This is a genomic window from Streptomyces sp. NPDC015144 (assembly GCF_043079735.1).
GTDB lineage: Bacteria > Actinomycetota > Actinomycetes > Streptomycetales > Streptomycetaceae > Streptomyces.
This window is the reverse complement of sequence record NZ_JBIBUU010000019.1, coordinates 55,999-110,622: the sequence shown is the minus strand read 5'-3', so window position 1 is coordinate 110,622 and position 54,624 is coordinate 55,999. Positions and strand designations below refer to the sequence as shown.

The 54,624-nt window shown below is 70.7% G+C and carries 59 protein-coding genes (1 of these 59 only partly in view); 39 read left to right on the top strand and 20 right to left on the bottom strand.

Going from position 1 to position 54,624, the window contains the following annotated elements:
• From ACF08W_RS27790 to ACF08W_RS27780, 3 genes are all read right to left on the bottom strand, one after another.
• Positions 1-598: the 5' portion of a DUF6597 domain-containing transcriptional factor gene (locus tag ACF08W_RS27790; RefSeq protein ID WP_392280887.1), read on the bottom strand. The gene continues 224 nt to the left of window position 1, outside the view; 598 of the gene's 822 nt are visible here — the first part of the coding sequence; the start codon lies at positions 596-598; its stop codon lies beyond the left edge, outside the window.
• Between the two features lie 37 nt (positions 599-635).
• The gene (locus ACF08W_RS27785) at positions 636-1,646 is read right to left on the bottom strand and encodes an Acg family FMN-binding oxidoreductase (protein ID WP_392280886.1); all 1,011 of its coding nucleotides are present in this window, start codon (positions 1,644-1,646) and stop codon (positions 636-638) included.
• A gap of 121 nt (positions 1,647-1,767) precedes the next feature.
• A complete protein-coding gene (locus tag ACF08W_RS27780; protein ID WP_392280885.1) occupies positions 1,768-2,451 on the bottom strand; it encodes a TetR/AcrR family transcriptional regulator in 684 nt (227 codons plus the stop codon).
• A gap of 133 nt (positions 2,452-2,584) precedes the next feature.
• Between ACF08W_RS27780 and ACF08W_RS27775 the strand changes: the two genes are divergently transcribed.
• The gene (locus tag ACF08W_RS27775; RefSeq protein ID WP_352278532.1) at positions 2,585-3,139 is read left to right on the top strand and encodes an NAD(P)H-dependent oxidoreductase; all 555 of its coding nucleotides are present in this window, start codon (positions 2,585-2,587) and stop codon (positions 3,137-3,139) included.
• Between the two features lie 129 nt (positions 3,140-3,268).
• Here ACF08W_RS27775 and ACF08W_RS27770 read toward each other — a convergent pair whose 3' ends face one another.
• A complete protein-coding gene (locus tag ACF08W_RS27770; protein WP_352278533.1) occupies positions 3,269-3,859 on the bottom strand; it encodes a hypothetical protein in 591 nt (196 codons plus the stop codon).
• Between the two features lie 146 nt (positions 3,860-4,005).
• Between ACF08W_RS27770 and hemL the strand changes: the two genes are divergently transcribed.
• The 8 genes from hemL (at position 4,006) to ACF08W_RS27730 (ending at position 12,574) form a co-directional block, all read left to right on the top strand.
• Positions 4,006-5,322: a glutamate-1-semialdehyde 2,1-aminomutase gene (hemL, locus tag ACF08W_RS27765; RefSeq protein WP_392280884.1), complete on the top strand. Its 1,317-nt coding sequence runs from the start codon at positions 4,006-4,008 to the stop codon at positions 5,320-5,322.
• Positions 5,319-6,053: a histidine phosphatase family protein gene (locus ACF08W_RS27760; RefSeq protein WP_352278536.1), complete on the top strand. Its 735-nt coding sequence runs from the start codon at positions 5,319-5,321 to the stop codon at positions 6,051-6,053. The genes hemL and ACF08W_RS27760 overlap by 4 nt, the downstream gene beginning before the upstream one ends.
• Positions 6,054-6,364: 311 nt before the next feature.
• On the top strand, positions 6,365-7,615 hold the full coding sequence (locus ACF08W_RS27755) for a hypothetical protein (RefSeq protein ID WP_392280883.1): 1,251 nt from the start codon (positions 6,365-6,367) through the stop codon (positions 7,613-7,615).
• 67 nt (positions 7,616-7,682) lie between these two features.
• Complete coding sequence (locus ACF08W_RS27750) at positions 7,683-8,294, top strand: TlpA family protein disulfide reductase (protein WP_392280882.1); 612 nt, start codon at positions 7,683-7,685, stop codon at positions 8,292-8,294.
• 4 nt (positions 8,295-8,298) lie between these two features.
• Positions 8,299-9,063 carry a cytochrome c biogenesis protein CcdA gene (locus ACF08W_RS27745; RefSeq protein WP_352278540.1) on the top strand — a complete coding sequence of 255 codons (765 nt, stop codon included), beginning with the start codon at positions 8,299-8,301 and terminating at the stop codon, positions 9,061-9,063.
• A gap of 5 nt (positions 9,064-9,068) precedes the next feature.
• The gene (locus ACF08W_RS27740) at positions 9,069-10,859 is read left to right on the top strand and encodes a cytochrome c biogenesis protein ResB (protein ID WP_392280881.1); all 1,791 of its coding nucleotides are present in this window, start codon (positions 9,069-9,071) and stop codon (positions 10,857-10,859) included.
• Positions 10,856-11,950, top strand: coding sequence for a c-type cytochrome biogenesis protein CcsB (ccsB, locus tag ACF08W_RS27735; protein WP_392280880.1), 1,095 nt, complete (start codon positions 10,856-10,858; stop codon positions 11,948-11,950). The genes ACF08W_RS27740 and ccsB overlap by 4 nt, the downstream gene beginning before the upstream one ends.
• 84 nt (positions 11,951-12,034) lie before the next feature.
• Complete coding sequence (locus ACF08W_RS27730; RefSeq protein WP_385214879.1) at positions 12,035-12,574, top strand: SRPBCC domain-containing protein; 540 nt, start codon at positions 12,035-12,037, stop codon at positions 12,572-12,574.
• Here ACF08W_RS27730 and ACF08W_RS27725 read toward each other — a convergent pair whose 3' ends face one another.
• Entirely contained in the window at positions 12,575-12,970 is a 396-nt protein-coding gene (locus ACF08W_RS27725; protein WP_352278546.1) for a PLD nuclease N-terminal domain-containing protein, read from the bottom strand.
• A 201-nt stretch (positions 12,971-13,171) separates the two neighbouring features.
• On the opposite strand from ACF08W_RS27725, the gene ACF08W_RS27720 reads away from it, so the two are divergent.
• Both ACF08W_RS27720 and mqnP read left to right on the top strand, forming a co-directional pair.
• Entirely contained in the window at positions 13,172-14,629 is a 1,458-nt protein-coding gene (locus ACF08W_RS27720; RefSeq protein ID WP_366297587.1) for a menaquinone biosynthesis decarboxylase, read from the top strand.
• Entirely contained in the window at positions 14,626-15,543 is a 918-nt protein-coding gene (gene mqnP / locus ACF08W_RS27715) for a menaquinone biosynthesis prenyltransferase MqnP (RefSeq protein ID WP_392280879.1), read from the top strand. Before ACF08W_RS27720 ends, mqnP begins: the two co-directional genes overlap by 4 nt.
• A 29-nt stretch (positions 15,544-15,572) precedes the next feature.
• Here mqnP and ACF08W_RS27710 read toward each other — a convergent pair whose 3' ends face one another.
• Positions 15,573-16,166 (bottom strand): rhomboid family intramembrane serine protease, encoded by a 594-nt coding sequence (locus ACF08W_RS27710; protein ID WP_352278557.1) that lies wholly within the window; start codon positions 16,164-16,166, stop codon positions 15,573-15,575.
• 138 nt (positions 16,167-16,304) lie between these two features.
• Between ACF08W_RS27710 and ACF08W_RS27705 the strand changes: the two genes are divergently transcribed.
• Positions 16,305-16,979, top strand: a complete 675-nt coding sequence (locus ACF08W_RS27705; protein WP_352278558.1) for a UbiX family flavin prenyltransferase — start codon at positions 16,305-16,307, stop codon at positions 16,977-16,979.
• A gap of 17 nt (positions 16,980-16,996) precedes the next feature.
• On the opposite strand, the gene ACF08W_RS27700 is transcribed toward ACF08W_RS27705, so the two are convergent.
• Entirely contained in the window at positions 16,997-17,131 is a 135-nt protein-coding gene (locus ACF08W_RS27700) for a hypothetical protein (protein ID WP_256260259.1), read from the bottom strand.
• A 130-nt stretch (positions 17,132-17,261) separates the two neighbouring features.
• Between ACF08W_RS27700 and ACF08W_RS27695 the strand changes: the two genes are divergently transcribed.
• The 6 genes from ACF08W_RS27695 (at position 17,262) to ACF08W_RS27670 (ending at position 22,671) form a co-directional block, all read left to right on the top strand.
• On the top strand, positions 17,262-17,717 hold the full coding sequence (locus tag ACF08W_RS27695; protein ID WP_352278560.1) for an Lrp/AsnC family transcriptional regulator: 456 nt from the start codon (positions 17,262-17,264) through the stop codon (positions 17,715-17,717).
• A gap of 97 nt (positions 17,718-17,814) precedes the next feature.
• Positions 17,815-18,978 (top strand): aminofutalosine synthase MqnE, encoded by a 1,164-nt coding sequence (mqnE, locus tag ACF08W_RS27690; RefSeq protein WP_352278562.1) that lies wholly within the window; start codon positions 17,815-17,817, stop codon positions 18,976-18,978.
• A gap of 106 nt (positions 18,979-19,084) precedes the next feature.
• The gene (locus ACF08W_RS27685; protein ID WP_392280878.1) at positions 19,085-19,615 is read left to right on the top strand and encodes a GNAT family N-acetyltransferase; all 531 of its coding nucleotides are present in this window, start codon (positions 19,085-19,087) and stop codon (positions 19,613-19,615) included.
• 174 nt (positions 19,616-19,789) lie between these two features.
• Positions 19,790-20,044 carry a DUF4229 domain-containing protein gene (locus ACF08W_RS27680; RefSeq protein ID WP_385214868.1) on the top strand — a complete coding sequence of 85 codons (255 nt, stop codon included), beginning with the start codon at positions 19,790-19,792 and terminating at the stop codon, positions 20,042-20,044.
• A 454-nt stretch (positions 20,045-20,498) separates the two neighbouring features.
• Entirely contained in the window at positions 20,499-21,887 is a 1,389-nt protein-coding gene (locus ACF08W_RS27675; protein WP_392280877.1) for a dicarboxylate/amino acid:cation symporter, read from the top strand.
• A gap of 136 nt (positions 21,888-22,023) precedes the next feature.
• On the top strand, positions 22,024-22,671 hold the full coding sequence (locus tag ACF08W_RS27670) for a TetR/AcrR family transcriptional regulator (protein ID WP_352278567.1): 648 nt from the start codon (positions 22,024-22,026) through the stop codon (positions 22,669-22,671).
• Here ACF08W_RS27670 and ACF08W_RS27665 read toward each other — a convergent pair.
• Both ACF08W_RS27665 and ACF08W_RS27660 read right to left on the bottom strand, forming a co-directional pair.
• The gene (locus ACF08W_RS27665; RefSeq protein WP_392280876.1) at positions 22,607-23,473 is read right to left on the bottom strand and encodes a MaoC family dehydratase; all 867 of its coding nucleotides are present in this window, start codon (positions 23,471-23,473) and stop codon (positions 22,607-22,609) included. The two genes, ACF08W_RS27670 and ACF08W_RS27665, sit on opposite strands and share 65 nt — an antisense overlap.
• 5 nt (positions 23,474-23,478) lie before the next feature.
• Positions 23,479-24,807, bottom strand: a complete 1,329-nt coding sequence (locus ACF08W_RS27660) for a 3-oxoacyl-ACP reductase (protein ID WP_392280875.1) — start codon at positions 24,805-24,807, stop codon at positions 23,479-23,481.
• Between the two features lie 71 nt (positions 24,808-24,878).
• Here ACF08W_RS27660 and ACF08W_RS27655 point away from each other — a divergent pair, with 71 nt between their 5' ends.
• Together ACF08W_RS27655 and ACF08W_RS27650 are read left to right on the top strand one after the other, a co-directional pair.
• Positions 24,879-26,147, top strand: coding sequence for an acetyl-CoA C-acetyltransferase (locus tag ACF08W_RS27655; RefSeq protein WP_392280874.1), 1,269 nt, complete (start codon positions 24,879-24,881; stop codon positions 26,145-26,147).
• Positions 26,148-26,304: 157 nt separating this feature from the next.
• On the top strand, positions 26,305-28,242 hold the full coding sequence (locus tag ACF08W_RS27650; protein ID WP_392280873.1) for an AMP-dependent synthetase/ligase: 1,938 nt from the start codon (positions 26,305-26,307) through the stop codon (positions 28,240-28,242).
• Between the two features lie 57 nt (positions 28,243-28,299).
• Here ACF08W_RS27650 and ACF08W_RS27645 read toward each other — a convergent pair whose 3' ends face one another.
• Entirely contained in the window at positions 28,300-28,824 is a 525-nt protein-coding gene (locus ACF08W_RS27645; protein ID WP_392280872.1) for a hypothetical protein, read from the bottom strand.
• A 591-nt stretch (positions 28,825-29,415) separates the two neighbouring features.
• Between ACF08W_RS27645 and ACF08W_RS27640 the strand changes: the two genes are divergently transcribed.
• The 4 genes from ACF08W_RS27640 (at position 29,416) to ACF08W_RS27625 (ending at position 32,236) form a co-directional block, all read left to right on the top strand.
• A complete protein-coding gene (locus tag ACF08W_RS27640) occupies positions 29,416-30,273 on the top strand; it encodes an oxaloacetate decarboxylase (RefSeq protein ID WP_392280871.1) in 858 nt (285 codons plus the stop codon).
• Positions 30,274-30,463: 190 nt separating this feature from the next.
• Positions 30,464-30,868 carry a hypothetical protein gene (locus ACF08W_RS27635; protein ID WP_392280870.1) on the top strand — a complete coding sequence of 135 codons (405 nt, stop codon included), beginning with the start codon at positions 30,464-30,466 and terminating at the stop codon, positions 30,866-30,868.
• 389 nt (positions 30,869-31,257) lie between these two features.
• Positions 31,258-31,731, top strand: a complete 474-nt coding sequence (locus tag ACF08W_RS27630; RefSeq protein WP_392280869.1) for a hypothetical protein — start codon at positions 31,258-31,260, stop codon at positions 31,729-31,731.
• Between the two features lie 241 nt (positions 31,732-31,972).
• Complete coding sequence (locus ACF08W_RS27625) at positions 31,973-32,236, top strand: hypothetical protein (protein ID WP_392280868.1); 264 nt, start codon at positions 31,973-31,975, stop codon at positions 32,234-32,236.
• A gap of 14 nt (positions 32,237-32,250) precedes the next feature.
• On the opposite strand, the gene ACF08W_RS27620 is transcribed toward ACF08W_RS27625, so the two are convergent.
• Both ACF08W_RS27620 and ACF08W_RS27615 read right to left on the bottom strand, forming a co-directional pair.
• On the bottom strand, positions 32,251-32,790 hold the full coding sequence (locus ACF08W_RS27620) for a hypothetical protein (protein WP_392280867.1): 540 nt from the start codon (positions 32,788-32,790) through the stop codon (positions 32,251-32,253).
• Positions 32,787-33,203, bottom strand: a complete 417-nt coding sequence (locus ACF08W_RS27615) for an ATP-binding protein (RefSeq protein ID WP_385214834.1) — start codon at positions 33,201-33,203, stop codon at positions 32,787-32,789. The genes ACF08W_RS27620 and ACF08W_RS27615 overlap by 4 nt, the downstream gene beginning before the upstream one ends.
• A gap of 193 nt (positions 33,204-33,396) precedes the next feature.
• Here ACF08W_RS27615 and ACF08W_RS27610 point away from each other — a divergent pair, with 193 nt between their 5' ends.
• The 4 genes from ACF08W_RS27610 (at position 33,397) to ACF08W_RS27595 (ending at position 36,157) form a co-directional block, all read left to right on the top strand.
• Positions 33,397-34,251, top strand: a complete 855-nt coding sequence (locus ACF08W_RS27610; RefSeq protein WP_392280866.1) for a helix-turn-helix domain-containing protein — start codon at positions 33,397-33,399, stop codon at positions 34,249-34,251.
• Entirely contained in the window at positions 34,248-34,466 is a 219-nt protein-coding gene (locus tag ACF08W_RS27605) for a DUF397 domain-containing protein (RefSeq protein ID WP_392280865.1), read from the top strand. Before ACF08W_RS27610 ends, ACF08W_RS27605 begins: the two co-directional genes overlap by 4 nt.
• Positions 34,467-34,502: 36 nt before the next feature.
• Positions 34,503-35,168 (top strand): nitroreductase, encoded by a 666-nt coding sequence (locus tag ACF08W_RS27600; protein ID WP_392280864.1) that lies wholly within the window; start codon positions 34,503-34,505, stop codon positions 35,166-35,168.
• A 131-nt stretch (positions 35,169-35,299) separates the two neighbouring features.
• Positions 35,300-36,157, top strand: a complete 858-nt coding sequence (locus tag ACF08W_RS27595; RefSeq protein WP_392280863.1) for a hypothetical protein — start codon at positions 35,300-35,302, stop codon at positions 36,155-36,157.
• Here ACF08W_RS27595 and ACF08W_RS27590 read toward each other — a convergent pair.
• The 4 genes from ACF08W_RS27590 to ACF08W_RS27575 all read right to left on the bottom strand — a co-directional run bounded on the left by ACF08W_RS27590 (position 36,145) and on the right by ACF08W_RS27575 (position 39,461).
• On the bottom strand, positions 36,145-36,924 hold the full coding sequence (locus ACF08W_RS27590; protein ID WP_392280862.1) for an aldo/keto reductase: 780 nt from the start codon (positions 36,922-36,924) through the stop codon (positions 36,145-36,147). The genes ACF08W_RS27595 and ACF08W_RS27590 overlap by 13 nt on opposite strands.
• Positions 36,925-36,938: 14 nt before the next feature.
• Positions 36,939-38,150 (bottom strand): JmjC domain-containing protein, encoded by a 1,212-nt coding sequence (locus ACF08W_RS27585; RefSeq protein ID WP_392280861.1) that lies wholly within the window; start codon positions 38,148-38,150, stop codon positions 36,939-36,941.
• 97 nt (positions 38,151-38,247) lie between these two features.
• Complete coding sequence (locus ACF08W_RS27580) at positions 38,248-38,409, bottom strand: hypothetical protein (RefSeq protein WP_392280860.1); 162 nt, start codon at positions 38,407-38,409, stop codon at positions 38,248-38,250.
• A gap of 359 nt (positions 38,410-38,768) precedes the next feature.
• Complete coding sequence (locus ACF08W_RS27575; protein ID WP_392280859.1) at positions 38,769-39,461, bottom strand: haloacid dehalogenase-like hydrolase; 693 nt, start codon at positions 39,459-39,461, stop codon at positions 38,769-38,771.
• 95 nt (positions 39,462-39,556) lie between these two features.
• Here ACF08W_RS27575 and ACF08W_RS27570 point away from each other — a divergent pair, with 95 nt between their 5' ends.
• Entirely contained in the window at positions 39,557-40,327 is a 771-nt protein-coding gene (locus ACF08W_RS27570; protein ID WP_392280858.1) for an XRE family transcriptional regulator, read from the top strand.
• Positions 40,314-40,781, top strand: coding sequence for an NUDIX hydrolase (locus ACF08W_RS27565; protein WP_392280857.1), 468 nt, complete (start codon positions 40,314-40,316; stop codon positions 40,779-40,781). The genes ACF08W_RS27570 and ACF08W_RS27565 overlap by 14 nt, the downstream gene beginning before the upstream one ends.
• Here the strand turns inward: ACF08W_RS27565 and ACF08W_RS27560 are convergent.
• Positions 40,748-41,371, bottom strand: coding sequence for an HD domain-containing protein (locus ACF08W_RS27560; RefSeq protein WP_392280856.1), 624 nt, complete (start codon positions 41,369-41,371; stop codon positions 40,748-40,750). The two genes, ACF08W_RS27565 and ACF08W_RS27560, sit on opposite strands and share 34 nt — an antisense overlap.
• Before the next feature lie 407 nt (positions 41,372-41,778).
• Here ACF08W_RS27560 and ACF08W_RS27555 point away from each other — a divergent pair, with 407 nt between their 5' ends.
• Positions 41,779-42,918 carry a PP2C family protein-serine/threonine phosphatase gene (locus tag ACF08W_RS27555; protein ID WP_392280855.1) on the top strand — a complete coding sequence of 380 codons (1,140 nt, stop codon included), beginning with the start codon at positions 41,779-41,781 and terminating at the stop codon, positions 42,916-42,918.
• Positions 42,919-42,945: 27 nt separating this feature from the next.
• Here ACF08W_RS27555 and ACF08W_RS27550 read toward each other — a convergent pair whose 3' ends face one another.
• Complete coding sequence (locus ACF08W_RS27550) at positions 42,946-43,752, bottom strand: hypothetical protein (protein ID WP_392280854.1); 807 nt, start codon at positions 43,750-43,752, stop codon at positions 42,946-42,948.
• Between the two features lie 212 nt (positions 43,753-43,964).
• On the opposite strand from ACF08W_RS27550, the gene ACF08W_RS27545 reads away from it, so the two are divergent.
• Entirely contained in the window at positions 43,965-44,333 is a 369-nt protein-coding gene (locus ACF08W_RS27545; RefSeq protein ID WP_392280853.1) for a VOC family protein, read from the top strand.
• 40 nt (positions 44,334-44,373) lie between these two features.
• Here the strand turns inward: ACF08W_RS27545 and ACF08W_RS27540 are convergent, their stop codons facing one another.
• Positions 44,374-44,820, bottom strand: a complete 447-nt coding sequence (locus tag ACF08W_RS27540) for a glutaredoxin domain-containing protein (protein ID WP_392280852.1) — start codon at positions 44,818-44,820, stop codon at positions 44,374-44,376.
• A 53-nt stretch (positions 44,821-44,873) separates the two neighbouring features.
• Between ACF08W_RS27540 and ACF08W_RS27535 the strand changes: the two genes are divergently transcribed.
• On the top strand, positions 44,874-45,473 hold the full coding sequence (locus ACF08W_RS27535) for a hypothetical protein (RefSeq protein ID WP_392280851.1): 600 nt from the start codon (positions 44,874-44,876) through the stop codon (positions 45,471-45,473).
• Here the strand turns inward: ACF08W_RS27535 and ACF08W_RS27530 are convergent.
• Positions 45,436-46,602, bottom strand: a complete 1,167-nt coding sequence (locus ACF08W_RS27530; protein ID WP_392280850.1) for a cytochrome P450 — start codon at positions 46,600-46,602, stop codon at positions 45,436-45,438. The two genes, ACF08W_RS27535 and ACF08W_RS27530, sit on opposite strands and share 38 nt — an antisense overlap.
• A gap of 241 nt (positions 46,603-46,843) precedes the next feature.
• Here ACF08W_RS27530 and ACF08W_RS27525 point away from each other — a divergent pair, with 241 nt between their 5' ends.
• The 6 genes from ACF08W_RS27525 (at position 46,844) to ACF08W_RS27500 (ending at position 54,478) form a co-directional block, all read left to right on the top strand.
• Complete coding sequence (locus ACF08W_RS27525) at positions 46,844-47,518, top strand: NAD(P)H-binding protein (RefSeq protein ID WP_392280849.1); 675 nt, start codon at positions 46,844-46,846, stop codon at positions 47,516-47,518.
• 398 nt (positions 47,519-47,916) lie between these two features.
• Positions 47,917-48,861 carry an LLM class F420-dependent oxidoreductase gene (locus ACF08W_RS27520; protein ID WP_392280848.1) on the top strand — a complete coding sequence of 315 codons (945 nt, stop codon included), beginning with the start codon at positions 47,917-47,919 and terminating at the stop codon, positions 48,859-48,861.
• A gap of 133 nt (positions 48,862-48,994) precedes the next feature.
• The gene (locus ACF08W_RS27515) at positions 48,995-49,792 is read left to right on the top strand and encodes an SDR family NAD(P)-dependent oxidoreductase (RefSeq protein ID WP_352278596.1); all 798 of its coding nucleotides are present in this window, start codon (positions 48,995-48,997) and stop codon (positions 49,790-49,792) included.
• Between the two features lie 118 nt (positions 49,793-49,910).
• On the top strand, positions 49,911-51,032 hold the full coding sequence (locus tag ACF08W_RS27510) for an LLM class flavin-dependent oxidoreductase (protein WP_352278597.1): 1,122 nt from the start codon (positions 49,911-49,913) through the stop codon (positions 51,030-51,032).
• Positions 51,033-51,245: 213 nt separating this feature from the next.
• Positions 51,246-52,985: an amidohydrolase family protein gene (locus ACF08W_RS27505; RefSeq protein ID WP_385214673.1), complete on the top strand. Its 1,740-nt coding sequence runs from the start codon at positions 51,246-51,248 to the stop codon at positions 52,983-52,985.
• Positions 52,982-54,478, top strand: a complete 1,497-nt coding sequence (locus tag ACF08W_RS27500) for an aldehyde dehydrogenase family protein (RefSeq protein ID WP_385214670.1) — start codon at positions 52,982-52,984, stop codon at positions 54,476-54,478. The genes ACF08W_RS27505 and ACF08W_RS27500 overlap by 4 nt, the downstream gene beginning before the upstream one ends.
• Positions 54,479-54,624 lie beyond the last annotated feature (146 nt).

Sequence of the window (54,624 nt, the reverse complement as noted above, 5' to 3'; positions counted from 1 at the left end):
GGGACGAGAGCCCCTCGGCGCGGGCCAGTTCGCCGACCCGGCGCACCGTCCGGTCCGTACGGACCAGGTCCACCAGCGCCATCGCGCGCACGGCCTGCGGGTCCGGCTCCGGGCCGAGCGCCAGAAGGTACCGGTCGAGCGCCGCGACCCGCGCGTCCTCCTCCGCCGGGTCCAGGACCGCCGACGCCGGGGCGGGCGGGTCGAACACCTCGGCGACGGGAAGCCGCAGCCCCGTCCACCGCGAGACCGGCCGCCCCGGCGCGAACGGCCGGAACCCGCCGGGCCGGAACTGCACCCCGCAGACCCGCCCCCGGCCCGCCAGCTTCTGGGTGAAGAGCCCCAGCCCGATCCCCGAGACCTCCGCGAACGCCGGGCCCTCCTCCCCGGCGTCGTCGGAGTACCGCTGGAAGACCAGGTTGACGGACGGGTGCGGCACGAGGTGGGAGGCGTACGGCTCGGACAGGTCCCAGTCCATCAGCCAGTAGTGCTCCAAGTAGGGGCGCAGCTCGACGGCGGGTTCGCGGCGGCGGAAACGCACCTGGGCGAAGAGTTCGGGGGCGTCGACGATGCCCCGGGTGTCGCGTCGGGGAGCTGCCATGGCGGCGATCCTAGGCTGTTCCGAGGCGATCCACGGGCTACGACTCGAACGTGAGTACCCGTTCCAGTGCGCGGCGCGGGGTGCGTGGGCCGGTGGGTCCGTAGCCCAGGCGGATGATCATCTGGGGGTTGCCCGAACCGTGCACCGGATCGCGCAGGACCCAGCGCAGATCCGGCCATTCGAGGGGCTGGTTGGCGAAGGAGGTGGACACCTCGTCGAGCGTGGCGACGAGCAGGACCCGCTCCAGCGCCTGACCGGCCCGGAGCCAGTCCGCCGGGCGGTCGTCCGACGTGCTCAGCAGGGCGAGCTGGGGGTTGCGCTCGAACAGGACGCGGGCCCGGCCGGGGACGGGCCTGCCGCCCGCGAAGTCACGGTTGGTGGCCCGCTCGGCGGCGTCGCGGGGGCCGAAGGCGTAGTCGGGGACGCCGTCGACCGGCGCGTCGGTCTTCGAGTACCGGGCCCAGCGCTCCTGCTCGGCCTCCCGCGCGGGGTCGCCCCGGTCGTAGCCCTCGGCGTCCCGGATCAGGTCGAGCACGGTCTCCAGATGCGGCTCGGCCAGGAAGACCAGCTCGGCGCCCTCGGCGCGGGCCGCGTCGACGAGGCGGGCGCGGACACCGTCGGGGACCGGCTGGTCGTCGAAGGGGTACCGGCTGGTGTGCCGCTTCGCGACGGCCGGATACAGCGCCCCGAGCGCGGCGCCGTCCGGATCGCCGGGAGCGCCGTCGTGCGCCGGGGGCGCGGAGAGGCGTACGGAGGCGAGCAGCGTCGGGTCCGCCGGCTGCGGCAGCAGGGTGACGGCCGCGTCCAGTCCGTGGTGGGCGGCGGAGACCCGCAGGTTCAGCAGGGCGGAGCCGCAGCCCACGTGCAGGGCGCGGTTGGCGGGGTCGGCCTCCGGGAGCCGGCGCTCGAAGTCGGCGTACAGGCCGAGGGTGCCGCTGCCGCGCCCGTAGCGGAAGCGCCAGGGCTGGGCATTGTGCATGGACGGCGCGGTGGTGGCGTCGGCCACCAGGTCGGTCACCGTCGCGTCGGTGGGCGTCTGGACGGTCATCGGACCCCCGGGGCTCGGGAACTGTCGATGTCCCTCCAGCATGGATCAACTCCGGCCAGGGCGATATCCGGCCCTCGACCCGAAGGCGTGGCTTGCGCGCCACTGCCCGGCCGGTCCCGGTCTACGCCCGCGCGGTGAGCCGGTCGACCAGGTGGTGCCAGCCGTCCTCCAGGTGCTCCGGCGGCAGGCCCCGGTCGACCGTGAAGTGGTGGACGAGGGCCGCCTCGACGGAGCCGAGCAGGGTGTGGGCGAGCAGCTCCGGATCGCCGGGCGCCTGCGCCTGTCGCAGCAGCATGGCGACGTGGTTGACGCGCAGCCGGTACGCCGGGACGGCGTAGGCGCGCAGCGGGTCGGTCCGGCTGGCCAGGATCAGCGGGTGGTGGTCGCGCTCGTGGCGCAGCACGGCGGGGCCGAAGGCGTGCAGCCGCTCCACCGCGGGGGCGCCGGGGCCCAGCGGGGGCGGGCCGGAGAGGAACGCGGCCTGGAACTGCTTCTCCCGGTGGTCCAGCAGGGCGATCAGGAGGCCGGCCCGGTCGCCGAAGCGCCGGAAGACGGTCCCCTTGCCCACGCCCGCCTCGGCGGCCACCGAATCCATGGTCAGCTCCGCCGCCCCGCAGCAGGACAGCAGCCGGGAGGCGGCGTCGAGCAGCAGGGTGCGGTTGCGCGCGGCGTCGGCCCGCAGCGGGGGCTCGTCCGCGATCAGGAGGTTCCTCCGGGTCCCGTCCGGCGCGTCCGGGAGGAGGGGCGGGAGGGCCCGAAGGGCGGGGTCGGGCGGCTGGGGGAGAGGCTCAACGGGGCCGTTCATGAACTCAGCGTAACGCCAGATGAAGGAAAATGGACCACGGTCCGGTTAGGTGGTACAACTTTAAACGGACCTCGGTCCGCTCTTCTGAGTTCTTCTTTTCATGCCCGTCACTACTCCGCCCCGGGAGTTCCTCATGTCCGTACGCATCCTCGCTCTCGTCGGCAGCCTCCGCGCCGGCTCGCACAACCGCCAGCTCGCCGAGGCCGCGGCCAAGCACGCCCCCGAGGGCGCCTCGATCGAGATCTACGAGGGCCTCGCCGACGTGCCCTTCTACAACGAGGACATCGACGTCGAGGGCGGCGTCCCGGCCGCGGCGGCCCGGCTGCGCGAGGCGGCCGCGGGCGCCGACGCGTTCCTGCTCTTCTCGCCCGAGTACAACGGCACCATGCCCGCCGTGCTGAAGAACGCCATCGACTGGCTGTCCCGCCCGTTCGGCGCCGGCGCCCTCTCCGGCAAGCCGGTCGCCGTGGTCGGCACCGCCTTCGGCCAGTACGGCGGCGTCTGGGCGCAGGACGACGCCCGCAAGTCGGCCGGTATCGCCGGTGCCGTGGTCCTGGAGGACGTCAAGCTGTCCATCCCCGGCTCCGTGACCCGCTTCGCCGAGATCCACCCGGCCGACGACGCCGAGGTCGCCACCGCGATCGCCGAGGTCATCGCGAAGGTCGGCGCGGCCACCACCGCCGCCTGATCGCAGGGGCGCACCCGGCCGGACGAGGCCGGGACCGTACGCGCGAAGGCGGCGCGGGCACCAGGCCCGCGCCGCCTTCGGCATGTCCGGGGACCCGCCGCCCCCGTACCGGGCCGCGACGGGGCGGGATCAGGGCCAGACCAGGCAGTACGCCTGGTGGCCCGCGTCGTGCAGCCGGTGCGAGAAGTCCTGCCACTCGTGGAGCAGCCGGTAGACGTTGAATGCGTCGCGCGGGCCGCCGCGGTCCGGGACCGTGGACCAGATGAACGCCGCCGCGCCCACCGACTCCTCGCCGACGCCGCGCAGCGGGTCGACCACCGTCATCGGAAGCTTGACCACCGCGTAGTCGGGGTGCAGCACCACCAGTTCGAGCGGGGGGACCTTGTGCAGCGGTATGCCCTGTATGCCGGTGAGGACCATCGCCGCCACCGTCTCGGGCTTGATCTTGGTGAACATGCCGCCCATGCCCAGCTCGTCGCCGCCCAGCTCCTCGGGGCGCATCGAAATGGGCACCCGCGCCGCGGTCGCCCCGTCCGGCGCGCCGAAGTACTTGTAGGTCACCCCCATCCGGCCACCACTCCCGATCCCGGACTCGCCGCTCTGCGCACCCCCGGCTCGTACGCCCTTCTCGCGCCCCGCCTCACGCCGGTGCCGACCCCGCCGGGCAGGCTCGGACCCCGGGCCGCCGGTCCCCTCGCCCGCTCCGCCACCGCGATGCATATCTCATCCACCCGACTACTACTGAGGAGCAACGGCCGCTGAGCAGCCGCGGCGCCCGCCGCGCAACCCGATCATCGTGTCAGTGACCTCCCCCGCGGGCGTCCGGTGAAACACCTGTCCGCGAGTCCGTCCGAGGCTCTGACACCATGGCTTGTGTGAGCTTTCCCTATGACGCCCCAGTTTCGCAGACGCTTTTCGACCGCGCGTCCCTCGTGACGCCCGGAGGCGTGAACTCTCCCGTACGCGCTTTCCGGGCCGTGGGCGGTACGCCCCGCTTCATGGTGTCCGGCCGCGGCCCGTACCTCACCGACGCCGACGGACGCGAGTACGTCGACCTCGTGTGCTCGTGGGGGCCGATGATCCTCGGCCACTCCCACCCCGAGGTCATCGCCGCGGTGCAGGAGGCGGTGGCCCGCGGCACCTCGTTCGGTACGCCGGGGGAGGGCGAGGTCGCGCTCGCCGAGGAGATCGTGGCCCGGATCGAGCCGGTGGAGCAGGTGCGGCTGGTGTCGTCCGGCACCGAGGCGACCATGTCGGCGATCCGGCTCGCCCGCGGGTTCACCGGCCGGGCCAAGGTGGTGAAGTTCGCCGGCTGCTACCACGGCCACGTGGACGCGCTGCTGGCCGCCGCCGGGTCCGGGGTCGCCACCTTCGGCCTCCCGGACACGCCGGGGGTCACCGGCGCCCAGGCCGGCGACACGATCGTGCTGCCGTACAACGACCTGGACGCGGTCCGCGAGGCGTTCGCCGCGCACCCCGGCGAGATCGCCTGTGTGATCACCGAGGCGTCGCCGGGCAACATGGGCGTCGTACCGCCGCTGGACGGCTTCAACGCCGGGCTCAAGGAGCTCTGCTCAGCCAACGGCGCGCTGTACATCTCCGACGAGGTCATGACCGGTTTCCGTACCTCGAAGGCCGGTTGGTACGGCGTCGACGGGGTGCGGCCCGACCTGATGACCTTCGGCAAGGTCATGGGCGGCGGCTTCCCGGCCGCGGCCTTCGGCGGGCGCGCCGACGTGATGGCGCACCTCGCCCCGGCCGGCCCCGTCTACCAGGCGGGCACCCTCTCCGGGAACCCGATCGCCACCGCCGCCGGCCTCGCCCAGCTCCGGCTGCTGGACGACGCGGCGTACGCGAAGGTCGACGCGGTCTCCGCGGAGATCCGCGCCCTGGTCGGCGAGGCGCTGACCAAGGAGGGCGTGGCGCACACCGTGCAGGCGGCGAGCAACATGTTCTCCGTCTTCTTCACCGACCGCCCGGTGCGGAACTACGACCAGGCGAAGCAGCAGGAAGCTTTCCGCTTCACCGCCTTCTTCCACTCGATGCTGTCCCAGGGCGTCTACCTGCCGCCCTCGGCCTTCGAGTCCTGGTTCGTCTCCACCGCCCACGACACGCAGGCCGTCGAGCGGATCGCCGCCGCCCTGCCCGCCGCCGCCCGCGCCGCCTCGGAGGCCACCGCATGAGCGAGACCAGCGGGAACACCGGCCCCGCCGAGGGCACGGGCCGCAAGGACAAGGACGGCGCGGACATCACCGTCGTCCACCTGATGCGCCACGGCGAGGTGCACAACCCGGAGGGCGTGCTCTACGGGCGCCGCCCCGGCTACCACCTCTCCGAGCTCGGCCGCCGGATGGCCGACCGGGTCGCCGAGCACCTGGCGGGCCGCGACATCACCCATGTCGTCGCCTCCCCGCTGGAGCGCGCCCAGGAGACGGCCACGCCGATCGCCAAGACGCACGACCTGGAGCTGGCCACCGACGAGCGTCTGATCGAGGCCGCCAACGTCTTCGAGGGCAAGACCTTCGGCGTCGGAGACGGCGCGCTGCGCAAGCCGGACAACTGGAAGCACCTGACCAACCCGTTCCGGCCGTCCTGGGGCGAGCCGTACATCGAGCAGGTCGTCCGGATGATGGGCGCGCTGGACGCGGCGCGCGACGCCGCGCGCGGCCACGAGGCGGTCTGCGTCAGCCACCAGCTGCCGATCTGGATCGTCCGGAGCTTCGTCGAGCGGCGGAGGCTCTGGCACGACCCGCGCAAGCGGCAGTGCACCCTGGCCTCGCTGACCAGCTTCACGTACCGGGGCGACAAGATCGTCTCGGTCGGCTACACGGAACCGGCGCGCGACCTGGTGCCGGCCCATCTGCTGGCCGGCGCGAAGCCGGTGAAGGGCAAGTCGAAGGCGTTCGGCGCCTGAGACCTCTCCCGGGACGGGAGCAGTCGAACCGAGGGCTCTCCCCGGAGCAGTCGGACCGAGGACCGTTCCCGGAACGGTCGGATCGCCGGACGGTGTGGTTCATCCACCCGTCCGGCGATCGTCTTTTTCCGCCGTCCGCGTGGTGCTCGTATCGTCGCCATCACCTGCTAAGACTTGAGTTCGAGCACGTCCGGAGTCTGGTCGTGTGCAGAAATATGTGCTAGCTCGCGGAACCCCCGTGCCGTTTTCCTCATCTAAGACTTCGCCAGTTTGTATGGACATGAGGCAAAACGACCGCAAATGGGGTAGTTATGCGTGACATCAGCCGAAGGGGGCTGCTCGGGGCGGGCCTCGGGGCCGCCGCAGCCGTCGGGGTGGCGGGGTGCGGAACCTTCGGTTCTTCGGGCGGCAGCCGTTCGGGGGGCACGGGGAAACAGGGCACGGACGGAGGCGGGCGGGGCACCGGACCCGCGAAGAAGGACGTCCGGAAGATCGGCGACGGTTCCACCGCCGACACCGGGAAGCAGCCGCACCAGCCCGCCGAGCCCGTCCCGCTCGAACCCGGGCAGACGCCCCCGCAGTTCGTGGTCTTCTCCTGGGACGGCGCGGGCGAGGTCGGCAACGGGCTCTTCCCGCGCTTTCTGGAACTCGCCAAGAACCACGGTGCGGCGATGACCTTCTTCCTGTCCGGCCTCTATCTGCTGCCCGAGTCGAAGAAGTCCCTGTACCGGCCGCCGAACAATCGGGTCGGCGCCTCGGACATCGGATATCTCAATGACGACCACATCAAGGACACGCTGAACAACGTCCGTCAGGCGTGGCTCGACGGGCATGAGATCGGCACCCATTTCAACGGTCATTTCTGCGGCGGTTCCGGATCGGTGGCGAACTGGACCCCCGCCCAATGGCAGAGCGAAATCGACCAGGCGGTCTCCTTCGTCACCGAATGGCGGACGAACACCGGCTGGACCGACCTCGAACCGCTGCCTTTCGACTACCGCAAGGAACTGATCGGCGGCCGCACCCCCTGCCTGCTCGGACAGGAGAACCTGCTGCCCACCGCGCGCCGGCTCGGCTGGCGCTACGACGCCAGCTCCCCGGGCGGCACCCAGGTCTGGCCCCGGAAGCGGGACGGCGTATGGGATCTGCCGCTCCAGGCGATGCCGTTCCCCGGGCACACCTTCGAGGTCCTCTCGATGGACTACAACATCCTCGCCAACCAGTCGCTGAATACGACCAAGGGAATGCCGTCGCGCTATCCCGCCTGGCGCGAACAGGCGACCGGGTCGTACCTCGCCGGATTCAATCGCGCGTACTCCACGAATCGCGCCCCCTTCTTCATCGGAAACCACTTCGAGGAGTGGAACGGCGGTATCTACATGGACGCCGTCGAAGAAGTGCTGAAGAAAATCGCCGGAAAGCCGGACGTGCGGCTGGTCTCGTTCCGTCAGTTCGTCGACTGGCTCGACGTACAGACCCCCGAAGTCCTCGACAAGCTCCGTACGCTGGGGGTCGGGGAGGAGCCCTCGGGCGGCTGGAACGGCTTCTTTAAACAAGCCTGACAACGGGCTTTACGGGCACCGAGGGGGGTGCCAGAGATCATCGAATGCGCCATGCGAAACTTTTCACATGAGCCATGGCCGCGCACCCCGACGCCGCTTCACCCTGCTCGCCGCCCCCGCGGCGGTCGCCGCCCTCGCCCTCACGCTGACGGCGTGCGGCGGTGACGGCGCCCAGGCCGGCGGCGGCGGCAACACGAACTTCGTCACCGGCACCGGCGGCATCTCGACCGTGGCCAAGGGCGAGCGCAAGGACGCCCCGAAGCTCGACGGAGAGACCCTCGACGGCAAGCAGCTCGACGTGTCCGACTACAAGGGCAAGGTCGTCGTGCTCAACATGTGGGGCTCCTGGTGCGGGCCGTGCCGTCTGGAGGCGCAGTACTTCTCCCGGGTCGCGAAGGAGACCGCCGACAAGGACGTCCAGTTCGTCGGCATCAACACGCGCGACGCCCAGAAGGGCCCCGCGATCAGCTTCGAGAAGGACTACGGCGTCACCTACCCGAGCCTCTTCGACCCGGTCGGGAAGCTCCTGCTCCGCTTCCCCAAGGGCACGCTCCGGCCGCAGGCCATCCCCTCGACCGTGGTCCTGGACCGGGACGGGAAGATCGCCGCGCGCTCGCTGGTCGCGCTCGACGCCGAGGGCCTGCACAAGATGATCGACCCGCTGATCGCGGAGAAGTGATCCCGTGCACACCCTTGCCGCGCTCGTGGGCGAGAACGAGACCGTGAAGAGCGGGGCGCTTCTCGTCGCCCTGCCGGTCGCCGTGCTCGGCGGGCTGGTCTCGTTCTTCTCGCCGTGCGTGCTGCCGCTCGTACCCGGTTACCTCAGCTACGTCACCGGCGTCAGCGGCACCGACCTGGCGCGGGCCCGGCGCGGCCGGATGGTCGCGGGCGCCTCGCTCTTCGTGCTCGGCTTCACCGCCGTCTTCGTCTCCGGCGGCGCGCTCTTCGGCTTCTTCGGCCAGACCCTCCAGGAGCACGGCGACATCCTCACCAAGATCCTCGGCGTGCTGATGATCCTGATGGGCGTGTTCTTCATGGGGCTGATGCCCTGGATGACCCAGCGCGAGTTCCGCATCCACAGACGGCCGGTCACCGGACTGGCGGGCGCCCCCGTGCTGGGCGCCCTCTTCGGGATCGGCTGGACCCCGTGCCTGGGCCCGACGCTCAGCTCGGTGAGCCTCCTCGCGATGGACCAGGGCACCGCCGGGCGCGGGGCGATACTGACCGTCGCGTACTGCCTCGGCCTCGGCATCCCCTTCGTCCTCACCGCCATCGCCTTCCGCAAGGCGCTCGGCGCGTTCGGCTGGGTCAAGAAGCACTACGCCTGGGTGATGCGGATCGGCGGAGGAATGATGATCGTGACCGGTCTGCTGCTGCTCACCGGGGTCTGGGACACGATGATGCAGCAGGTACAGAGCTGGTCCAGCGGTTTCACGGTGGGGATCTGAGTTCCATGAGCAACACCAAGTCCACTCCCTCCGCCCCCGGGCGCGAGCGGCCCGACGAGGCGGAGGACACCCCCGCCGAGCTGGGCGCCGCCGGTTCCCGGCTCTCCACCGCCCCCAGCGAGGAGAGTCCGGCGAGCCTGCCCGCGATGGGCGTCGTCGGCTGGATCCGCTGGTTCTGGCGCCAGCTCACCTCGATGCGGGTCGCGCTGATCCTGCTGTTCCTGCTGTCGCTCGGCGCCATCCCCGGCTCGCTGATCCCGCAGAACAGCGTGGACCAGCTGAAGGTGGAGAACTTCAAGAGGCTCCACACCACCGTCTCGCCGATCTACGAGAAGCTGCAGTTCTTCGACGTCTACAGCTCGGTGTGGTTCTCCGCGATCTACATCCTGCTGTTCGTCTCGCTCATCGGCTGCATCGTGCCGCGCACCGGCCAGTTCGTCGGCCAGCTCCGCGGCCGCCCGCCCGGCGCCCCCAAGCGGCTGAACCGTCTCCCCGCGTACACCACCTGGCGCACCGCCGCCGAGCCCGAGGAGGTCCGCGCGGCCGCCCTCGCGGCGATGCGGAAGCGCCGCTTCCGTGCGCACACGGTGGGCGACGCGGTCGCCGCGGAGAAGGGCTATCTGCGCGAGGCCGGGAACCTGGTCTTCCACGTCGCCCTGATCGTGATGCTGGTCGCCTTCGCGTACGGGCAGCTCTTCAAGTCCGAGGGCGCCAAGCTGATCGTCCAGGGCGACGGTTTCGCCAACACGAAACCGCAGTACGACGACTTCAAGTCCGGCTCGCTCTTCGACGAGGACTCCCTCACCCCGTTCAGCTTCACGCTCGACAAGTTCATCGGCACGTACGAGCGCAGCGGCCCCCAGCGCGGCACGCCCCGTACCTACGAGGCCCATGTGACGTACGAGGAAGGCGCGTACGGCAAGCCGAAGAAGACGGTCATCCGGGTCAACGATCCCCTGGAGATCGACGGCACCAAGGTCTACCTCAACGCGCACGGCTACGCGCCCGTCGTCTCCGTGAAGGACCCCTCCGGCAAGGAGGTCTACCGCAACGCGGTGCCGCTCCTGCCGATGGACGCCAACGTGACCTCGTCCGGGGCGATCAAGGTGATGGACGGGTACCGCGACAAGAACGGCAAGAAGATCCAGCTGGGCTTCCAGGCGTTCTTCGTGCCGACCTTCGCGGGGGCCGGCAAGGGCACGATGTTCTCGCAGTTCCCGGCCCCCGACTTCCCCGTGCTCGCCCTCAACGGCTTCTGGGGCAGCCTGGGCGTGGACTCCGGGCTGCCGCAGAACGTGTACCAGCTCGACAAGTCCAAGATGACGGCCTTCAAGGGCGCCGACGGCAAGCCGCTCAAGCAGCGGCTGCTGGCCGGCGAGACGATGAAGCTTCCCGACGGGGGCTCCATCACCTTCGAGGGCGTCGACGAGTGGGCCAGCTTCCAGATCTCGAAGCAGCCGGCCAGCGGCTGGGCGCTCACCGGGGCCGTCGCCGCGATCGCCGGGCTCGCGGGCTCGCTGTTCATCCAGCGGCGCCGGGTCTGGGTGCGGGCGGTCACCGGTGCCGACGGTGTCACGGTCGTCGAGATGGCGGGGCTCGGCCGCAGCGAGTCCGCCAGGCTCCCCGAGGAACTGGCCGACCTCGCGGTCACCCTCGTCGGGTCGGCACCGACCGTGCCCGACCCGTCCCCCGATTCCGATGCCGACCCGTCCGCCGATGCCGGTTCGGACGCCGCCGGGAAGACCGACGCGTCCGAAGAACCCCCCGTAGAACCTGCCGAAGGGGCTGAGAAGTGAATCTCGCCGCCGCTGCCACCAACGAGAACCTGGCGCACACCAGCAATGTGCTGATCTATTCGTCCATGGCCGTCTACACCCTGGCCTTCTTCGCGCACATCGCGGAGTGGGTGTTCGGCAGCCGCAGCAAGGTGGGCCGTACCGCCGCCGCGCTGACCGGGGCCGGAGCCGGGGCCGGTGCCGCCGGTTCGGTGAAGGTGCAGGTCGCTCAGAAGGGCGGCGGCACCGCCGTACTCGACCGCCCGAAGATCGTCACGCGCGCGGCGGCCGGTTCCCGCGACGTGCCGGACGGGCCCGGCGCGGCCGGCGGCACGTTCAAGGGCGACCTGTACGGGCGGATCGCGGTCGCCCTGACCGTGGTCGCCTTCCTGGTGGAGGCCGGCGGGGTGCTCACCCGCGCGCTCTCCGTCCAGCGGGCCCCCTGGGGCAACATGTACGAGTTCTCCATCACCTTCTCCACGGTGGCGGTCGGCACGTACCTGGTCCTGCTCGGGCTGAAGAAGAACGTCCGCTGGATGGGGCTGGCGCTGGTCACCACCGTCCTGCTGGACCTCGGCATCGCGACCACGGTGCTCTACACCGCCAGCGACCAGCTGGTGCCCGCGCTGCACTCGTACTGGCTGTGGATCCACGTCTCCACCGCCATCCTCTGCGGTGCCGTCTTCTACATCGGCGCGGTCGGCACCCTGCTCTACCTGTTCCGCGACAGCTACGAGAGCAAGCTCGCGCGCGGCGAGGAGCCCAGCTCCTTCGCCCAGTCGGTGCTGTCCCGGCTGCCCGCCGCCGCCTCGCTCGACAAGTTCTCGTACCGGATCAACGCGGCCGTCTTCCCGCTCTGGACGTTCACGATCATCGCGGGCGCCATCTGGGCCGGTGACGCCTGGGGCCGCTACTGGGGCTGGGACCCCAAGGAGGTCTGGTCCTTCATCACCTGGGTCGCGTACGCCTGCTACCTGCACGCCCGCGCCACCGCCGGCTGGAAGGGCCGCAAGGCCGCCTACCTGGCGCTGATCGCCTTCGGCTGCTGGCTCTTCAACTACTACGGCGTGAACATCTTCGTCACCGGCAAGCACTCCTACGCCGGGGTCTGACCCGCCGCACGGCCCGATCCGTAGATCCGTACGGCCCCGATCCGCACGGGTGCGGATCGGGCACCGCCGGGTCACGCTGGAACCATGACCGATGCCACCCCCGTCATCGAGCCCGGTACCAGCGAGACCCGCGGCGACGACCAGCACGTCCTGAGGTTCACGCTCCGGCTGCCCCACCCCGTTCCCCGGGTGTGGGCAGCCGTTGCCAGTTCCGAGGGTCTGCCGGGCTGGCTGGCCGCCGCCGACCCCTTCGAGCCCCGGGTGGGCGGCGCGATCACGCTCCACCGGCTCACCCCCGACGTCCCCGGCCGGGCCCCGGCCGTCTCCGGCACGGTCACCGCCTGGGACGTCGAGCGCGTCGCCGAGTACACCTTCGAGGGGCGGCCGGGCCGCATCCGCTTCCATCTGGAGCCGCCGCGCGGCGACCACGTCCTGCTCCGCTTCACCCACGAGTTCCCCGGCGACGACGAACTCGTCCTGGACCGGCTGGCGAGCTGGCACGACCACTTCCGCTACCTGGCCGACGCCCTGGACGGCTCCCCGGCCGACTGGTCGAAATGGACCCCGGTGCGCTGGGCCGGCCTCCGCGAGGAGTACGCGACCGGGGCCGCCGCCCGGCGGTGACTACTCGGCGGACGGGCTCGGGCTGCCGCCGTTCTCCCGGCGCTTCAGCTCCTCCTCGCGGCGGCGCAGGTCCGCCTCCCAGTCCTTGAGGAGCGACTCGTCCTTCTTGTTCTCCTCGCGCAGCGTCTGGAGGAACTCGGGGTTGTCGTCCGGTGCGACCCACTGCGAGCGGTGGTTGCGGTGCCACTCGGAGGGCGTACGGCCCCCGGCGGGCGCGGTGCGCATCTTGCCGGCGGCCAGCCAGACGATCGGGCCGACGATCCAGAACAGCAGGATGATGAAGACCCACGCGATCTTCGGCAGGTGCTTGGCCTCGTCCTCGGGGGTGTTGAGGCAGTCGATGAAGGCGTAGATCGTCAGCGCCAGCGGCAGGAGATAGATCAGGGCCCGGAGCATGGTGGAGGTCCCCCTGCGGAGATTTGGCGGGGCATGTCCCGCCCCGGTGTGGGGCCAGGGTAACCGGTACCTCTGACATGCAGCGGCGAACGGAGTGGAACCGTTCGGTGACGCGCCCGGCCCCGCCCGCAAGGGCCACCCGCCCCGGTGTCGGACGGGGTGCCCCGTGTGATCGTCGGGGGTGGTGACAGACTGGACGGCATGGCTTACGACGATCTTCGTTCCCTCCTCCGGGCCCTGGAGCGCGAGGGCGATCTCAAGCGCATCAAGGCCGAGGTCGACCCCTACCTGGAGGTCGGCGAGATCGTCGACCGGGTCAACAAGGCGGGCGGACCCGCCCTGCTCTTCGAGAACGTCAAGGGGTCCTCGATGCCCCTGGCCATGAACGTCTTCGGGACCGACCGGCGGCTGCTCAAGGCGCTCGGGCTGAAGTCCTACGCCGACATCAGCGACAAGATCGGCGGGTTGCTCAGGCCGGAGCTGCCGCACGGCTTCGTCGGCGTCCGCGAGGCCTTCGGCAAGCTCGGCTCGATGGTGCACGTGCCGCCGAAGAAGGTGAAGCAGGAGAGCGCCCCGGTCCAGGAGGTGGTCCTGACCGGCGACGACGTGGACCTGGACCAGCTGCCCGCGCTCTTCACCTGGCCCGGGGACGGCGGCTCCTTCTTCAACCTGGGCCTCACCCACACCAAGGACCCGGAGACCGGGATCCGCAACCTGGGGCTGTACCGGCTCCAGCGCCACGACCGCCGCACCATCGGCATGCACTGGCAGATCCACAAGGACAGCCGCAACCACTACCAGGTCGCCGCCCGGCGCGGTGAGCGGCTGCCGGTCGCCATCGCCTTCGGGGCGCCGCCCTCGGTGACGTACGCCTCCACCGCGCCGCTGCCCGGGGACATCGACGAGTACCTCTTCGCCGGGTTCGTCCAGGGCAAGCGGATCGAGATGGTCGACTGCAAGACCGTGCCGCTCCAGGTGCCCGCGCAGGCGGAGGTCGTCCTGGAAGGGTGGCTGGAGCCCGGGAAGACGCTGCCCGAGGGGCCGTTCGGCGACCACACCGGCTTCTACACCCCGCAGGAACCGTTCCCCGCGCTGACCATCGACTGCGTGACCATGCGGCGGCGCCCGCTGCTCCAGTCGATCGTGGTGGGCCGGCCGCCGACCGAGGACGGGCCGCTGGGGCGGGCCACCGAGCGGTTCTTCCTGCCGCTCCTCAAGATCATCGTGCCGGACATCGTGGACTACCACCTGCCGGAGGCGGGCGGCTTCCACAACTGCGCGATCGTCTCGATCGACAAGAAGTACCCGAAGCACGCCCAGAAGGTGATGAGCGCGATCTGGGGCGCGCACATGATGTCGCTGACCAAGCTGATCGTGGTGGTGGACTCCGACTGCGACGTCCACGACCTGCACGAGGTGGCCTGGCGGGCGCTGGGCAACACGGACTACGCGCGCGACCTCACGGTCACCGAGGGCCCCGTCGACCACCTCGACCACGCCTCCTACCAGCAGTTCTGGGGCGGCAAGGCGGGCATCGACGCGACGCGCAAGTGGCCCGAGGAGGGCTACACCCGGGACGGGGGCTGGCCGGAGATGGTCGAGTCCGACCCGGAGACGGCGGCGAAGGTCGACCGCCGGTGGAAGGAATACGGACTGTGAGCGCCGCCGAAGCAGCACTGGGCAGCGGGCCCGTACGGCCGAACAGCAAGGTCAAGGCGTTCCTGCGGCTGGTGATGATCGAGCACTCGGTCTTCGCGCTGCCCTTCGCGTACATCGCCGCGCTGACCGCGATGTTCCTGGACGACGGGTCGATCCACTGGGTGACGCTGCTCCTTGTCACCGTCGCGATGGTGGGGCTGCGGACCTTCGCGATGGCCGCCAACCGGATCATCGACCGGGAGATCGACGCGCGCAACCCGCGCACGGCCGGCCGGGAGCTGGTCACCGGCGCGGTCTCGGTGCGGTCGGCGTGGACGGGGGCGCTCGTCGCCGTCGTCTTCTTCCTGGGCGCGGCGGCACTGCTGAACCCGCTCTGTCTGGCGCTGGCGCCGGTCGCGGTGGTGCCGATGGTGGTCTATCCGTACGGGAAGCGGTTCACCCACTACCCGCACGCCATCCTCGGGATCGCGCAGGCGATGGGGCCGATCGGTGCCTGGCTGGCGGTGACCGGCAGTTGGTCGTGGGAGGCGGTGATCCTCGGGCTCGCGGTCGGCGTCTGGATCGGCGGCTTCGACCTGATCTTCGCCTGCCAGGACGTCCAGGCCGACCGGGCGCACGGGGTGCTCTCGGTGCCGGCCCGGTTCGGCGTCCCGGCGGCGCTGTGGGGCGCCCGGGTCTGCCACGTGATCACGACCGGGCTGCTGGTCTGGTTCGGGCTGGCCAGCGGGGCCGGGCTGTTCTACTGGATCGGCATGGCGGTCGTGGCCGTCGCCTTCGTCTACGAGCACCGGGTGGTGCGCCCGCACGATCTGTCCCGGCTGAACCGGGCGTTCTTCTCGGTCAACGGTTTCATCGGGATCGCGCTCTTCGCCTGCGCGCTGCTGGACCTGGTGGTGCGGGGCCTGGTGGTCTGACCGGGCCGGGGCCGGCCGTTCGACGGTTCTCAGGGACGGCGGCGGAAGACGAACGCCGCCGCCACCCCCGCCACCAGGCCGAACAGATGCCCTTGCCAGCTCACCGAGGTGTTGGCGGGGGAGAGCCCCAGCAGGATCGTCGAGCCCCAGATCGCGCCGACGACCAGCCCGACGACCATGTCGAGCACTCTGCGGTCCACGAATCCGCGGACGAGCAGATAGCCGAAGAGGCCGAAGACCAGCCCGGACGCGCCCGCCGTGTTGGAGTACTCCGGCGCGACCAGCCAGACGCCCAGTCCGTCGACCACCATGATCGTGGCGGCCACGGCGAGGAACCGGCGGATGCCGCCGAGCGCGGCGAGGAAGCCGAAGACCAGCAGCGGCACGCTGTTGGACGCGACATGGCCGAAGCCGAAGTGGATGAAGGACGCGGGCACGACGTCCACCAGCTCGGCGGCCCGGCGCGGCTCGATCCCGAAGCCGTCCAGCGCGTGGCCGGTCGCCGTGTCGACGATCTCGAGCAGCCAGAGGAGCGCCACCCAGCCCGCCATGAGCTTGGCCGCGGCCCGCGCCCGGTCGCCGGCGGGCCGCTCCGGTGCCGTGTACCCGGTGAGTGCGCTCATCGTGGCCCCCTGCTCGTATCCGTGTCCTTGGGGGCGGCCGCGCCGTTCCCGTTCCCCCACCGGGAACGCCGGGGCACCGTCGACGGTTCCGGTCCGGTGCGGCCGGATAGGCTCATGCGTGTGGAATCCGGGACATCAGTGAGCCAACAGCAGCGCCGGCCTTGGATTGTCGGGGTTTCGGGTGCCTCGGGCACCCCATTCGCCGCCTCGGTGCTGCGCGGTCTGCTGGCCGCGGGGGAGAGCGTCGATCTGGTGGTGAGCCGGGCCTCCCGGCTGACGCTGCTGGACGAGACGGGGATCGCGTTCCGCGACGCGCACTGGCAGGAGGACCTGCGCAGCTGGCTGGCGCGCGGTGCGGACGGCAAACCGCACACCTTCGACGTGGACGTCGAGGGCGTGCGGTACTGGGCGGCCGGTGATCTCGCGGCCGGGCCGTCCTCGGGCTCGTACCCGGCGAAGGGGATGCTGATCGTTCCGGCCTCGACGGCCTGTGTGGCCGGGGTGGCGCTCGGGCTCTCGAAGGATCTGCTCCAGCGGGCGGCGAGCGTGACGCTCAAGGAGCGGCGGACGCTGGTCGTCGCGGTGCGCGAGACGCCGCTGAACGGGCAGACGCTGAAACATCTGGTGAGCCTGGACGAGGCGGGCGCCGTGGTGCTGCCCGCCTCTCCGGCGTTCTACGCGGGGGCGACGCACATCCAGGATCTGGTGGACTTCGTCGCCGGTCGGGTACTGGACGCGGCAGGGGTGCCGCACGGCCTGTACCGCCGGTGGGAGGGAGAGCTCGGTGGCGGCTCCCGTGACTCCCGTGGCTGACCCGGAAGGGCCTGTGGTCAGCGCTTCTTCATGGCGCGCGGCTTACGGGTCCGGTCGACCCGGTGCGCGGCGGCGGGCTGGTGGGCACGCGAGCGGTTGGCCAGGTCCTGAAGCTCGCGCATCCGGGCGTAGGCCATCTCGATCGTGTACACGGTCTCACTCCTGAAGATTCGAAAGTATTTATGCGGATACTCGGGAAGATTTGCAGGCGATGAAGCCTGTGTGCCTTAAATTCTACACTTAAACTCGCGATACTGCTGAACAATGGAAGGTTTCAGTCATATGGACGCGGTGGACAGGCAGCTCATCCAGGCACTCCGGGAGAACGGCAGGGCCTCGTACGCCGAGCTGGGACGGCTCGTCGGGCTCTCCGGGCCCAGCGTCACCGACCGCATCAACCGGCTGGAATCCGCCGGTGTCATCACCGGCTACCGCGCCACCGTCGACTCCGCGTCCCTCGGGCTCGGCGTCACGGCCCTGATCGGCATCTCGCTCTCCGACGCGGCCGACCACGAGGACGTCGCGCGGCGGCTGAAGGACCTGGCGGAGATCGAGGACGCCTGGTTCATCGCGGGCGACGACTCGTACATGCTCAAGGTGCGGGTCGGCGACGTGGACGGGCTGGAGCGCACCATCCGCCGGCTCAGCGGTACGAAGGGCGTCTCGCGCACCCGTACCACGATCGTGCTCTCCACCAAGTGGGAGAACCGGGTCGGCGAACTGCCCGAGCAGCCGTAGGCGTACCGTGGTGGAACCCCCGGACGGCCGGGGGTTTCGCCCGGTATCAGCCATCGCCGGGACACGCACCGCACATCGACAACTGGGAGGCAGCCGCATGGACGTCGGGCTCAAGCGCGAGCTGGAGGAGAAGGTCCGCGCGGGTGAGCGCCTGACCCGTGAGGACGGCATCGCGCTCTACGAGTCGGACGACCTGGCCTGGCTCGGCGGCCTCGCGCACCAGGTGCGCACCCGGCTGAACGGCGATGTCGTGCACTTCAACGTCAACCGCCACCTCAACATGACCAATGTGTGCACGGCGTCGTGCGCCTACTGCTCGTTCCAGCGCAAGCCGGGCGAGAAGGACGCGTACACCATGCGCATCGAGGAGGCCGTCCGTCTGGCGAAGGCCATGGAGGGCGAGAACCTCACCGAGCTGCACATCGTCAACGGCCTCCACCCCACCCTGCCGTGGCGCTACTACCCGCGCTCGCTCAGCGCGCTGAAGGAAGCCCTGCCGCAGGTCTCCCTCAAGGCGTTCACCGCCACCGAGATCCACCACTTCGAGACGATCTCCGGGCTCTCCGCCTCCGAGATCCTCGACGAGCTGATCGAGGCCGGTCTGGAGTCGCTGACCGGCGGCGGCGCGGAGATCTTCGACTGGGAGGTCCGCCAGCACATCGTGGACCACAACACCCACTGGGAGGACTGGTCGCGCATCCACCGGCTGGCCCACGAGAAGGGGCTCAAGACCCCGGCGACCATGCTGTACGGGCACATCGAGGAGCCCCGGCACCGCGTCGACCACGTGCTGCGGCTGCGTGAGCTCCAGGACGAGACCGGCGGTTTCCAGGTCTTCATCCCGCTGCGCTACCAGCACGACTTCGTGGACATGCAGGACGGCAAGATCCGCAACAAGCTCCAGGCGCGGACGACGATGGCGACCGGCGCCGAGGCGCTGAAGACCTTCGCGGTCTCCCGGCTGCTCTTCGACAACGTCCCGCACGTCAAGGTCTTCTGGGTGATGCACGGGGTGCAGACCGCCCAGCTCGCGCTCCAGCACGGCGCGGACGACATGGACGGCTCGGTCGTCGAGTACAAGATCACCCATGACGCGGACAACTTCGGCACGCCGAACAAGCTCGGCCGCGACGACCTGCTGGACCTGATCCGCGACGCGGGCTTCCGGCCGGTCGAGCGCAACACGCGCTACGAGATCATCCGCGAGTACCCGGGCCCGGACGCCGACCGGCGCGAGTCGCCGCAGCCCATGCGCGTCTGACCCGCCGACCGCCCCGCACGCGAGAGCCCTGACCCCTGTGGCCAGGGCTTTCTCGCGTTCCGGACAGACTTTGAGCGCGATGGCGGGTAAGGGTTACTCTGCCGCTATGGCTCTTACGTTCGAACTGGACCCGAAGGTCGACCGCGCGCTCTGCGAGGGCGTCGTCGCGCTGTGGACCGATGTCTCCAACGCGGGTGGCGCGGTGGGCTTCGTACCGCCCGTGACGGCCGAGGAGATCCGGCCCGAGATGGCCAAGCACCTGGCCGCGATGAGTGAGGGGCGCACCCGTCTGCTGGTCGGCCGGGACGCGGACGGGGCGGTCGCCGCCACCGCCTTCCTCGCCCTCAACACCCACCGGCTGATGACCCACTGGCTCTGGCTCTACACGGTGATGGTCCACCCCCGTCACCAGGGCAAGGGGTACGGGCGCGACCTGATGGCCGCCGCGGCCGATGCCGCCCGCTCCCTCGACGGCATCGAGGCGATCCGGCTCACCTGCCGGGGCGGCACCGGCGTCGACCGCTTCTACGGATCCTGCGGCTACAAGGAGGTCGGGCGGGTGCCCGACGCGATCCGGGTGGCCGAGGGGGACGACCGGGACGACATCATCATGCTGCTGCCGCTGGGAACCGTCTGACCGGCGGGGACCCTCCGGGCGGTGCGACGCGGGGCCTCCTTTGGCGGAGCCCTCCGAACTGATCGATTCCGGGGCATGCTTCACTGGTCGGGCAGGATCGAAGGACGTCATACGCTGAGAGAGAGGCCAACTGTGTCCGCTGCCAAGCCGAGCGCGACAATTCGGTACACCGCGATGCGCCTCAGCATCTTCGTCGGCTGCTTCCTCGTCGCGGCCGTCGCCGTCCACTTCGGTCTGCTGCCCTCCGGGACGAACGGTTCGAACGTCGTCTGGGTGATTCTGCTCGCCCTGGTCCTGTCCGCGCCGCTCAGCTACGTGCTGCTGCGCAAGCAGCGCGACGAGATGTCCGAGCAGATCGTCGGCAAGGTCGACCGCGCCAAGCGGCGCCTGGAGTCCAACCGCACCCGCGAGGACCACGTCACCTCGTGAACGAAGGCCCCCGGAACGGAGTGAGGGACGGGTAAGTTTCCTCACACCCCGCGGCGCGCACGCGTACTTCACGGAACCCCGGCCCGGAGCACCCGCTCCGTGACGCCGGGGTTTCTGTCGTTCCCGGGCGGAACGGGACGGGCCGGGGCGGAACGGGCCCAGGCATGGCGGATGCGCGAAGAGGGAAGAGTCAAAGAAGGCCTTTGAGGTTCCCAAAGTTCAAGTGTTAACGTGTTGGGCATGAAGACAGCAGTGCGCCCTCGACACGCCATGAGCATCCCGCTCGTGGTGCGCCTGCATGTCGATCTCTGCCGCTGTATGTCCGCGGTCTGTTGCCGCGCAGTCTGAACGGCACCATGCAGCGGCGCCACCCCTGACGCGGGCGCCGCACCCACCCCCGTCCCACGAATCCCTGCCCCCGTGCGCCCCGATGCGTCACATCTGGAGTGTGTCCGTGTCCGCGAATCCCGCGTCCACCGCTGCCGAGACCCCGTCCGGCTCCGGTTTCCGGCTTCCCAAGGTCCCGTTCTGGGCCCAGATAGTCGCCGGTCTCGTCCTCGGTGTCGTCCTGGGCTGGCTGGCCCGCAGTTACGACATCGGCTGGCTGTACACCACGCTCGACAAGGTCGGCCACATCTTCGTCCAGCTGCTGAAGCTGGCCGTCGCGCCGCTCGTCTTCTTCGCGATCCTGGTGTCGATCACCAACCTGCGGAAGGTCAACAACGCCGCCCGGCTGGCCACCCGCACCCTGCTCTGGTTCATGATCACCTCACTGATCGCGGTCGCCATCGGCCTCGCGATCGGTCTGATCACCAACCCGGGCGCGGGCACCGGACTCACGCCGAAGGACGGCAAGCTGCCGGAGCACGCCGGCTCCTGGCTCGACTTCCTGACCGGGATCATCCCGGACAACGTGATCACGCCGTTCACCGAGCTGAACGTGCTCCAGATCGTCTTCATGGCCGCCGTCGCCGGTATCGCCGCCCTCCAGCTCGGCGAGAAGGCCCAGCCGATCCTCACCCTCAGCGAGTCCGTCCTGGAGCTGCTCCAGAAGGCCCTGTGGTGGGTCATCCGCCTCGCCCCGATCGGCACCGTCGGCCTCATCGGCTACGCCATCGCCGACTACGGCTGGGACCTGATCGGCAAGTACGCCACGTTCACCGCCGACGTCTACATCGGCTGCGCCCTGGTGCTGTTCGGCGTGTACCCGCTGCTCCTCGCGACGGCCGCCAAGCTCAGCCCGGTCCAGTTCTACAAGGGTGCCTGGCCGGCCATCCAGCTGGCCTTCGTCTCCCGCTCCTCGGTCGGCACCATGCCGGTCACCCAGAAGGTCACCGAGCGCCTCGGCGTCCCGAAGGAGTACGCCTCCTTCTCGGTCCCGTTCGGCGCCACCACCAAGATGGACGGCTGCGCCGCGATCTACCCGGCGCTGGCGGCGATCTTCATCGCGCAGATCTTCGATGTGCAGCTCGGTGTCGGCGACTACATCCTGATCGCCTTCGTCTCGGTGATCGGTTCGGCGGCCACCGCCGGTCTCACCGGTGCGACGGTCATGCTGACCCTCACGCTGTCGACGCTGGGCCTCCCGCTGGAGGGCGTCGGCCTGCTGATGGCGATCGACCCGATCCTCGACATGATGCGTACGGCCACCAACGTGGCGGGCCAGGCGCTGGTCCCGGTGATCGTCGCGGCCCGCGAGAAGATCCTCGACCACGACGCGTACAACTCGGCCTCCTCCTCGCCGGTCGACGACGCGACGCGTGAGACCGAGGCGCCGGCCGGCGCGGCCGGTGACGCCGAGGTGCGCGACGTCGAGCCGGAGCGGGTTCCGGCCACCGCGTAGCCGGTGCGCGTACGACAGCACGGGACGCCCCCGGTCCGCGAGCGCGGACCGGGGGCGTCCTCGTACCCTTACCGGGGGAGAGCGGTGCGACCGGGGGCGGAAGGGATTCGACGTGGGTGCGGTGAAGAACAAACGGATGCCGCGTGCCGTGCGCGAGCGGCAGATGATGGACGCCGCCGTGCGGACCTTCGGGCAGCGGGGGTACCGGGCCGCCTCGATGGACGAGATCGCCGAGCTGGCGGGGGTCTCCAAGCCGCTCGTCTACCTGTACCTCCACTCCAAGGAGGAGCTGTTCACCGCCTGCATCAGGCGTGAGGCGAAGGCGCTGGTCGACGCGGTGCGGGCCGGGGCGGAGCCGGGGCTTCCGGCGGACCGGCAGCTCTGGTCCGGGCTGCGGGCGTTCTTCACGCACACGGCCGAGAACCCGGACGGCTGGGCGGTGCTGCACCGCCAGGCGCGTACGCACGGGGAGCCGTTCGCCGACGAGGTGGCGGTGATGCGCGACGAGATCGTCGCGTTCGTGACGGAGCTGATCGGGGCCGCGGCCCGCGAGGCGCACCGCGACCCGGAGCTGCCCGACCGCGATGTGGCCGGGCTCGCGCAGGCGCTGGTGGGGGCCGCGGAGTCGCTCGCCGGCTGGGCCAACGAGACCCCGGGCGTCTCGGCGAAGGAGGCCGCGGCCACCCTGATGAACTTCTCCTGGGCGGGGCTGGAGAACCTTATGAACGGCCGCCCCTGGCAGCCTCCTGCCCCGGACCGGGAGCACGCCGCGTCCGCCCGGTGAGGTGGACGCGGCCGGTGGCGGAGCGGAGCTGGAATCCGGTGTCGTCGGCCGCGTAGGTGACGGTGGCGGGCAGCAGGACCGGAGCCCTGAAGTCGGCTCGTACGTGGTGGACCTCGTCCGGGCGCGGGATCTCGGCCAGGCAGCGGGCGACGGTCCACATGCCGTGGGCGATGGCCCGGGGGAAGCCGAAGAGCCGGGCGGTCAGCGGGTACAGGTGGATGGGGTTGCGGTCGCCGGAGGCGGCGCCGTACCGCCGTCCCAGGTCGCCGGGGAGCCGCCATTCGGCGACGGCGGGAAGCTCCTCGGCGGTGGCGGGAGCCCGGGGAGTGCCGGGGACGGGGGTGTCCCGGTCGTGCCGGGACAGGTAGCCGCTGCGGGACTCCCAGACCAGGGTGTCCGCACACCGCGCCTCGGTGACCATCGTGACCTCGGTGCCGCGCCGGTGCAGGGTCAACTCCTCTGCGTACACGGTGAGTTCGAGCGCGTCGGCGGGGTGCACGGGTTGGTGGCGGGTGATCTCGATCCAGGTGTGGACGAGACCGAGCACCGGCAGCGGGAAGGCCCGGTCCGCCATCAGCCCCATGGTGAGCGGGAAGCCCAGCACCTGCGGATAGGTGAGCGGCAGCGCGGTGTCCGGCCCGGTGAAGCCGCAGACCTCGCGGTACGCGGCGAGCGGGCCGGGCGGGGGCGGTGCGGCCGGGCGGACGGCCCGTTCGGCGGGGAGAACGGCGCCGGGGGCACCCGCCCTCTTGAAGAAGGAGGTGACAGTCGCCCGGGCGAGTGTCACGTTCATCTTCGACATGAGGGTCACGCTCCCAGCAGGCTCTGGCCGCAGACCCGCACGACCTGGCCGTTGACGGCCGCCGATCCGGGCTGGGCGAACCAGGCGGCCGTCTCGGCGACGTCGACCGGGAGTCCGCCCTGCGCCAGGGAGTTCATCCGGCGGCCCGCCTCCCGGATGAACAGCGGCACGGCCGCGGTCATCCTCGTCTCGATGAAGCCGGGCGCCACCGCGTTGACCGTGATGCCGTGCTCGGCGGCGGCGCGCGGGGCCAGGGAGCGGACCAGGCCGATGATGCCCGCCTTGCTCGCCGCGTAGTTGGTCTGGCCGTTGTTGCCCGCGATCCCGGCGATGGACGCGGTGGCGACGATCCGGCCGCCGTGGTTGAGGGTGCCCGCCTTCAGCAGGGCGTCCGTGGTCCGCAGCACCGAGTCCAGGTTCACGTCGACGACCGATGCCCAGCGTTCTGCGGGCATGTTGGCGAGGCGGCGGTCCCGGGTGATGCCCGCGTTGTGGACGAGTACGTCGAGGCCGTCCGGGACCGCGTCGGCGATCCGCTCGGCGGCGTCGTCGGCGGTGATGTCCAGCGGCAGCGCGGTGGCGCCGAGCCGCTCGGCGGTGGCGGCCAGTTCGTCGCGGACGGCCGGGACGTCCAGGACGAGCACCCGGGCACCGTCCCGGACCAGCACCCCGGCGACCGAGGCGCCGATGCCGCGCGCCGCGCCGGTGACCAGGGCGGTGCGCCCGGCGAGCGGGGCCGCCGGATCGGCGACGGGTCCGGGCTCGGCGGCGGTCAGCTCGATCACCTGGCCGCTGACGTACGCGGACCGGGGCGAGAGCAGGAAACGCAGGGTGGACCCGGCCGCCCCGACGCCTTCCGGGACGATCCGGAGCAGCTGTACGGTGGCGCCCCGGCCGACCTCCTTGCCCAGGGAGCGCACGAACCCCTCCAGTGCCTGCTGGGCGGCGGCCTGGTGGTGGTCGTCGGCGGACGGGCGCACCCCCAGCACCACGACGCGCCCGCCCGGGGCGAGGGAGCGGATCACCGGATGCAGCGCCGCGTGGACCTCGGCGAGCCCGCCCGGGGTGACGACCCCCGTCGCGTCCAGCACGATCCCGGCGGGGCGCTCCGCGGTGCCGCCGGGGCCGGAGACGTCGAGTCCGGTCGACGCGAGGAGCGCCCCGAGCCGGTCGGTCACCGCGGAGTCCCCGGCGGTGAGGTGGAGCAGCGGGCCGTCCAGCGTCGGCGTCCCGGGCGACCAGGGGCGCAGCGCGGCGGGCTGCGGCAGCCCGAGCCGCCGGGTCAGGAAACGGCCGGGTGCGGTGCCGGTGAAGCGCAGATAGCGGTCGGCCATTGTCCAGACTCCCTGCTCGGTCGTAGATTTACTCCAGAGTAAGGTTACTCAAGAGTCAGGAGCTGGTCGAGATGATCCCCCTCGCACTCCCGCAGCCCCGCAGGGTCGCGGTCGTCGGCGGCAGCCGCGTCCCGTTCGCGCGCTCCGACGGCCCGTACGCGCGAGTCTCCAACCAGCGGCTGCTGACGGCGGCGCTGGATGGTCTGGTCGAGCGGTTCGGGCTCCAGGGGCAGCGGGTCGGCGAGTTCGTCGCGGGCGCGGTGCTCAAGCACAGCCGTGACTTCAACCTCGCCCGGGAGACCGTGCTCGGCTCGGCCCTCGACCCGCGCACCCCCGCGTACGACATCCAGCAGGCGTGCGGCACCGGGCTCCAGGCGGTCGTCGCCGCCGCGAACAAGATCATGCTCGGGGCGGTCGACTCGGCGATCGCGGGCGGCACGGACACGGCCAGCGACGCACCGCTCGGCGTCAACGACGAACTGCGGCGCATCCTGCTGGCCGCCCGCCGGGCGAAGTCGACGGGCGGCCGGCTCAAGGTGCTCGCCGGGGTGCGCCCCCGCCACCTCGTCCCGGAGATCCCGCGCAACGCGGAGCCCCGCACCGGCCTCTCGATGGGGGAGCACGCGGCGATCACCGCCCGCCGCTGGGGGATCGGACGCGAGGAGCAGGACCTGCTCGCCGCCACCAGCCACCAGCGGCTCGCGGCGGCGTACGAACGCGGCTTCCTGGACGACCTGGTGGTGCCGTTCCAGGGGCTGGAGCGCGACCAGAACCTGCGCCCCGGTTCCACGGTGGAGAAACTCGCCACGCTGAAGCCGGTGTTCGGCACCGACCACCCCGACGCCACGATGACCGCAGGCAATTCGACCCCGCTCACCGACGGCGCCGCGACCGTGCTGCTGGCGAGCGAGGAGTGGGCCCGCGAGCGCGGACTGGAACCGCTCGCCTACCTCTCCCTGTACGAGACGGCCGCCGTCGACCATGTGCACGGCGAGGACGGTCTGCTGATGGCCCCGGCGTACGCCGTTCCGCGCATGCTGGAGCGGGCCGGGCTGACCATCGGGGACTTCGACCTGTTCGAGATCCACGAGGCGTTCGCCTCGCAGGTGCTGGCCACCCTGGCGGCCTGGGAGAAGCAGGGGCTGGCCCCGGTGGACCGGGACCGGCTCAACTTCGCCGGCTCCTCGCTCGCCACCGGCCACCCGTTCGCCGCGACCGGCGCCAGGATCGTCGCGACGCTGGCGAAGCTGCTGGCGGAGCGCGACGGGCCGTCGCGGGGGCTCATCTCGATCTGCGCGGCGGGCGGCCAGGGCGTCACGGCCATCCTCGAACGTCCCTGAGCGCTCCGGGTCCGTGTGAAGGCCCCGGGGCCATGACGCGGTTATTCGTAACGGGACAGCACGTAGAGCACGTAAAGCACGTAGAGCACGTTCAGCACCGCACCGGACGCCGGACGGACCCGGCGCCACCGCCCGCCACCACGCCGAGGAGCCGCACGTGTCCACGCCACCCACGCCATCCACCGCGTCCGCCCCCGTGCTGGTCGAACCGACCCTCACCCGGGGCGCGGACGGAACCGTCCGGCAGGCCGCCGTACCGCCCGCCGCCCCGCAGGTGCGCCGCGGCTCGCTCGCCGAGATCCCGTTCGACAACGCCCGCGAGGCCCCCACCGAGGCCGTCCTCAGCCGCAAACACCCCGGCGGAGGCAGCGGCGACGACAACGGGGGCGGCGGGTGGCGGGACGTGACGGCGGCGGAGTTCGCCGAGGAGGTCCTGGCCGTCGCCAAGGGGCTGATCGCGGAAGGGCTCGGCCCCGGCGACCGGATCGCGATCATGGCCCGTACGACGTACGAGTGGACCCTGCTGGACTTCGCGGCCTGGGCCGCCGGGCTCGTCACCGTCCCTGTCTACCCGACCTCCTCCGCCCTCCAGGCCCGCTGGATCCTCCAGGACTCCGGCGCCGCCGCCTGCGCCGTCGAGACGACGGAACAGGCCCGGCTGATCAGCCAGGAACGCAAGGGGCTCGGCGGCCTCGTCCACCTCTGGCAGTTCGACACCGGCGCCCTCGACCGGCTGAGGAAGGCGGGCCGCGACGTCCCCGACGACGCCGTCACCGCCCGCCGCGCCGCCCTGACCCCGCAGACCCCCGCCACCCTCATCTACACCTCCGGCACCACCGGCCGCCCCAAGGGCTGCGTGCTCAGCCACGGCAACTTCTTCGCCGAGGTGGACAACGCGATCGAACTGCTCCACCCGGTCTTCAAGTCGGTCAGCAAGTACCCCGCCTCCACCCTTCTCTTCCTGCCGCTCTCGCACGTCTTCGGGCGGATGGTCGCGATCGGCTGCCTGCGCGCCCGGGTCAGGCTCGGCCACGCCCCGTCGATCAGGACGGAGGACCTCCTCGACGACCTCGCCGGTTTCCGGCCGTCGTTCCTGCTGGCCATCCCGTACGTGCTGGAGAAGGTGTACAACACCGGCCGGGCCACCGCCGAGAGGATGGGCCGCGCCGCCTCCTTCGACCGGGCCGCCCGGATCGCCCAGCGCTACGGGGAGGCCGTCGAGGCCGCCGAACACGGCACCGGCCCCGGGCCGGGGGTCGGCCTCAGGGCCGCCCGCGCCCTGTACGAACCGCTGGTCTACCGCCGCATCCGGGCCGCGCTCGGCGGGCACGTCCGGCACGTGATCTGCGGCGGCTCCCCGCTGGGCCGCCGCCTCGCGGCGTTCTACGCGGGCGCCGGCGTCGAGATCTACGAGGGCTACGGCCTCACCGAGACCACCGCCGCCGCCACCGTCACCCCGCCGCTCAAACCCCGCCTGGGCACCGTCGGCTGGCCACTGCCCGGCACCGCCGTTCGGATCGCGGACGACGGCGAGGTGCTGCTCGGCGGCGGCCAGGTGTTCCAGGGGTACTGGGACGGGGAGCGGGGGCAGGTGACGCCCGCCGGGCAGGGCGGCTGGTTCGCCACCGGCGACCTCGGCGCGCTCGACGACGAGGGCTACCTCACGATCACCGGCCGCAAGAAGGACATCATCATCACCTCCGGCGGCAAGAACGTCACCCCGGCCCCGCTGGAGGACCGGCTGCGCGCCCACCCCCTGATCAGCCAGTGCATGGTGGTCGGCGACAACCGCTCCTTCGTCGCCGCGCTGATCACCCTGGACCCGGAGGGGCTCGCGCACTGGCGCCGGATGACGAAGAAGCAGGACGTCCCGATCCGGGAACTGGTCGACGACGACGAGCTGCGCACCGCCCTGCAACGCGCCGTCGACGAGGCCAACCAACTGGTCTCGCGGGCGGAGTCGATCCGCAAGTTCACCGTCCTGACGGTCGACTTCACCGAGGAGGCCGGGCAGTTGACCCCGTCCCTGAAGCTGAAGCGCGCCGCGATCGCCCGCGACTTCGAGGCCGAGATCGAGGCGCTGTACCGGAAGTGAACGCGGGTGGGGGGCGGAGGCGGGTGGTGCCCCGGGCGGGCCGGGGCACCACCGTTCCTACACCTTGCCGTTGTAGTGCGTGATGTCCCAGTGGCTGCCCTCGTTGGCGTAGACGTTCCCCGCGGCGGACTTGTACAGCGCGGCCCCGTCGCTGCGCTTGCCCGCCTTGGCGAGCTTGCCCTTGATGTAGGTGTTGACGCAGGCGACCTTGGTGGAGATGTCGGTCTTGTAGCCGTTGCTGTGGCTGTACGTGCCGGGGGAGTGGCCCGCCTCGGTGCCGCCGGTGATGACCACCTTGCAGCCGCTGGCCTTCTTGAACGCGATGACACCGTCGACGGACGCCTTGTTGATCCCGGTGAACGACGTGCACGTCTTCCTGCTCCGGTCGGAGCACTTGCCGCTGGACGTCCAGGTCACCCCCGCCTTCGTGAGCACGGCGGCGGCGTCCTCGTGCTTGGCGTACTTCGCCGGGGCGGCGGCCCGGACGACGGCCTGCGCGGCCCCGGCCGCCAGCAGGGCCGACGCGGCGGCGAGGGCGGCGACGACCGCGCGGGCGGAGAGCGGACCGATACGTCGTGTCATGTGAGGCACTCCTTGTCCATCCTTCGGAGATCCTTCGGAAGGTCGGCCGAGGCTTCGAGGCTTTCGGCTGCGGCGATCCTGCCCGGCCCGGACCCGTTCCGAGGGTCGCCCATCGTGTGAAAGACGGTCGCCGGGGTTGACCCGGGGCTTTCATCGGACGGCCGAAGGCGCGCGGCGCGGTGGTCGAACAGTTCGACGGTACGGCCTCGCTCCGGCGCCTTTCGGAGTGCCATTGCAGCGGATGATCGGAAGAATTTCGTTCCCGCAACTCCCTTGCCCCGCAAGTGTTCTGCGCATGCTCCGTGAACGCTCCGGCGTGCGCCCGATGGTTTCGTACGCAAGGTCAAACGCGGCGTGTCCGAAGGTAAAGGGAGAGTCACGTGGGTATAGGTATAACCGTCTTCGCAGGAGGACGGCCCCGTGCCGGTAAGGAGCGGGATCACCGCCGTTCCCCCCACGCGTCAGCGCGCCGCAGGAGCCCACGTCAATGGCATCCGGGGCGGCGGAAAACTTCTCAACTGCCTTTCATGTCCAACGAATTCGCCGGGCCATCGGTCCGGTGGATCGACGACTCATCGGTAAGGAGACGCCATGCGTTACGGAACTGCGCTGAGGGAAGAAGTCCGGGCCCCGGGAACGACCCCTCTCATCGGTATCTACGACATGTACTCGGCCTCGGTCGTGGCCCGTCATTACGACGGGTTCTTCGTGTCCGGATTCGGCTTCGCGGCCTCCCACTACGGGCTGCCGGACATCGGGTTCATCGCCTGGCCGGACATGGTGGCCTTCGTGGAGCGGCTGCGGCTGGCCTTCCCGGCGCACCACCTGCTGGTCGACATCGACGACGGCTACGTGGACCCCGAGGTCGCCTGCCACGTGGTGCAGCGGCTGGAACGGATCGGCGCCTCCGGGATCATCCTGGAGGACCAGAAGCGCCCGCGCCGCTGCGGGCATGCGGACGGCAAGCAGGTGCTGCCGCTGGAGGAGTACCTGGAGAAGCTGGACCTGGTGCTGAAGAGCCGGCGCGACCTGCTCGTCGTGGCCCGCACGGACGCCACGGAGGAGGCCGACATCCTGCGCCGGGCCGAGGCGCTGGCGGCGACGGACGCGGACGTGGTGCTGGTCGACGGGGTGCGCAGCGTCGAGTGGATCCGCCGCGTCCGTGAGGTGACCGGGGACAAGCCGCTGCTCTTCAACCAGATCGCGGGCGGCAAGTCGCCCCGGCTCTCGCTCTCCGAACTCGACGATCTGGGCTGCCAGGTGGCGATCTACAGCACCCCGTGCCTGTTCGCCGCGCACGCCGCGATCGACTCCGCGCTGTCGGAGCTGAAGGCGTCGGACGGCCGGCTCCCGGAGTTCGTGGCCTCGGAGGGGATCGGGGTGCAGCGCTCGACCGAACTGCTGGAACGCAACATCAGCCGCCACCACCCGGTCCCCGCGTCCGCCTGACCCGTACGGACCAGGGCGCGCCCACGGACTCCGTACGGTCCCCGCTCCGCGCATCGGCGGGGACCGTACGGATGGCAGAAGCGCGCCCCCGACCCCCGCCCCCCACCTCGAGAGACCGGAGCCACTCGTGCCACGAGCACCACGAGCACCACGAATCCCCCTCCCTTCCGCAGCCTCGCGTGCCGCCCTCTTGATCACCCTCGGCGCCCTCTGCCAGGCCGCCGTCACCGGCACGGCGTGGGCGGACGCCCCGGACGGCGGGATGGAGACGCACCACGGACCGTCCCTGATCACCATCGACAACTCCAACGCCGACTCCTGGCTGGAGGTGGACCGCACCCTGAACGTATTGGGCCCCTTCAGCAAGGGCACGGCGGGCAGCGACCACGACGGCGGTGGCGGCGCGATCGACCAGCACGTCTCGTCGTCCCAGGCGGTGGGCGTCCAGGCGGCCCCGGACGAACAGGCCGACGAGGACGACGAGGAGGAGGACGCCCCGCTCCCGCCGCCCGCACCGGCGGAGTCCGCGGCGACCGGCGGCGACGACCCGGAGGGCGACGCCGACCACGACACGGGCGCCCGGCCGCCCTCGTGAACCCTGCCCCCTGACCCCTGCCCTTCTGACCCCTGAGCACTGAGGTCCGGACTCAGCCCGGGTCCGTGGTGTGCGTGCGCTCGTCGCCGTGCGCCACGCCGAGGACGGAGCCGGTCAGGAGGACGGCGACGGAATCCACCGTGGGAGCGCCGGTGAACATGGCGGGACGGTGGCCCACACCCTCAAGGAGGTCCAGAAAGCGCGCTTCGTCCATGCGGCGGTCGAATGCGGCCCGCCCGACCGGTGACGCCGGTCGGGCGGGTGGCCCCGTACTGCCGTGGACGTCGGACCTTCCGGGGAATCCCGGGCAGTGCTGGTGGTCACCGCGATGCGTGAGGTCTGATGGGGGAGTTCGGCGTCACGGGCGGGCAACAGGACTGGGGTGTGGGGTGGGGACGATCCTCAAGGGCATGGACCGCGTCCGGTGGCATGAGCTGACACATGCGTACGGATCGGCGGCGGAGGTTCCGGGGCGACTGTCGCGCGTGGCGTGGGGTGACGCCCGGACCGGCGGTTCGGTGTTGAGCGATCTGGGTCTGTGGCTCGGTGAGCTGGCTGTCTTCGACGCGACGGTGGAGGCGGTTCCGTATCTCTGGGAACTGGCCGCGACCGACTGGGTCACCAGCCGACCCGGTGTGATCGAGTTGCTGCGGACGATCCTCGAACACGCCAACCCTCCCAGGATCGAGGTGCAGCGGGCGGCCCACCGGGCTGTGCTCGACGGTAGGGGCGTGGCGGATGTTCTGGTCCGTGACGAGGACGCCGTCGTGCGGGCGGCTGCCCGTGGCCTGGTGAGGGAGATCGACGGCCACGTCTGCGATTCCTGCCCTGTCGTCCGTCGGGAGAAGAGGGTGGGGCGGTGATGGTGGGAATGCCGAGCGTTCGTCCCTCTGCCCCTACGGCTTCCGTCGCACGTCTCGCCGGGGTCGCTGCCGCAGCCGTGCTGGTCGCGTTGACCGGGTGCGACAGTGGTCGGGAGGGGCCGGTGGCGGCCGCCTCGGCCGACGCCTCGCCGTCAGCAGCCCGGCACCCCTCCGGAACGGTGACCGCGAGACGGTGTCCCGGGCGCCCCGGCCGGTCGGCGACGGCCCGGTCCTGCTGTCCGTGGCATCCAGGCAGGGGAACGCGGAGCTTCCACTGGCCGGGCGGATCGGCACCGGAACGCTGGCCGTCCAGGTCAACTGCCAGGGCGAGGGCACCCTCGACGTCACGGTCATGGGCGTCGCGCTCTCGTTTCCCCTGGACTGTGTGAAGGGCGAGGTCAGCAGCGCCTACAACGAGGTCCACCTGAAGAAGGCGCGCGGCGAGGGCACCGTACGGATCACGGCCCCGGCGGGCGTCCGCTGGGCCGTCACGGTCGAGAGGTAGGCCGAGGGCCGGGTTCAGAACCGGAGGGCCGTGACCAGGCGCCGTGCCGCCGCCACATCGATGGAACCGAGCCCCAACTCCGTTTCGCCGTCCGCCGTTTCCCGTACACGGACGTGGAGCACGTCACCGCCCGTGGTGGCGGCGACAGCGTCGCGCAGCCGCTCGGCGACCCGGACCGCGTCGAGCGGGGTCGGCGGGGTGTCCGGATCGGGGCGGGCGGCGCCGAGCAACCGGGCCAGGCGTTCGGCGGTGGCCGGCGAGGCGGTGCCGAGCGCGATGCGCCCGGCCCGGACCTGGATGCCCGAGAGGTCGATGCGGTAGGCGTCGAGCACGTCGCGCAGGGCCCGCGCGGCCTTGAGCGTGCGCTTCGTACCCGTACGGACCAACTGGGCCAACCGGCGCGCCTCGGCGGGGGACAGTGACCCCAACCCGACCACGCCGGAACGCGGTTCGGGCCCGCCCCTCTGGACCGGGACGCGGATGCCCGCCTCCCGGAGCGCCGAGGCCAGCTCGGCCGCCGCGTGCCGGGGCGCCAGGGCGTCGGGCCGCCTCACGCGATGCTCCTCTGCCGCGAACTGCGCAGGTCGGCCCAGACGTTCTTGCCGTACGGCGCGGGTTCGGAGCCCCAGTCGAAGGCCAGCCCACCGATGAGCGCCAGCCCCCGCCCACTCTCGGCCACCCAGTCAGGGGTGCGCGGGGTGGGAGGCGTCGGGCTGGAGTCGCCGACTGTGATCCGTACGCCATCCGTACGGCGTTGCAGCGTCAACGTGCAGCGGGGTGAGGGGGTGTGGCGGTCGACGTTGGTCAGGAGTTCGTGCGCGCAGAGTGCGGCGGTGTGCGTCAACTCCTGGAAGTCCCACAGGTCCACCAGACAGCTGACGATGCGCCGCATATGGGCGAGCGACTGCGGGTGGACGAACAACTCGTGTCGGTAGTGCGGCGGTTCGATCTCCGTCGTCACGGTCATGGCTCCTCCTGCATGGAGTGAGAGCGCGCCAGTGGATCAACGCACGGTGATGGGCCGATTGCTCTCGGCAGTGCGATGGATCGTGCCGTGAGAACGATCCCGTAGGCAAGTATTCCTTGTCGTGTTCATTCGTTCGGGTGTGTCTTGTTGAAGGCAGTTGTCGGCCTTGGAAGGGCGTGACCATCATGTGGCCATGGCTCAGAGCGATATGCCCACCATGCGCAGCCGCCGACTCGGCGGGGAACTTCGTCGGCTCCGACTGGAAGCCGGCCTCAAGGTTCAGGACGCCTCGGATGCCCTGGAGTGCGGGCAGCCCAAGATCAGTCAGATCGAGAACGGCAAGCGCGGCATCCGGCCGCTGGACCTGACGACCCTGTTCAACCTCTATGGAGTCGAGGACGAGAGATATCGAGCGAACTTGCGGCGCTTGGCGAAGGAGATCCACAAGGTCGACTGGTGGAGTGGGCACGGTCCGCTCTTGCGTGACGGGCTCAAGGATTACCTGACGCTGGAGGCAGATTCCCAAGCGGTCCGCACGTTCGAGCCCATGCTCGTGCCCGGGCTCCTGCAGACCGAGGCGTACGCGCGTCAGGTGTTCGGAGTCGTCCCGTCCGCGGAGAAGATCGAGACACTGGTTCAGACGCGTATGAAGCGCAAGGAACTCCTCGACAACACTGAGGGATTCCTGCTGCGCGCCGTTATCGACTCTCCAGCCCTCCACCGCATCGGCGGCGGTCCCGATGTCGTGCGCGAGCAGTTGCAGCACCTGCTGACGGAGGGATCCCGCCCGAATGTCACCATCCAGGTTCTTCCGCTGGATTCCACGCTGCCCATGGAGCAGTACATGTCCTTCGCGGCCTTGAGTCTGATGCCCGAACCCCCGGTCGAAGTGGTGTGGTTGGAGCATCTGACCGGTGGTACGTTGCTTGAGCAGCGTGGGGACGTTCAGAGGTATGCGAAGGCATGGGACGAGTTGACCGCCGCCGCACTTTCCCCGAGCGCGTCTCGCCGCTACATCCGCGACCTCATCGAGGAAAGCAGAACATGAACGAGAACCTGAACCGTCCGCCCGGCGAGCTGGCGACCGTGAGTTGGCGCACGAGCAGCTACAGCGGTGTGGACAACAACTGCGTGGAGCATGCCGTTCTGGCCTCCGGTCGTCAGGCCGTGCGGGACACCAAGGACCGGGGTCGCGGAGCCCAGGTGTTCGGGGCCGTTTCGTGGCAGGCGTTCGTCGCCGCCGTGCGCGAGGGCGCGATCTGAGGCGGGCGCGGGCCGGCTGGTAGGGGGAGCGGATCCATGGACGTGTACGAGGCCGTGGACAGTCGGCGGGCCGTCCGGGCGTTCAGTGACAAGCCGGTGCCGGTGGACGTGCTCCGGCGCGTGCTGGCCGCCGCGACGCGGGCGCCGTCGAGCGGGAACCTCCAGCCGTGGCACCTGTACGTCGTGACCGGCGAGCCCTTGGCCGAGCTGAAGCGCCGCGCGACGGCCAGGGCGGAGGCGGGGGACCCGGGGGACGACCGGGAGTACCCGATGTACCCGGCCGACATGGCCTCCCCGTACGCGGACCGGTTCGCCGCCGCTGCCGCCCAGCGGTACGCCGCACTGGGGATCGAGCGCGGCGACCCCGACCGCCCCCGGAAGATCGCCACCCTGAACGCGGGGGCGTTCGGTGCGCCGGTCGTGCTGTTCTGCTACCTCGACCGGGCGATGGGGTCCGCGCAGTGGTCGGACCTGGGGATGTACCTCCAGACGGTCATGCTGCTGCTGAGGGCGGAGGGGCTGCACAGCTGCCCGCAGATCATGTGGTCGATGTACCGGACGACCGTCGGTGAGGCGGTCGGGGCCGAAGACGGGCAGATGCTGTTCTGCGGGATCTCGGTCGGGTACGAGGACGAGAGCGTGCCCCCGCTGCGTACCGACCGGGCGGACCTGGCGGAGACGGTGCGCTTCATCGGGGGGTGAGCGGGCGGGGAAGCCGCGACGCGCAGCCGCTCAGCTGCGTTCTGCTGTGGCAGTTCCGGCGGCTTCGGCTCCTTCCTGGGCCCAAAGGGCATCACTGCTTGCTAACGTCGATTGGTCGCCAAGGAGGTACAGTGCCGTCTTCCGTTTCAGCTGCCGCCGCTTTCGACTTGCGGGTCGAGTCGGTAGACATCGTCCTCGATGAGGTTGAACGGATGCTGATGACTCGGCTGGACCGAGCCACCCTGGTACGTAAACGCCGGTCTCTCGGCGCAAGGACGGACCGCGACACCTGGGTGCGTGTTGAACGGCGCCGCTTCGAGAAGATCGGGAACCAGGGCTGGAACGGCACTGAATGTGCCGCACTGCTGGAAGGCGTCGCGATGCCGCGTTGGTGGCGCGGTGCGGCGTGGCGCCAGCGGGACGAGCCGGTGATGTGGCGCGCTGACGAGACCGACCTGCTCCCCGGTGCTCCGGTGGGCAACAGTGTCCTGGTGGCGGATCCACTCCTGCCGGAGGTGTGGTGGGAAGCGTTAAACCGCTCCCTGAGCGCGCTCTCGGCGCAGAGCACCAGCCGCGTGGCGACTTCCGACACTGTGCCGATCACACAGGGTGGGGTGGCGGCGGCGGTTCGCCGCTTCCTCCCGGTCGGCATCGACACCGAGGTACGTCAGTGGCAGCCGGCGCACGCCGATCTGAACTGGGCGAACATGTCCGGGCCGCAATTCTGTCTGTTCGACTGGGAGGACTGGGGACTGGCCCCGAAGGGACTCGACGCCGCGTCGCTGTGGGGCAACTCGCTTGCCGTTCCGGCTCTCGCCGAGCGCGTGCGCCACGAGAGGCGACACGACCTGGAGAGCCGGGACGGCAAGCTGATGACTCTGTTCGTCTGCGCGAAGATCCTCGCCCCGGATGCGCACCACGAGGATCCGCGCCTCGAGCCCGCCCGCCGGATGGCGGAGCAGGTCGCAGCGGACCTTCAGGCCCCCTGACGGTCAGCCCGCTCCTGGAGGAGCTGCCGGTACGCTCGGAGCCTGTCGGTATCAGGTTCGTACCGGAGTGCGTCGGCCAGCTCCTGGAGGTGGGTGGGGTCGTTTGTGCCAACGGCGAGTCTTCCCACCTCCGGGAGCAAGAAGGCCGTACGGAACGCGGCCTGGAGTGCGGAGACGGCGTTGTCCTCCTCCGAGACGAAGAAGCGGGGGTCCAGCTGTCCCCACACGGGGTCGTCCGCGTTGCCTCCGAAGGGGCTCATCCCCCAGATGTGGTCAGGTGCAATACGCCATCGAGCTGCAAGTGCCTCGGAGGCTTCGAGGACATCGATGCCGACGAGGAGACCCGCGCGAACCATGAGGGCGGCGGGCCTGGGCATGGTGGTGTCGACGAGGTCGGGTAGGGGGCGTGGGTCCCACGAGGAGATACCCCAAGCACCACACAGACCGACCTTTACGGCTGCTGCCAGGGTGGCGCATGCCTGGCCGAGGGCATCCTTTGCCACAGCGGCAGGAATGCGAAGAGAGCGTTCCGGGTTGTGCAGGAATACGAGGTCTGGCACTCGGCCCAGTTCGCGGTTGGTCTGTTCCAGTGCCGCCCGCAGCCGAACCGGGTCGAGGGAGTGCTCGGGTCGGCCGGTGCCGGGGAAGGTGCCGACCTTCGTGGAGAGCACGAAGTGGGGCAGCAGATCGCTGGCAACGTTTGCGAGAGTGGCGTGGGCTGTGAAACCTCGGTAGTTGAAGCTGGTGTCGATCGCGGTGATACCCATGTCCAGTGAGTCGATCAGGATCCGGCGTTCGTAACGAGACCGGTGTAGCCCGAGGACAATTCGGGGGTCAGGCTCGCGCACAGTTCCTCCCTCACCAGGATCTTCGCCAGGTCCTTCACCTCGGCTGCCATGGAATGGGTAGCGTCGTCCAGCCGTACGGGATGCCCGCTCAGGAGCGCACGGAGGGCAGGCAGGGCCTTGGCCGCGAAGGTGAGCTTCTTGCCTGCTGCCTCCACGACGACCGTCTTCCCGTCCTCCGTGATCGTCGGCGGAAAGGCGGTTACGCACACTGCTGCTTCCAAAGGGCCGAAGATGTCCAGGAAGGGGACGTGACGGCCGGGCGGGGCTTCTTCTCCGCGGCGCCGGAGGAAGACTGCCGGGTCGCGAGTGTCAATGAGCCGGGTGGCCGCAGTGGTCAGTCGACGCCGCTGGTCCTGCTGTTGGTCGGTGCTGCCCCAGCGGTCGAGGTCGTGTCGGAAGATTTCTTCCTGGCGGGACCAATCTGCCAGCCAGGTAAGCCAGCTCACGGCGGTGCGCTTGGCGAAACCGAATGTCACATGGGTGCTGTGTCCGCTGCCGATGCCTGCGCGTGTGGCCGCGTGCCAGTAGCCGCGCGGAATATGCATGACGTCGCCGGTCTCCATGGTGCCGGCCCAGACAATCTCTTCGCTGGGCGAGTTGTTTCGCTCGGCGTCCCGGTACATCGGTACCGGCCTTGAGCTGCCGCGTACCTCCCACTGTTTCTCGCCGGCGAGCTGCACGATGACGACGTCATGGTCGTCCCAGTGCAGGTCGAAGCCGGAGGCGTCATTTGTGGTCAGGTAGATGTTGGCCTGGACGTGCTCGCGCGACCACCACTGCAACCCTCGGCACGCCACCTCCATGGTGGGGTCGAAGACATTCGATTGATCAAGGACCAGCGTCGCCCCATCCCGTAAATGGTTGCCGATGCGGCGCATGTCCGCCATGGGCACGGCTTGGCCACGGGGTGTGACCTGTCGGTTTAGGTAGGTGTCGGGGTGCATCTCCTCGCCGCCCTTGAAGAACCGAAACTGCGGGTTGGACACGCTCCGCCGCATGACCAGGTCGAGCAGCCGCTGCGGCGTGAGGAGCCTGGTGACGACCTCGGGGGCGCAGATGCTTCCCCGGGCGAACTTTGTCCCCAGCGGTGCCGGGCCATCCCACCCCAGCGCCTCTTCGACCGCGTGGACCAGACGGTGTTCCATGGAACCGTTTCCCCTTTTCTCTTCGTGTCCGTGGATGGGACGTGAAACGCGGAGGGGCCCTCACGCAGCGGCCCCTCCGCCAGGGCATCGGCGGTGCTCACGCCACGTGGTTCAGCCCGTCACCGGTGGGCCAGGGGCCGTCGCCGGAGCTGCCCTGTCCCGGGTCGGAGGCGTTGCTGTCGTGCCGGTCATGGACGCTCGCGAGGGCTTCCACGGCCATGAGAAGGCCCTCCTCCACGGAGACCTTGGTGTCCTCCACTTGGTGCTCCTTCCTCTAGTGATCTCCCGCCGGGATGGCGGGACGCTTTTGGTGTGCGGCGGCGCTCGGTACCGAGAGAGGCTGCCTCGTGGCCGTGGGTTTTGGGCCACGGGGCGGAGTGGGCGTCGCTCTGGCGCAGCGATGCCGCCCCCGCTGGGCTCGGAGGATGCCCTCCATGTCTGTGCGTGGAGCGGGGCACGCTGAGAGCGTCGAAACTTCCGTTGCCGACGAGGGGGCGGTCTGCCAGCACTGTTCCTGGAGCTTCCGGGCGTGCCTTGTTGGAGCCCTGAGCGTGACCGAAGGAGCCGGGACCGCGTTACCGCGTATGCGGACGCTCCCGAGAACGTCCTGGGACGTTTTCAGTGCCTCGCGAAGCCCTCCAGAAGCGTGATCACACGTTCCGTGTCGGCCAGGTCCGGCAGCACCGTGGAAGCGCCGGCAGTAGCCAGTTCGTCGGCGCTGTTGATGCCCGACGCGACGGCGATGATCTCCGAGCCAGTGACGAGGGCAGCCTGGACGTCACGAGGGGTGTCACCAATCAGCACGACTGGGGTGTCCTCCCGCACGCCTCGCAGGCGCTGTGCCCGCTCGCGTGCGACCGCCACGAGGTCGGGCCGCTGCTCGGCATCGGCGCCGTAGGCTCCGACCGGGAGATCCAACAGCGGATCGAGGTCGAAGGCGGACAGTTTCACGCGAGCGTTGGCCGCGATATTGCCCGTCAGGACTGATGAGACCCAGCCGCGGCGCCCTGCCGCAGCCGTAAGTGCCGCGTGTGCACCGGGCAATGCAATACCCCGCTGGCACAGTTCTTCTTCACGCCCCACACCAGCACGGGCGAGAGCAGCCTCGACAACGGGCCACTCAGGCTCCGCCACCTCGTGCTGCTGGAACATGCCGCGCATGATCAGACGATCCGTCCGACCCTCCGTTCTCGCTGGTCCCGCCGGGGGGCGGCCCACGAGAGTCGAGTACGCAGCGGCATAAATCTCCTTGCTGACGCCGCCGTTCTCGATGAGCGTGTGGTCGATGTCCCACAGGACGATGAGCCGCATGGCGCCAGAGTAGGGATCTCCGACCGCCCCTGCACCGCAGGAACGTCCCAGAACATCCTTGCCTGATCGCTCACGCCTCCGATTGCATGACGCCTGTGAACGAGCGACTGCACTCCGTACTTGCCGAGCGCGGCGTCTCCCCCGAGTCGCTTGCCGCAGTTTGCGAAGTAGACCCCAAGACCGTCGGCCGATGGCTTGGCGGTCGTGTCCCCCACCCCCGTCACCGATTTCGGGCTGCCCAGCACCTGCGGGTGGAAGCATCCTTCCTCTGGCCCGCTCCACAGCCGCCCAGTAAGTTCATTCCCGCGCCAGGTAGCGAGCTGATCGGCACCTATGTGGATCGTGCCAGCGTCCCCCGGGATACGTGGCTGACTCTTCTCCAGGAGGCACGGGAGCAGATCGGAGTGTTGGTGTTCTCCGGCACCTTCTTCGCCCAATCCAATCCCCAGGTCACCCGGATGCTTGCGGCGCGTGCTGCCGAAGGCGTTCGCGTGCGCCTGTGCTTCGGAGACCCAGGTGGCCAGGCGGTCACCATCCGAGGCAACGAAGAAGGCATCGGCGACACCCTTGCTGCCAAGATCCGTGCATCTCTTACTTACTACCGTTCGCTACTCCCCGAGGTGGGCTGCGAAGTGCGGCTCCACGACACCACGCTCTACACATCCCTGTTCCGCTATGACGACCACATGCTGGTCAACCCACACGTGTGGGGCCGACCAGCCAGCGCCAATCCCCTCCTGCACCTCAAGAAAGCCGACGGCGCGGGGTGGTTCGACAGCTACGCTCAAAGCTTTGAAGCCATCTGGGCCGCCGCACGGCCCTGGATACCCGATCAAGAGGGGACCGCCGCACGTGGGCAGGACTGAGTACTACAACGACCCCGCCGCGCCAAAGGCGAACACTCTCATCCCCGCTAGCAATCTGCTTGTTGTCGACGATGATGGCGCCATCCTCCTCCAGCGCCGTCGCGACACCGGTCAATGGGCCCTGCCCGGCGGAGCTCAAGACATCGGTGAGACTGCCGCACAATGCGCAGTGCGTGAGTGCTTGGAGGAAACCGGCATTGTTGCCGAGATCACCGGCTTCCTCGGCGTCTACACCAACCCGAAGCACATCGTCGCCTACACAGACGGTGAGATCCGCCAGCAGTACGAGAACACCTACATCGGACGCCCCATTGGAGGGACGCCTACCATCAACGAGGAAGCCGACGGCGTCCGCTTCGTTCAGCCCGCAGACCTCGATCAGTACGACATCCACGCCAGTATGCGTCACCAGATCCGCGACTATCTCACCGGCGCGTACCCGCACCTCGGTTGAGCCGCCAGTGCCGCTTCCACTCGCGCCACCGTCGCGAAGATCTCCGGCGACGCCCGAAGGATGAAACGCCCCACAATGCTGTCCGCCCCGTAGCGACCTTCGATCTCCGCCACCCGCTCCCTGGCAGTGGTCGGATGCCCGTCAGGTGTCGTCGTCATGTCGCAGTGCACAAGCGCGTCCACGAGCAGAGACTGCTCCAACGAGGGGAACTCGTTCTCCAGCGTCCTTCTCAACCCGCGCTCCTCGGCCTCCAACAGTGCGAACGAATGGTTCGCAACCAACCGAACCAGCCGCTCGTCCGCGCCATGCTCGTCACGCAGGAACCGGGCCCCGTCGAGCGGATGGAAGCCTGTATCCATCATTCGTGGCGCGTAGCCCACGTCGTGCAGCACTGCTGCAGCAGACAACAACTCAGCGTCGTCCGCCAAGACAGTGCCCAGCTCAGAGGCGCGCGATGCTACTCCCTGGGAATGCGCCCACCGTCGGGGAAGTACCGTGCTGAGCTCCTTCTCGGCAATCTTCCTTGCCCACGCCAACGTAGTTTTCTCCACGGTCTGTTCGATGCCCAGCCAGGATGAGGCCACTCTCATGACAGGACTCCGAAACGCCCGCAGCCAGATACCGATGAGGGCCGAGCGGTGGCGCGTAGGTATGCCGGGGCCGACGAACAGTGCGTCGGCCCCGGGCCTGTGCACAGCCGTCGGTAGCGGCCGGTACATCGATGGGCGTGGACGGCAGGAGTGCAAAGGACCTGCACGAGAAGTCGGTGCTCGGCATTCTGGAAACCTTGGCCAATCACGGGAACCGTGCGTAGGCAGTCACCGCGCGGCGGTCGCCTGGGCCGAGGGCGGCTGGCCTCGGCGCGAGGTGTCACCCCCCGTCGTACCGTGTCGCGCTGAGTGACCGCCCCGTCCTGCTGAGGTGGCATCCGGAGGCGGAGGCCGCGTAAATCCGACATGGTGTAGGTGGGATCTGACCGTGTCCAGGCGGGACAGTCATGAAGCAACCAGAGATCGATTACCGGGCGGTGTTCCAGGCGCTTCCGGGGGCGGTGGCCCTCCTGACCCCGGAGCTGTACTTCGCGGACGTCAATGAGGAGTGGCTGCGCGTGATCAACCGCAGTCGTGGGGACGTCATCGGCCGCTACATGCCCGACGACTACGCCGACCGGCCGAACCATCCCAACGCGGCCGTGGCGCACAACATCGGGGTGTCTCTGCGCCGGGTCGTGCGGACCGGTCGGGCGGAGACCATGGAGCTCCAGCGGTTCGACCCGGAGGGCGAGGTCACCGCCACCGGGCGGCCCAGGGCGGTGGAGGAACGTTTCTGGAGCATGACCAACATCCCGGTCCCGGGGGAGGACGGGCGGGTCGCGCTGCTGCTGCACCGGGTGGCGGAGGTGACCGAGCTGATCCAGGCCCGCGCGGTCGCGCTCAGCCTCCAGGAGGCGATGCTGCCCGCCCCGCACACGGTCCGACGCCACCCGGTGGCCGTGCGCTACCGGCCCGCCGTGCGGGCGCTGGAGGTGGGCGGCGACTGGTACGACCTGGTGGAGCTGCCCGGCGACCGGCTCGGGGTCGCCGTGGGCGACGTGGTCGGTCACGGACTGTCGGCGGCCACCGTCATGGGGCAGTTGCGCAGCGCCCTCAGCGCCGCCTCCCGCTCCTGCGGCGGCCCGGCCTGTGCCCTGGAGATCCTGGAGCTGTACGCCGACTCCGTCGTGGGGGCCGAGAACACGACGGTGGCCAGCGCGGTCGTCGACTGGGACGCCCGCCGCATCACGTACAGCGTCGCCGGTCATCTGCCGCCGGCGCTGCTGCGGGGCGACGGCACCGTGGAGTTCCTGGACCGGGCCACCGATCCGCCGCTCGGCGCCCGCTGCGACCCGGGGCCCTGGCCGCAGGCGGCGGTGCCCTTCACCGAGGGCGCCTTCCTCGTGCTGTACACCGACGGCCTGGTCGAGCGCCGGAACGAGGACATCGACACCGGCCTCGCCCGGCTCGCCGCCGCCCTGACCCGCCACCACGGGGCCGGGGGCGGCGGCGGGGCCGAGGCGCTGGCCGACGTCCTGCTGGCGGAGCTGCTGCCGGGGGCGGGCGCCGACGACGACACGGCCCTCGTCATCGTCGCCTTGTAGCCGATCGCCCGCGCCCCGGAACGCGGTCTACTCGGGCGCCTCGATCGTCACCGGCTTGCCCAGGTCGTAGAAGTGCTGGGTGGACGTGCTCATCACGCCGCCCGCCTGGGACTCGGCCTGCCCGCCGTAGGGCGTGAAGTCGTCCCCGAACCAGAGGATGTGCTCCCGTACGGCCGCGCCCATGAACGTGTACGGCTTCTTGTTCACGATCCGCCAGGCCGTGACGTCCTCCCCGTTCTCCAGGGAGAGTACGGGCCGCTCCTGCTCGACGGTCCACTCCGGCGCCGACGCGATCATCTGGGCCGTCATCTGCGGATCGGCGAGCGCGCGGTAGAGCTTCCCCGTGGCGGCCACGATCTGCTCCTGCGGGTCACTGCTGTTCTTGTCCCCCTTGACCCACTTGCCGAGCCCCGGCGTCTTGATCCACTCCTCCTCGCCCTTGAAGACGTACGACTTCTCCCCCTCCGGCCCCGTCATCGACCCGGCCAGCGCGGACTCGTCCCCGAAGAGGAACCGCGACGTCCCCGACTCGTCCCCCGACTGCACGGCCTCCGTCCCCGATCCGTACGCCTTCAGGGCGGCCACCAGACACTTCGACAGGGCCGAACCGGCCAGCGTCGTACCGCCCTTGAGCTGGAGGCCGTCGCACTCGGACGGGGTGGCGAAGGCCGGTGCCGACGCCTTCGGGCTCTCGCTCCCGCCCCCGGGCTGGTCGGACGACGATTCCGAACGCGCCGGCTTGGCCGACCCGTCCGACGAGGAGCAGCCGGCCAGGAGGCCGACGGCGAGGAGGGTTCCTATGCACACGGAGGGGCGCAGACGTACAGGTCTCATGTTGTTCGAACTCCACTGGTCACGGACGGCCCGCGACCGCGGACCGTCTTATGGGCTCTCGCAAGTGAATCCACAGCCCCGCACCACCGGTCGTGAAGGTGTTCGCCTCACGGGCCACGGGTGCGGGCCCTCGGATCCTACCGACCGGGTCAGACAGCCCATTTCGCCCGCAGAACCGGCCCTGGCGGCCGGTGATCCGTCAGAATCGGCACATGTTGAGAGTCGGTTCGGTTGTGCTGGGTGTTTCGGATGTGCGGCGTGCGGTGGCGTTCTGGACGGAGGCCCTGCGGTACGTCCCGCGCGAGGAGGTGACGGACGACTGGGTGGTGCTGGTCCCGGCGGACGGGCCCGGGGTGCAGGTGGCACTCGGGCTCAGCGAGTCACCGGCCCAGGAACACCCGCGCGTCCACCTGGACCTGTACGCCGCGGACGCGGCCGACCAGGCCGCCGAGGTCGAGCGGCTGGTCTCCCTGGGCGCCCGGCACGTCGACTGGGACCTGTACCCGGACGACCCGGACTTCGTCGTACTCGCCGACCCCGACGGCAACCGGTTCTGCGTCATTGATACGTCGCGTAACTGAGGCTCTGACGGGGGACGTTGGGCGGAAGTCAGCGGTCAGCTCAGCGCTCCAGGGCCTTCTTGACCTCGGAGGGCGGCGGGTTGGTCAGGGTCGACCGTTCGCCGTTCGTGCCGAGGACGACGACCGTGGGGACGGTCTCGTTGCCGTTGTTGGCGGCCCGTACCGCGGCGGCGCCGGCCGGGTCGTGCCAGATGTTGACCCAGTGCATGCGGTGGGCGCTGCGGCCGAGCCGGAGGCGCAGGCGCATGCAGTACGTGCAGCCCGGGCGCCAGAAGACGATCGGGCGGCCGTCTGCCTCGGCGCGGCGTTCCGCCTCCTGCGCGCCGATCGATCCGGGGAAGATCAGCGGCGAGTTCATGGCCGCGAGCGCCAGGAAGAACAGCAGGACCACGGCGGCCGTGACGGGGCTCCCCTTGGACGCGGGCCCGGCCGCGGCGAGCGCGCCGCAGAGGGCGAGGAGGGTCGGCAGGGTCCATACGCGCATCATGGTGCCGCAGGTTATCGGCGGGCCGGGACGGGCCTGGAGGCGGGAGGCCGGACGTGGGTGTGCGGGGCGAGGCGGCGGAGGCCGGTGGGCGGTTCGTGCTGCGGCGGTTCAACGGGGACGAGGCGTACGGCCTCGCCGAGGCCACGGTGTGCGTGATCCGTTCGTACGACGGGGGCGGGGACGGGGACGGAAACGGGGATGCGGGCGGGTACGGAGGCGGGGGCGACGGCGTGACCGTGTGGTTCGAGGCGCTGGCGGCTTCGGAGGGCGCCCGGCGCTGCGCCGACACGGCGGAGGCGGGCATGGTGCCGTCCGCCGAGGTGGGCGTCGGGATGACGGAGGCCGAGGCGGACATCGACCGGCTGGTCGGGCGTACGTTCCTCATGCCCGGCGTGCCCGAGGGCGAGGATTCCGCGTTGTCCCTCCTCTACTACTTCGAGCACGAGCCGCTGCGCGACAACCGGATCACCGTGGTCGCGCGCGACGGCGACCGCCTGCGGCTGCGCTGGACGGCGGAGTGCGACGACGTGAACTTCTACGACGGGAGCAAGCCTCCGACCCGGATCGAGATCGAGGGCGTCTTCCTCTACCGGGACTCCCGGGACCCGGCCGCCCCTACCAGGTCGCGGGAAGGTGCAGAGGGCTCCGGGTGAGGGCGCTGCCGCGCCATTCGACGGCGTCGACCGGCACGGTCAGGCGCAGGGCGGGCAGCCGGGCGGCCAGTCGGTGCAGGGCGAGGCGGACTTCCGCGCGGGCCAGGGAGGCGCCCAGGCAGTAGTGGTGTCCGCCGCCGAAGGCGAGGGTGGGGTGCTCCAACGGGGCGAACAGGTCGGCGAAGGGGTCGCCGGGGAAGGCCGCGGGGTCCCGGTTGGCCGCGCCGCGGTCGAGGGTGACGAGGTCCCCGGCCCGTAGGGCTGCTCCGGCGATCTCCAGGTCCTTGGTGGCGCGCAGCGGGTTGGTGTGTTTACCGGGGTCGTTGAGCGGGAGCAGGTGGATCAGGCGCTCGGTCAGCCGGTCCGCGGCCGCCTCGTCGGAGCCCAGGCGGGCCCAGTCCTGCCGCCGTTCGCCCAGGAGGCAGAGCAGGCTGTTGCCCAGCATGGTCATGGTGGTGTCGTAGCCGGCCACGACGAGGGTGGTCACGAGGTTGGCGAGGTGCGTCTCGGGGATGTCGCCCTCGCGGTCGGCGGCCTGCACGAGGGTGCTGATCAGGTCCGGCCCGGGGATGCGGCGGCGGTCGGCCATGAGTCGGGTGGTGAACTCGGTGAACTCCCGGGCGGCCTGCGCCGTTTCGTCCTCCGTCACGGAGGCGTCGGGGAAGGCGCGTTCGGTCCAGTGCAGCAGCCGGGTGTCGTCCAGGTCGTGGATTCCCAGCAGCTTGTTCATGACGGCGATGGGGAGGGGCCGGGTGTAGTGGTCGACGAGGTCGACGGGCGGGCCGTGGCGGACGAGGTCCTCGACCAACCGGTCGGCGATCCCGGCGATGGCCGGTGCGAGGTGGTCGACCGCGCGAGGGGTGAAGACCCCCTTGGCGGCGTGGCGCAGTCGGGTGTGCGGGGAGCCGTCCTGCTTGGCCATGGCGTCGGTGGTGTCGGAGAGGGGCGAGGCGGCCGCGGCGGGCAGCACGGGACGGACGAACCGGTCGTCGGCCAGTACCGCGCGGACGTCGTCGTACCGGGTGAAGTGCCAGGCGGGGCTGGAGTCGGGCAGGGTCGTGCGCCGGGGCGGGCCGGGGGTGTCGAACGGCAGCCGGTGCAGGGGAAGGGGCTTCTCGTCGGCGGTCATGATCCTCCTCGACAGGTGGTGGCGCGTGACGCCGGGGCGGCGGCGTTCCGGTTCCCCCGCTGCGGACGGGGGCGGCGGGCGTCGGGCCGTGCGGCCGGGCGGGACGGCTACGGGCGGGGGCGGCGGGGGCCGGGGGACGGGTCGGAGGCGGCGCGGGAGGGAGACGCCGGGCCCGCGCCCGCGCACCAGCACCACCGCACCGGCTTGGACATAGAGTGCTGAGGTCGTTACTGTACGTGCCGTGCATGTGGTTATCGCTGGTGGTCATGGCCGGGTCGCTCGCGCCGCAACCCGTCTGCTCGCGGCTCGGGGGTGGCGGGTCACCGGGCTCATCCGCCGTCCGGAGCAGGCCGACGACGTTCGTGCCGCCGGAGCGGCCCCGGTGCTCCTGGATCTGGCCACGGCGCCGGCGGAGGCGTTCGCGGAGCGGATTGAGGGCGCGGACGCGGTGCTCTACGCGGCCGGTGCGGGGCTGGGGGACGCGCCCGGCCGGGCGAACCCCGTCGATCGTGACGCCGCCCTGGCCCTCGCGGACGCCGCACAGTCGGTCGGCGTCAGGCGCTACGTCATGCTCTCGTCCATGGGGGCCGCCCGGGACGCCCGGTACCCGCAGAACCCGCTCGTCGAGACCTATCTCAGGGCCAAGGGCGAGGCGGACGACGACCTGCTCTCCCGGCCCTTCCTGCACTGCACCGTGCTGCGGCCCGCGTGGTTCCGCGACAGCCCGGCCACCGGCCTCGTCCAGCTCGCCGAGTCCACCGGGGTCGGCGAGGTGAGCCGGGCCGACGCGGCCGCCGTCCTCGCGGCCCTGCTCGCCGCCCCCGACACCGCGGGACTGACGCTGGAGCTCATCTCCGGCCGTACGCCCGTGGACGAGGCCGTCGCCGCCGTCGCCCGCCAGGCGGATCCCGCGTGATCATCCGGCGTGCCTGATCATCCCGCGTACCTGATCGCCCCCACGCCTGACTGCCCCCGCGCCTGGCTGTCCCGTGCGTCCGACCGCTGACGGCCCCGCGCGTCCGGCCGTCCCCGTGTTCTCGACCGTCCCCCGCGTCCGGCGGGGCCCTCGCCGTGGCGCCGGCCGCTCCCGGGCCCGACCTCCGGGGGCGCCCGCCGCCCGCCACGCCGCTGATCGGCCCGACGCACCTTGACCCGCCTCGGCGTCCCGCGTCTGAAGGCGGGCCGCGTGTCCTCGGCCCGGCGCGACCGGGCTTCCCCGTCCCACCCCTTGTCTGATGCAGCGTCAGGTACGACGATGGCCCCGCGCCCCGTCATGTGACGGTGTGTCAGATTCGCTCGGGAGGAGGCCGTACGGTGCCGATATCGACCGCCGGGCCGCTGTCGTACGGGATGCAGCTGCCGATCCAGTCGCAGAGCACCATCTACGCCGAGGGGTGGGAGGCGGCGGCCACAGTGGCCGATCTCGTCGAGATCGCCCGGACCGCCGACCGTACCGGCTTCGCCTATCTGGCGAGCTGCGACCACGTCGCGATCCCCCGGCGGCTCGCCGGGGTGATGGGCACCGTTTGGTACGACCCGGTCGCCACGCTCGCCTTCCTCGCCGGGGTCACCGAGCGGGTGCTGCTGATGAGCCACGTCGCGGTGGTCGGGCTGCGGCATCCGCTGGCCACCGCGAAGCAGTACGCCACCCTCGACCACCTCAGCGGCGGCCGGCTGGTCCTCGGGGTCGGGGCCGGGCACGTGAAGGAGGAGTTCGAGGTGCTCGGGGCGGACTTCGAGGGGCGGGGCCGGGTGCTCGACGAGGCGGTCGACGCGCTGAAGGCGGCGCTCGGGCCCGAGGAGTACCCGGAGTTCGCGGGGGAGCGGTTCGCCTTCTCCGGGCTCGGCCAGTTGCCGCGTCCGGCGCAGGGGCGGGTGCCGGTCTGGGTGGGCGGTTCCTCGCCGGCCGCCGTGCGCCGGGCGGCCGTACGGGGCGACGGCTGGCTGCCGCAGGGCGACCCGAGGGAGAAGCTGCCCGCCCAGATCGCCCGGTTGAAGGAGCTGCGCGAGGCCGCCGGGGTCGAGGAGCCGATCGTCGTCGGCGCGATCACCGAGCCGCTGTACGTCGGTGAGCCGGGCTGGTCCGTCGGACGGCGCACCCTCACCGGCGAGCCGGAGGCCCTCGCCGAGTCGCTGCGCGCGTACGCCGCGATGGGCGTCCACCAGATCCAGGTGCGGTTCCGCAGCCGGAGCAGTGCCGAACTCACCGACCAGATGGCGGCGTTCGCCGCCGAGGTGGCACCCCACCTCGACAAGTAGGCGAGCGGCGACCCGGCGAGCGGCCGCGACCCGGCCCGGCTCGTCGCGTCGTCGCGCTTCATCCCGACACATGGACGCACTCCGTCCCGACGAGGAGTCGCACCCCCATTTTCGACAAGCAGGAGGGCCGGTCATGGGCAAGCTGGACGGGCGGACCGTGGTCATCAGCGGCGCGGCGCGCGGGCAGGGCGAGCAGGAGGCGCGGCTGTTCGCCGCCGAGGGGGCCAGGGTGGTGATCGCCGACGTGCTCGACGAGCAGGGCGAGGCGCTGGCCGAGGAGCTGCGGGGCGAGCTGGGCAAGGACGCAGCCCGCTTCGTCCACCTGGACGTGAGCCGGGAGGAGGACTGGCAGTCCGCGGTGGCCGTCGCGAAGGACGCGTACGGGAGGATCGACGGACTGGTCAACAACGCGGGCATCCTGCGCTTCAACGAACTGGTGGACACGCCGCTGGCGGAGTTCCAGCAGGTGGTGCAGGTCAACCAGGTGGGAGCGTTCCTCGGGATCCGGAACGTGGCGCCCGAGATCGCGGCAGCCGGCGGCGGGACCATCGTCAACACCGCCTCGTACACCGGGCTGACCGGCATGGCCTACGTGGGTGCGTACGCCGCCACCAAGCACGCCGTGCTCGGGCTGACCCGGGTGGCGGCGATGGAGCTGGCGCCGAAGGGGATCCGGGTCAACGCCGTCTGCCCCGGGGCGGTGGACACCGCGATGACCAACCCGGCGGCGCTGGACCCGTCCGCCGACCCGGAGGCGTCGAAGGAGGCGGTGGCCGAGCTGTACCGCAAGCTCGTGCCGCTGGGCCGGATCGGGCGGCCGGAGGAGGTGGCGACCCTGGCGCTCTTCCTGACCTCGGAGGACTCCTCGTACATCACCGGACAGCCCTTCGTCATCGACGGCGGCTGGCTGGCGGGGGTCAGCCTGTTCTGACCGCCCGGCAGCCTATCTGACGCAGTGTCAGGTATTGACGGGTACGGGTGCCGGTGGAACAGTCGGACGCATCACGATCTGACGGAGCGTCAGAAACGATTGAGGACGGTGAACTCCCTTGGAATTCGGACTCTTTGTACAGGGGTACGTGCCTGCCGCGCGGGCCAGGGTCGACCCGGAGGCGGAGCACAAGGCGCTGATCGAGGAGACCGAGTACGTCATCCAGGCGGACAAGTCCGGCTTCAAGTACGCCTGGGCCTCCGAGCACCACTTCCTGGAGGAGTACTCGCACATCTCGGCCAACGACGTGTACCTGGGCTACCTCGCCCACGCCACCGACCGCATCCACCTCGGCTCGGGCATCTTCAACCCGCTCGCCCCGGTCAACCACCCGGTGAAGGTGGCCGAGAAGGTCGCCATGCTCGACCACCTCTCCGAGGGCCGCTTCGAGTTCGGCTCCGGGCGCGGGGCCGGGAGCCACGAGATCCTCGGGTTCATGCCGGGCATCACCGACATGAACCACACGAAGGAGCTCTGGGAGGAGACCATCGCCGAGTTCCCGAAGATGTGGCTCCAGGACGAGTACGTGGGCTTCCAGGGCAAGCACTGGTCGCTGCCCCCGCGCAAGATCCTGCCCAAGCCGTACGGGAAGTCGCACCCGGCGATGTGGTACGCGGCCGGCTCGCCGTCCTCGTACGCGATGGCGGGGAAGAAGGGGCTCGGCGTGCTGGGCTTCAGCGTGCAGAAGGTCTCCGACATGGAGTGGGTCGTCGAGTCCTACAAGAACGCGGTGAAGGACGCCGAACCCGTCGGGGGCTTCGTCAACGACAACGTCATGGTCACCTCCACGGCGATCTGCGCCGAGACGCACGCCAAGGCCGTCGAGATCGCGGTGGGCGGCGGCCTCAACTATCTCCAGTCGCTGCTCTTCCGCTACCACGACACCTTCCCCCGCCCCGAGGGCATTCCCGAGTGGCCCGAACTGCTCCCGGAGTACACCGAGGAGATCATCGAGCTGCTGATCGCCGAGGAGCTGATGATCTGCGGCGACCCGGACGAGGTGCTGCGCCAGTGCAAGCGGTGGGAGCAGGCGGGCGCCGACCAGCTGAGCTTCGGGATGCCGATCGGGATCGGCCGGGAGGACACCCTCAACTCGATCCGGCTGATCGGTGAGCACGTCATCCCGAAGATCGACACGGACCCGGTGCACCGCACGACCCGGTTCCGCAACGCGGCGTAACCGTAGGCGGCTGCCGCGCCCGCCCGGGACCACGCACGGCCCGGCCGCGCGGCAGTCGTACGGCAGCCGTACGTCCATGACCAGCGGCGTCTTCCCGGACCGCCGCTCCGTGGGGCCGGGGTGCGCACCGCGGCCGTGCGCACCCCGGCCGCAACACCCCCGCCGCGCCACACGCGTTCCGGAAGACCGCAGAAGCAGAAGGGAAGCCCGTCCATGCTCGACCACCTCATCCGCGGAGCGACCGTCGTGGACGGCACCGGCGGGCCCTCGTACCGCGCCGACGTCGGCATCAGGGACGGCCGCATCGCCGTCGTCGCCGAGCCCGGAACGGTCGCCGAGACCGCCGTGACCAGCGAGGACGCCACCGGTCTCGTCCTGGCGCCCGGCTTCGTCGACCCGCACACCCACTACGACGCCCAGCTCTTCTGGGACCCGTACGCCACCCCGTCGATGAACCACGGCGTCACCACCGTCGCCGGGGGCAACTGCGGCTTCACCCTCGCCCCGCTCCACCCGGACCGCCCCGAGGACGCCGACTACACCCGCCGGATGATGGCCCGGGTGGAGGGGATGGCCCTCAAGGCGCTGGAGGAGGGCGTCGAGTGGAGCTGGTCCAGCTTCCGCGAGTACCTCGACGCGCTGGAGGGGCGGATCGCGGTCAACGCCGGGTTCATGGTGGGGCACTGCGCGCTGCGCCGGCACGTCATGGGCGCCGACGCGATCGGCGGACAGCCCACCCCCGCCCAGCTCCACGCGATGCTCGCCCTCTTCCACGACGCGATGGACGCGGGCGCCTGGGGCCTGTCCACCACCCAGTCCTCCACCCACGCCGACGGCGACGGGCAGCCCGTCGCCTCCCGGCACGCCGGGCCGGAGGAACTCCTCGCCCTGTGCCGGGCGGTCGGCGAGCACGAGGGCACCCAGATCGAGGCGATCGTCGCGGGCTGCCTCGACCAGTTCTCCGACGAGGAGATCGAGCTGCTGGTCGACATGACCGCCACCGCCGGACGCCCGCTGAACTGGAACGTCCTCACCATCGACGCCGCCGTCCCCGAACGCGTACCGCGCCAGCTCGTGCCCAGCGAACGGGCCCGCCGGGCCGGCGGCCGGATCGTCGCGCTCACCATGCCGATCCTCACCCCGATGAACATGTCACTCGGCACCTTCTGCGCCCTGAACCTGATACCCGGCTGGGGCGAGATCCTGGCCCTGCCCGTCCCCGAGCGCATCGAGCGGCTGCGCGAGGCGGAGACCCGGGCCGAGATGCTGCGACACGCCCAGAGCAAGGAGGCCGGCGTCTTCCGCCGCCTCGCCGACTTCGCCCGGTACGTCATCGGCGACACCTACAGCGCCGCCAACGAGGGACTGACCGGCCGCGTCGTCCGCGACATCGCCGCCGAACGCGGCCAGGACCCCTTCCACTGCCTGGTCGAGATCTGCGCCGCCGACGAACTGCGCACGGTGCTGTGGCCGATGCCCACCGACAACGACCCGGCCTCCTGGGCGCTGCGCCGCGAGACCTGGGAACACGAGGACGTCCTGCTCGGCGGCTCCGACGCGGGTGCCCACCTGGACCGGATGTGCGGCGCCCCGTACACCACCCGGTTCCTCGGCGACTGTCTGCGCGGGCGGAAGCTGGTCCCGCTGGAGCGGGCCGTGCGGATGCTCACCGACGACCCCGCCCAGCTCTTCGGGCTCCGCGACCGGGGCCGGATCGAGGAGGGCTTCCACGCCGACCTCGTCCTCTTCGACCCGGAGCGCATCGACGCCGGGCCCGCCACCCTCGTCCACGACCTGCCCGGCGACTCCCCGCGCCTGGACTCCAAGGCGATCGGGATCGTCTCGGTCCGGGTCAACGGGGTGGAGACCCTCCGCGACGACAAGGTGACCGGCGCGGTGCCCGGTACGGTGCTCCGCTCCGGCCGCGACACCCGGACGGTGAGCACCGCATGAGCGACGGTTCGGGCGCCGTGAGCGGTACGGACGGCAGCAAGCGGCGGCTCCTCATCGGCGGAAGCTGGGTCGAGCCCGAGCACGGCCACTACGAGGTGATCGACCCGGCCACCGAGCAGGTCGTCGGCCTCGCCCCCGAGGCGAGCCGCGCCCAGGTGTACGCGGCGGCGGCCGCCGCCCGGGAGGCGTTCACCACCTGGTCCCGCACCCGCCCCGAGGAGCGGGCCGCGATCCTGGACCGGGCGGCGGGGCTGATCCTGCGCGACCTGGACGGCAACACCGCGCTGGCCCGCGCCGAGAGCGGCGCCACCACCGGGACCGCCCGGGGCATGCAGGTCGCGGTGGGCGCCGCCCGGTTCCGCCGGTACGCGAAGGGGGCGTTGGAACCGGTCGAGGAGGCGGTGGCCCCGCAGATCAACGAGGCCGGGCCGATGGGCCGGGCGGGCGTCTTCGGGGCGATCGCGGTGCGCCAGCCGGTCGGCGTCGTCTCCTGCATCACCTCGTACAACAACCCCTGGGCCAACCCGGCCGGCAAGGTGGCCCCCGCGCTGGCCATGGGCAACACGGTCGTGGTGAAGCCCGCCCCGCAGGACCCGCTCTCCGTCTACCGGATGGCCGAGGCGCTCCAGGAGGCGGGCGCCCCGCCCGGCGTCGTCAACGTCGTCACCGCCTCCGGCCCGGAGGCGGGCGAGGCCGCCGTCGACTCCGCGGACGTCGACATGGTCAGCTTCACCGGCTCCACCTCGGTCGGGCAGAAGATCGCCGAGGTGTGCGGGCGGTCCATGAAGCGGCAGTTGATGGAGCTGGGCGGCAAGGGCGCCGCCGTCGTGCTGGAGGACGCCGACCTGGACGCGGCGGCGTCCGGCATCGGCACCACATTCTCCTTCTACAGCGGCCAGATCTGCACCGCCCCGACCCGGGTGCTCGTCCAGCGCGGCGTCCACGACGCCCTGCTCGCCAGGCTCGCCGCCTACGCAGGACACCTCAAGCTGGGGGACCCGGCGGTCCGGGGAACGGTGGTCGGCCCGGTCATCTCCGCCGCCCACCGCGACCGCGTCGAGTCCTACGTCGAACTGGGCCGGAAGGAAGGGGCGCGGGTCGTCACCGGCGGCGAGCGCCCGGCCGGGCCCGACGGGCGCGGCTTCTACGTCGCCCCCACCCTCCTCGCCGACTGCACCAACGACATGCGGGTGGTCCGCGAGGAGATCTTCGGCCCGGTCGTCGTGGTCGTCCCCTTCGACGACGAGGACGAGGCCGTCGCCCTCGCCAACGACAGCGACTACGGGCTGATCGACTACGTCTGGTCCTCGGACGTGGCCCGCGCCTTCCGGGTAGCCCGGCGGCTGCGCGCCGGAGGGGTCGGGATCAACACCATCGGACGGAACATGGAGGCCCCGTTCGGCGGGTTCAAGCGGAGCGGCGTGGGCCGCGACGTCGGCTCGTACGCCCTGCACGCCTACAGCGAACTCCAGTCGATCGTCTGGCCCGGCTGAGCCCCCGCTTCCGTGCTGTCCGGCCGGGCCCGGTGTCGTCCGGCCGGACAGCGGTGGTGTCCGGCCGGGCCGGAGGAGGGGAGTGCCGGACGTCACGGGAAACTTTGGAACCGCGCAAAACGGGCATGGCTGCGGGAACCGTACGG

Bases quoted from the DNA above. Each gene is read 5' to 3' on its own strand.
- ACF08W_RS27760 (WP_352278536.1), top strand. From the start codon at position 5,319: ATGAGCGAGACCAGCGGGAACACCGGCCCCGCCGAGGGCACGGGCCGC.
- ACF08W_RS27725 (WP_352278546.1), bottom strand. From the start codon at position 12,970: ATGCTCCGGGCCCTGATCTATCTCCTGCCGCTGGCGCTGACGATCTAC.
- ACF08W_RS27615 (WP_385214834.1), bottom strand. From the start codon at position 33,203: ATGACCGTGACGACGGAGATCGAACCGCCGCACTACCGACACGAGTTG.
- ACF08W_RS27515 (WP_352278596.1), top strand. From the start codon at position 48,995: ATGGGCAAGCTGGACGGGCGGACCGTGGTCATCAGCGGCGCGGCGCGC.
- ACF08W_RS27530 (WP_392280850.1), bottom strand. From the start codon at position 46,602: ATGACCGCCGACGAGAAGCCCCTTCCCCTGCACCGGCTGCCGTTCGAC.
- ACF08W_RS27695 (WP_352278560.1), top strand. From the start codon at position 17,262: ATGGACGCGGTGGACAGGCAGCTCATCCAGGCACTCCGGGAGAACGGC.
- ACF08W_RS27540 (WP_392280852.1), bottom strand. From the start codon at position 44,820: ATGATGCGCGTATGGACCCTGCCGACCCTCCTCGCCCTCTGCGGCGCG.
- ACF08W_RS27575 (WP_392280859.1), bottom strand. From the start codon at position 39,461: ATGCGGCTCATCGTCCTGTGGGACATCGACCACACGCTCATCGAGAAC.
- ACF08W_RS27505 (WP_385214673.1), top strand. From the start codon at position 51,246: ATGCTCGACCACCTCATCCGCGGAGCGACCGTCGTGGACGGCACCGGC.
- ACF08W_RS27610 (WP_392280866.1), top strand. From the start codon at position 33,397: ATGGCTCAGAGCGATATGCCCACCATGCGCAGCCGCCGACTCGGCGGG.
- ACF08W_RS27680 (WP_385214868.1), top strand. From the start codon at position 19,790: ATGCGCCTCAGCATCTTCGTCGGCTGCTTCCTCGTCGCGGCCGTCGCC.
- ACF08W_RS27605 (WP_392280865.1), top strand. From the start codon at position 34,248: ATGAACGAGAACCTGAACCGTCCGCCCGGCGAGCTGGCGACCGTGAGT.
- ACF08W_RS27550 (WP_392280854.1), bottom strand. From the start codon at position 43,752: ATGAGACCTGTACGTCTGCGCCCCTCCGTGTGCATAGGAACCCTCCTC.
- ACF08W_RS27755 (WP_392280883.1), top strand. From the start codon at position 6,365: ATGCGTGACATCAGCCGAAGGGGGCTGCTCGGGGCGGGCCTCGGGGCC.
- ACF08W_RS27655 (WP_392280874.1), top strand. From the start codon at position 24,879: ATGATCCCCCTCGCACTCCCGCAGCCCCGCAGGGTCGCGGTCGTCGGC.
- ACF08W_RS27670 (WP_352278567.1), top strand. From the start codon at position 22,024: ATGCCGCGTGCCGTGCGCGAGCGGCAGATGATGGACGCCGCCGTGCGG.
- ACF08W_RS27685 (WP_392280878.1), top strand. From the start codon at position 19,085: ATGGCTCTTACGTTCGAACTGGACCCGAAGGTCGACCGCGCGCTCTGC.
- mqnE (WP_352278562.1), top strand. From the start codon at position 17,815: ATGGACGTCGGGCTCAAGCGCGAGCTGGAGGAGAAGGTCCGCGCGGGT.
- ACF08W_RS27740 (WP_392280881.1), top strand. From the start codon at position 9,069: ATGAGCAACACCAAGTCCACTCCCTCCGCCCCCGGGCGCGAGCGGCCC.
- ACF08W_RS27730 (WP_385214879.1), top strand. From the start codon at position 12,035: ATGACCGATGCCACCCCCGTCATCGAGCCCGGTACCAGCGAGACCCGC.
- ACF08W_RS27600 (WP_392280864.1), top strand. From the start codon at position 34,503: ATGGACGTGTACGAGGCCGTGGACAGTCGGCGGGCCGTCCGGGCGTTC.
- ACF08W_RS27710 (WP_352278557.1), bottom strand. From the start codon at position 16,166: ATGAGCGCACTCACCGGGTACACGGCACCGGAGCGGCCCGCCGGCGAC.
- ACF08W_RS27660 (WP_392280875.1), bottom strand. From the start codon at position 24,807: ATGGCCGACCGCTATCTGCGCTTCACCGGCACCGCACCCGGCCGTTTC.
- ACF08W_RS27545 (WP_392280853.1), top strand. From the start codon at position 43,965: ATGTTGAGAGTCGGTTCGGTTGTGCTGGGTGTTTCGGATGTGCGGCGT.
- ACF08W_RS27560 (WP_392280856.1), bottom strand. From the start codon at position 41,371: ATGAGAGTGGCCTCATCCTGGCTGGGCATCGAACAGACCGTGGAGAAA.
- ACF08W_RS27780 (WP_392280885.1), bottom strand. From the start codon at position 2,451: ATGAACGGCCCCGTTGAGCCTCTCCCCCAGCCGCCCGACCCCGCCCTT.
- ACF08W_RS27750 (WP_392280882.1), top strand. From the start codon at position 7,683: ATGAGCCATGGCCGCGCACCCCGACGCCGCTTCACCCTGCTCGCCGCC.
- ACF08W_RS27590 (WP_392280862.1), bottom strand. From the start codon at position 36,924: ATGGGTATCACCGCGATCGACACCAGCTTCAACTACCGAGGTTTCACA.
- ACF08W_RS27775 (WP_352278532.1), top strand. From the start codon at position 2,585: ATGTCCGTACGCATCCTCGCTCTCGTCGGCAGCCTCCGCGCCGGCTCG.
- ACF08W_RS27640 (WP_392280871.1), top strand. From the start codon at position 29,416: ATGCGTTACGGAACTGCGCTGAGGGAAGAAGTCCGGGCCCCGGGAACG.
- ACF08W_RS27720 (WP_366297587.1), top strand. From the start codon at position 13,172: ATGGCTTACGACGATCTTCGTTCCCTCCTCCGGGCCCTGGAGCGCGAG.
- ACF08W_RS27555 (WP_392280855.1), top strand. From the start codon at position 41,779: ATGAAGCAACCAGAGATCGATTACCGGGCGGTGTTCCAGGCGCTTCCG.
- ACF08W_RS27770 (WP_352278533.1), bottom strand. From the start codon at position 3,859: ATGCATCGCGGTGGCGGAGCGGGCGAGGGGACCGGCGGCCCGGGGTCC.
- ACF08W_RS27645 (WP_392280872.1), bottom strand. From the start codon at position 28,824: ATGACACGACGTATCGGTCCGCTCTCCGCCCGCGCGGTCGTCGCCGCC.
- ACF08W_RS27785 (WP_392280886.1), bottom strand. From the start codon at position 1,646: ATGACCGTCCAGACGCCCACCGACGCGACGGTGACCGACCTGGTGGCC.
- ACF08W_RS27500 (WP_385214670.1), top strand. From the start codon at position 52,982: ATGAGCGACGGTTCGGGCGCCGTGAGCGGTACGGACGGCAGCAAGCGG.
- hemL (WP_392280884.1), top strand. From the start codon at position 4,006: ATGGCTTGTGTGAGCTTTCCCTATGACGCCCCAGTTTCGCAGACGCTT.
- ACF08W_RS27585 (WP_392280861.1), bottom strand. From the start codon at position 38,150: ATGGAACACCGTCTGGTCCACGCGGTCGAAGAGGCGCTGGGGTGGGAT.
- ACF08W_RS27665 (WP_392280876.1), bottom strand. From the start codon at position 23,473: ATGTCGAAGATGAACGTGACACTCGCCCGGGCGACTGTCACCTCCTTC.